The 57,671-nt window shown below is 59.1% G+C and carries 48 protein-coding genes and 1 pseudogene (1 of these 49 running past the window's edge); 13 read left to right on the forward strand and 36 right to left on the reverse strand.

Annotated elements, in window-relative coordinates:
- Nucleotides 1-1,345: 1,345 nt before the first annotated feature.
- Nucleotides 1,346-2,167, reverse strand: coding sequence for a sulfite exporter TauE/SafE family protein (locus ACI3K0_RS23225; protein WP_183821744.1), 822 nt, complete (start codon nt 2,165-2,167; stop codon nt 1,346-1,348).
- Between the two features lie 648 nt (nt 2,168-2,815).
- Between ACI3K0_RS23225 and ACI3K0_RS23230 the strand changes: the two genes are divergently transcribed.
- Nucleotides 2,816-3,046, forward strand: a complete 231-nt coding sequence (locus tag ACI3K0_RS23230; RefSeq protein ID WP_404946348.1) for a hypothetical protein — start codon at nt 2,816-2,818, stop codon at nt 3,044-3,046.
- 49 nt (nt 3,047-3,095) lie between these two features.
- Here the strand turns inward: ACI3K0_RS23230 and ACI3K0_RS23235 are convergent, their stop codons facing one another.
- Both ACI3K0_RS23235 and ACI3K0_RS23240 read right to left on the reverse strand, forming a co-directional pair.
- Nucleotides 3,096-4,373 (reverse strand): extensin family protein, encoded by a 1,278-nt coding sequence (locus ACI3K0_RS23235; protein ID WP_183821746.1) that lies wholly within the window; start codon nt 4,371-4,373, stop codon nt 3,096-3,098.
- 183 nt (nt 4,374-4,556) lie between these two features.
- Complete coding sequence (locus ACI3K0_RS23240) at nt 4,557-6,371, reverse strand: methyl-accepting chemotaxis protein (RefSeq protein WP_183821747.1); 1,815 nt, start codon at nt 6,369-6,371, stop codon at nt 4,557-4,559.
- 244 nt (nt 6,372-6,615) lie between these two features.
- Here ACI3K0_RS23240 and ACI3K0_RS23245 point away from each other — a divergent pair, with 244 nt between their 5' ends.
- On the forward strand, nt 6,616-7,002 hold the full coding sequence (locus tag ACI3K0_RS23245; RefSeq protein WP_148148798.1) for an acyl-CoA thioesterase: 387 nt from the start codon (nt 6,616-6,618) through the stop codon (nt 7,000-7,002).
- Nucleotides 7,003-7,127: 125 nt separating this feature from the next.
- On the opposite strand, the gene ACI3K0_RS23250 is transcribed toward ACI3K0_RS23245, so the two are convergent.
- The 4 genes from ACI3K0_RS23250 to ACI3K0_RS23265 all read right to left on the reverse strand — a co-directional run bounded on the left by ACI3K0_RS23250 (nt 7,128) and on the right by ACI3K0_RS23265 (nt 11,062).
- Nucleotides 7,128-7,403, reverse strand: a complete 276-nt coding sequence (locus tag ACI3K0_RS23250) for a DUF982 domain-containing protein (protein ID WP_148148799.1) — start codon at nt 7,401-7,403, stop codon at nt 7,128-7,130.
- 560 nt (nt 7,404-7,963) lie between these two features.
- Complete coding sequence (locus ACI3K0_RS23255; protein ID WP_183686141.1) at nt 7,964-8,179, reverse strand: DUF982 domain-containing protein; 216 nt, start codon at nt 8,177-8,179, stop codon at nt 7,964-7,966.
- Between the two features lie 215 nt (nt 8,180-8,394).
- The gene (locus ACI3K0_RS23260) at nt 8,395-9,582 is read right to left on the reverse strand and encodes a DUF1501 domain-containing protein (RefSeq protein WP_183821748.1); all 1,188 of its coding nucleotides are present in this window, start codon (nt 9,580-9,582) and stop codon (nt 8,395-8,397) included.
- Between the two features lie 4 nt (nt 9,583-9,586).
- The gene (locus tag ACI3K0_RS23265) at nt 9,587-11,062 is read right to left on the reverse strand and encodes a DUF1800 family protein (RefSeq protein WP_183821749.1); all 1,476 of its coding nucleotides are present in this window, start codon (nt 11,060-11,062) and stop codon (nt 9,587-9,589) included.
- A 358-nt stretch (nt 11,063-11,420) separates the two neighbouring features.
- Here ACI3K0_RS23265 and ACI3K0_RS23270 point away from each other — a divergent pair, with 358 nt between their 5' ends.
- On the forward strand, nt 11,421-13,406 hold the full coding sequence (locus tag ACI3K0_RS23270) for a bifunctional diguanylate cyclase/phosphodiesterase (RefSeq protein WP_183821750.1): 1,986 nt from the start codon (nt 11,421-11,423) through the stop codon (nt 13,404-13,406).
- A 105-nt stretch (nt 13,407-13,511) separates the two neighbouring features.
- The gene (gene uvrB / locus ACI3K0_RS23275) at nt 13,512-16,604 is read left to right on the forward strand and encodes an excinuclease ABC subunit UvrB (protein ID WP_183821751.1); all 3,093 of its coding nucleotides are present in this window, start codon (nt 13,512-13,514) and stop codon (nt 16,602-16,604) included.
- A 186-nt stretch (nt 16,605-16,790) separates the two neighbouring features.
- On the opposite strand, the gene ACI3K0_RS23280 is transcribed toward uvrB, so the two are convergent.
- Together ACI3K0_RS23280 and ACI3K0_RS23285 are read right to left on the reverse strand one after the other, a co-directional pair.
- The gene (locus tag ACI3K0_RS23280; protein WP_404946349.1) at nt 16,791-18,503 is read right to left on the reverse strand and encodes an ATP-dependent nuclease; all 1,713 of its coding nucleotides are present in this window, start codon (nt 18,501-18,503) and stop codon (nt 16,791-16,793) included.
- A 145-nt stretch (nt 18,504-18,648) separates the two neighbouring features.
- Complete coding sequence (locus ACI3K0_RS23285; protein WP_210303577.1) at nt 18,649-19,014, reverse strand: DUF6693 family protein; 366 nt, start codon at nt 19,012-19,014, stop codon at nt 18,649-18,651.
- Between the two features lie 951 nt (nt 19,015-19,965).
- Between ACI3K0_RS23285 and ACI3K0_RS23290 the strand changes: the two genes are divergently transcribed.
- Entirely contained in the window at nt 19,966-20,373 is a 408-nt protein-coding gene (locus ACI3K0_RS23290) for a hypothetical protein (protein WP_183821753.1), read from the forward strand.
- 71 nt (nt 20,374-20,444) lie between these two features.
- Here the strand turns inward: ACI3K0_RS23290 and ACI3K0_RS23295 are convergent, their stop codons facing one another.
- Both ACI3K0_RS23295 and dusA read right to left on the reverse strand, forming a co-directional pair.
- Nucleotides 20,445-22,823 carry an EAL domain-containing protein gene (locus tag ACI3K0_RS23295; protein WP_404946350.1) on the reverse strand — a complete coding sequence of 793 codons (2,379 nt, stop codon included), beginning with the start codon at nt 22,821-22,823 and terminating at the stop codon, nt 20,445-20,447.
- A gap of 148 nt (nt 22,824-22,971) precedes the next feature.
- Nucleotides 22,972-24,018, reverse strand: a complete 1,047-nt coding sequence (gene dusA, locus ACI3K0_RS23300; RefSeq protein WP_183821755.1) for a tRNA dihydrouridine(20/20a) synthase DusA — start codon at nt 24,016-24,018, stop codon at nt 22,972-22,974.
- Between the two features lie 259 nt (nt 24,019-24,277).
- Here dusA and ACI3K0_RS23305 point away from each other — a divergent pair, with 259 nt between their 5' ends.
- Nucleotides 24,278-24,559, forward strand: a complete 282-nt coding sequence (locus ACI3K0_RS23305; RefSeq protein ID WP_148148875.1) for a hypothetical protein — start codon at nt 24,278-24,280, stop codon at nt 24,557-24,559.
- Nucleotides 24,560-24,623: 64 nt separating this feature from the next.
- On the opposite strand, the gene ACI3K0_RS23310 is transcribed toward ACI3K0_RS23305, so the two are convergent.
- A complete protein-coding gene (locus tag ACI3K0_RS23310) occupies nt 24,624-24,926 on the reverse strand; it encodes a hypothetical protein (RefSeq protein ID WP_183821756.1) in 303 nt (100 codons plus the stop codon).
- Between the two features lie 436 nt (nt 24,927-25,362).
- Between ACI3K0_RS23310 and ACI3K0_RS23315 the strand changes: the two genes are divergently transcribed.
- The 3 genes and pseudogenes from ACI3K0_RS23315 (at nt 25,363) to ACI3K0_RS23325 (ending at nt 27,846) form a co-directional block, all read left to right on the forward strand.
- Complete coding sequence (locus ACI3K0_RS23315; RefSeq protein WP_183821757.1) at nt 25,363-26,436, forward strand: glycosyltransferase family 61 protein; 1,074 nt, start codon at nt 25,363-25,365, stop codon at nt 26,434-26,436.
- A 167-nt stretch (nt 26,437-26,603) separates the two neighbouring features.
- A complete protein-coding gene (locus ACI3K0_RS23320) occupies nt 26,604-27,290 on the forward strand; it encodes a fumarylacetoacetate hydrolase family protein (protein ID WP_183821759.1) in 687 nt (228 codons plus the stop codon).
- Nucleotides 27,291-27,314: 24 nt separating this feature from the next.
- Nucleotides 27,315-27,846, forward strand: a pseudogene (locus ACI3K0_RS23325) (gamma carbonic anhydrase family protein).
- On the opposite strand, the gene ACI3K0_RS23330 reads toward ACI3K0_RS23325, so the two are convergent.
- From ACI3K0_RS23330 to ACI3K0_RS23340, 3 genes are read right to left on the reverse strand one after another with little or no spacing between them, the layout of a single operon-like run.
- Nucleotides 27,847-28,263 (reverse strand): Fur family transcriptional regulator, encoded by a 417-nt coding sequence (locus ACI3K0_RS23330; protein WP_183686938.1) that lies wholly within the window; start codon nt 28,261-28,263, stop codon nt 27,847-27,849.
- A gap of 8 nt (nt 28,264-28,271) precedes the next feature.
- Nucleotides 28,272-29,099: a zinc ABC transporter permease subunit ZnuB gene (gene znuB / locus ACI3K0_RS23335; protein WP_183821763.1), complete on the reverse strand. Its 828-nt coding sequence runs from the start codon at nt 29,097-29,099 to the stop codon at nt 28,272-28,274.
- Nucleotides 29,092-30,024, reverse strand: a complete 933-nt coding sequence (locus ACI3K0_RS23340) for a metal ABC transporter ATP-binding protein (RefSeq protein ID WP_183821765.1) — start codon at nt 30,022-30,024, stop codon at nt 29,092-29,094. Before ACI3K0_RS23340 ends, znuB begins: the two co-directional genes overlap by 8 nt.
- A gap of 109 nt (nt 30,025-30,133) precedes the next feature.
- Here ACI3K0_RS23340 and ACI3K0_RS23345 point away from each other — a divergent pair, with 109 nt between their 5' ends.
- The gene (locus ACI3K0_RS23345) at nt 30,134-31,111 is read left to right on the forward strand and encodes a zinc ABC transporter substrate-binding protein (RefSeq protein ID WP_183821767.1); all 978 of its coding nucleotides are present in this window, start codon (nt 30,134-30,136) and stop codon (nt 31,109-31,111) included.
- A gap of 98 nt (nt 31,112-31,209) precedes the next feature.
- Here ACI3K0_RS23345 and ACI3K0_RS23350 read toward each other — a convergent pair whose 3' ends face one another.
- The 10 genes from ACI3K0_RS23350 to ACI3K0_RS23395 all read right to left on the reverse strand — a co-directional run bounded on the left by ACI3K0_RS23350 (nt 31,210) and on the right by ACI3K0_RS23395 (nt 43,714).
- Nucleotides 31,210-31,566 carry an RcnB family protein gene (locus ACI3K0_RS23350; RefSeq protein ID WP_148146493.1) on the reverse strand — a complete coding sequence of 119 codons (357 nt, stop codon included), beginning with the start codon at nt 31,564-31,566 and terminating at the stop codon, nt 31,210-31,212.
- Nucleotides 31,567-31,716: 150 nt separating this feature from the next.
- Nucleotides 31,717-33,336 (reverse strand): glycoside hydrolase family 43 protein, encoded by a 1,620-nt coding sequence (locus tag ACI3K0_RS23355; protein WP_183821769.1) that lies wholly within the window; start codon nt 33,334-33,336, stop codon nt 31,717-31,719.
- 261 nt (nt 33,337-33,597) lie between these two features.
- The gene (gene mgrA / locus ACI3K0_RS23360; RefSeq protein ID WP_183821771.1) at nt 33,598-34,647 is read right to left on the reverse strand and encodes an L-glyceraldehyde 3-phosphate reductase; all 1,050 of its coding nucleotides are present in this window, start codon (nt 34,645-34,647) and stop codon (nt 33,598-33,600) included.
- Between the two features lie 67 nt (nt 34,648-34,714).
- A complete protein-coding gene (locus tag ACI3K0_RS23365) occupies nt 34,715-35,848 on the reverse strand; it encodes a Gfo/Idh/MocA family protein (RefSeq protein ID WP_183821773.1) in 1,134 nt (377 codons plus the stop codon).
- Nucleotides 35,849-35,876: 28 nt separating this feature from the next.
- Nucleotides 35,877-36,641: a sugar phosphate isomerase/epimerase gene (locus ACI3K0_RS23370; protein WP_183821775.1), complete on the reverse strand. Its 765-nt coding sequence runs from the start codon at nt 36,639-36,641 to the stop codon at nt 35,877-35,879.
- 23 nt (nt 36,642-36,664) lie between these two features.
- The gene (locus ACI3K0_RS23375) at nt 36,665-39,127 is read right to left on the reverse strand and encodes a glycosyl hydrolase 2 galactose-binding domain-containing protein (protein ID WP_404946351.1); all 2,463 of its coding nucleotides are present in this window, start codon (nt 39,125-39,127) and stop codon (nt 36,665-36,667) included.
- Nucleotides 39,128-39,401: 274 nt separating this feature from the next.
- Nucleotides 39,402-40,499, reverse strand: coding sequence for an ABC transporter ATP-binding protein (locus tag ACI3K0_RS23380; protein ID WP_183821779.1), 1,098 nt, complete (start codon nt 40,497-40,499; stop codon nt 39,402-39,404).
- A 6-nt stretch (nt 40,500-40,505) separates the two neighbouring features.
- Complete coding sequence (locus ACI3K0_RS23385; RefSeq protein WP_148146486.1) at nt 40,506-41,450, reverse strand: carbohydrate ABC transporter permease; 945 nt, start codon at nt 41,448-41,450, stop codon at nt 40,506-40,508.
- A complete protein-coding gene (locus ACI3K0_RS23390) occupies nt 41,443-42,378 on the reverse strand; it encodes a carbohydrate ABC transporter permease (protein ID WP_148146485.1) in 936 nt (311 codons plus the stop codon). Before ACI3K0_RS23390 ends, ACI3K0_RS23385 begins: the two co-directional genes overlap by 8 nt.
- A 103-nt stretch (nt 42,379-42,481) precedes the next feature.
- Nucleotides 42,482-43,714 (reverse strand): ABC transporter substrate-binding protein, encoded by a 1,233-nt coding sequence (locus tag ACI3K0_RS23395; RefSeq protein WP_183821781.1) that lies wholly within the window; start codon nt 43,712-43,714, stop codon nt 42,482-42,484.
- 358 nt (nt 43,715-44,072) lie between these two features.
- On the opposite strand from ACI3K0_RS23395, the gene ACI3K0_RS23400 reads away from it, so the two are divergent.
- Nucleotides 44,073-45,119, forward strand: coding sequence for a LacI family transcriptional regulator (locus ACI3K0_RS23400; RefSeq protein WP_183821783.1), 1,047 nt, complete (start codon nt 44,073-44,075; stop codon nt 45,117-45,119).
- Nucleotides 45,120-45,179: 60 nt separating this feature from the next.
- Here ACI3K0_RS23400 and gndA read toward each other — a convergent pair whose 3' ends face one another.
- The 5 genes from gndA to ccoG all read right to left on the reverse strand — a co-directional run bounded on the left by gndA (nt 45,180) and on the right by ccoG (nt 51,233).
- A complete protein-coding gene (gene gndA / locus ACI3K0_RS23405) occupies nt 45,180-46,613 on the reverse strand; it encodes an NADP-dependent phosphogluconate dehydrogenase (RefSeq protein ID WP_183821785.1) in 1,434 nt (477 codons plus the stop codon).
- A gap of 117 nt (nt 46,614-46,730) precedes the next feature.
- Complete coding sequence (ccoS, locus tag ACI3K0_RS23410) at nt 46,731-46,883, reverse strand: cbb3-type cytochrome oxidase assembly protein CcoS (protein WP_112455538.1); 153 nt, start codon at nt 46,881-46,883, stop codon at nt 46,731-46,733.
- Complete coding sequence (locus ACI3K0_RS23415) at nt 46,880-49,159, reverse strand: cation-translocating P-type ATPase (protein WP_183821787.1); 2,280 nt, start codon at nt 49,157-49,159, stop codon at nt 46,880-46,882. The genes ccoS and ACI3K0_RS23415 overlap by 4 nt, the downstream gene beginning before the upstream one ends.
- Entirely contained in the window at nt 49,159-49,650 is a 492-nt protein-coding gene (locus ACI3K0_RS23420; protein ID WP_183821789.1) for a FixH family protein, read from the reverse strand. Before ACI3K0_RS23420 ends, ACI3K0_RS23415 begins: the two co-directional genes overlap by 1 nt.
- Entirely contained in the window at nt 49,647-51,233 is a 1,587-nt protein-coding gene (ccoG, locus tag ACI3K0_RS23425) for a cytochrome c oxidase accessory protein CcoG (RefSeq protein ID WP_183821791.1), read from the reverse strand. The genes ACI3K0_RS23420 and ccoG overlap by 4 nt, the downstream gene beginning before the upstream one ends.
- A gap of 130 nt (nt 51,234-51,363) precedes the next feature.
- On the opposite strand from ccoG, the gene ACI3K0_RS23430 reads away from it, so the two are divergent.
- Nucleotides 51,364-51,768, forward strand: coding sequence for an SRPBCC family protein (locus tag ACI3K0_RS23430; protein ID WP_183821793.1), 405 nt, complete (start codon nt 51,364-51,366; stop codon nt 51,766-51,768).
- Between the two features lie 92 nt (nt 51,769-51,860).
- Here ACI3K0_RS23430 and ccoP read toward each other — a convergent pair whose 3' ends face one another.
- The 4 genes from ccoP to ccoN are packed head-to-tail and all read right to left on the reverse strand — an operon-like array spanning nt 51,861 to nt 55,257.
- Nucleotides 51,861-52,724 carry a cytochrome-c oxidase, cbb3-type subunit III gene (gene ccoP / locus ACI3K0_RS23435; RefSeq protein ID WP_183821795.1) on the reverse strand — a complete coding sequence of 288 codons (864 nt, stop codon included), beginning with the start codon at nt 52,722-52,724 and terminating at the stop codon, nt 51,861-51,863.
- Nucleotide 52,725: 1 nt separating this feature from the next.
- Nucleotides 52,726-52,878 carry a cbb3-type cytochrome c oxidase subunit 3 gene (locus ACI3K0_RS23440; protein WP_148146476.1) on the reverse strand — a complete coding sequence of 51 codons (153 nt, stop codon included), beginning with the start codon at nt 52,876-52,878 and terminating at the stop codon, nt 52,726-52,728.
- Nucleotides 52,879-52,890: 12 nt separating this feature from the next.
- Nucleotides 52,891-53,622 carry a cytochrome-c oxidase, cbb3-type subunit II gene (ccoO, locus tag ACI3K0_RS23445; protein WP_183821796.1) on the reverse strand — a complete coding sequence of 244 codons (732 nt, stop codon included), beginning with the start codon at nt 53,620-53,622 and terminating at the stop codon, nt 52,891-52,893.
- 12 nt (nt 53,623-53,634) lie between these two features.
- Complete coding sequence (ccoN, locus tag ACI3K0_RS23450; RefSeq protein WP_183686914.1) at nt 53,635-55,257, reverse strand: cytochrome-c oxidase, cbb3-type subunit I; 1,623 nt, start codon at nt 55,255-55,257, stop codon at nt 53,635-53,637.
- A gap of 207 nt (nt 55,258-55,464) precedes the next feature.
- Here ccoN and ACI3K0_RS23455 point away from each other — a divergent pair, with 207 nt between their 5' ends.
- Nucleotides 55,465-55,971, forward strand: a complete 507-nt coding sequence (locus ACI3K0_RS23455) for a hemerythrin domain-containing protein (protein ID WP_246435748.1) — start codon at nt 55,465-55,467, stop codon at nt 55,969-55,971.
- Nucleotides 55,972-55,978: 7 nt separating this feature from the next.
- Here the strand turns inward: ACI3K0_RS23455 and ACI3K0_RS23460 are convergent, their stop codons facing one another.
- Together ACI3K0_RS23460 and ACI3K0_RS23465 are read right to left on the reverse strand one after the other, a co-directional pair.
- Entirely contained in the window at nt 55,979-56,689 is a 711-nt protein-coding gene (locus tag ACI3K0_RS23460) for a PAS domain-containing protein (protein WP_183821798.1), read from the reverse strand.
- A gap of 154 nt (nt 56,690-56,843) precedes the next feature.
- A protein-coding gene (locus tag ACI3K0_RS23465; RefSeq protein WP_404946352.1) for a lipid A biosynthesis lauroyl acyltransferase crosses the window boundary here: on the reverse strand, nt 56,844-57,671 show its 3' portion. It continues 108 nt past the right edge of the window; only the last 828 of its 936 coding nucleotides appear in the window; its start codon lies beyond the right edge, outside the window; its stop codon occupies nt 56,844-56,846.

Consider the following 57,671-nt stretch of genomic DNA (forward strand, 5'->3'; position numbering starts at 1 on the left):
GAGAGCATTATGGCCAGCGGCCTCGTTCTGTGCCGCATCCAAAGGCCGGACACATGGCAGCTCCGACCAGCAACGTGCAAAAAGTCGACAAAACTCTTGCCAAACCGGAGCCGTCCACACATGGCGCTTCTGCGCCATGACGGTAGTCGGCCCGAAGCGGACGTGACGGCTGTCGGCCATTCGCGCCAACAAAATTCACTATCTCAACACCACGCAACAGTAAAATTGCGGCAAACTGAGGCAGTAAAGGTTCACAATCGAACGCTAAGGTTGCAGTGGTTGGCGACGGCCTCGTTGTGACGTCCAATTTAGGATTTAATCATGCTACGCGTATTCTGGGCTACTTTGCTTTCACCCCTTTGGGCACCATTGTACACGGCTTTTTTCGCCAATGTTGTCTTCACGGGGCTGCCAGAGGTTGGTGCGGATTGGTCGGTGCTATACGCGGCAAGTATAAATTGGACATTCGGATTTGCGTATGGGTTTCTTCCCATGATTGTCCTCGCTCCTCTCGCGCACTTATTGTTGAGCTGGAGAAGACGCACTTCCCTTCTCAGCTATGTATCTGTTTGGTTTCTGTTGTCGCACATACTGTGGTGGGGTTATATCAATTTGACGCCAGTTCAGAACGACATCGTAAGTGCGTTGGCTAGGTCTTTCCTCTTCAATCTTCCTTGGATTCCAGCTGGAGCTACATTCTGGGCAATTGCAAGACCGGATAAACGGGTCCGGAGGGACGGCAATGTAGCCGATTTCGATAAGGCAACGCTACGCAAAGCCGTATCGCCACCCGGACAGCGCAGCCAATTTGGAATGCGCGGACGGAAGCCTCAATAAAGCCTTCGCAGTCGCACTGGCCTCATATCGTGATGCCAAATCATTCTCTGTAGTAATGACTGCTTTTGGCGCGAAGCTGCCATGGTTTCTGGTCAGCTTCCGGCCCTAACCGGACGTTGTAAAGTCAATAATGGCTTGCTAATGCCGAAGCATGGTTGAGATAGAACTTCCCGAAGGCTGGCAACTCATATCCGCCGAATCCGCTGAGCATTTTGAACTTGAGTTACATCGAGAACTAAGCCCTGAACATGTTCTCCACAATGTGCCAGTGCGGGCATTGGCGAGGCTGCAACAGCGAGACGACTTTCTGTTTCAGGTCCCCGATGATTGTTATGCTCAAGTGCATCTCACCTGGCACCCTGAGACAAACCCGATGTTTCCCTCTACAGAAATCTTTCCCTCTTTAGTCAAGTGGAGGCTCTTCCTGGAAGACGACGAAATCAGCTAGATTTTTGCTATGACAGCAATTGGCGCAAAAGAGACGGTAGCCCTTCACGTCGGCATAACACTAGAAAATCACGCTGGCGAAAAACTGCAGTGCGATGAAGACGAGAAATAGCGCGAACCCGACCTCCAGCTGGCGCTTGGACAGCGCATGCGCAAGTCGTGCACCGTAAGGTGCCGTATAGAGCGTGACCGGGATCAGCAGCGCCACTGCCAGCCAGTTGATATAACCGGTCGAAAACGGTGGTAAGCCGCTCTTGCCCCAGCCGCCCCAGATATAACCGACAAGACCAGGGATTGAGATCAGCACACCGACGCCGGAGGAGGTTGCGACCGCTTGGTGGATGGTGCGGCCGTAAAGTGTCATGAAGGTGTTGTTCAACACGCCGCCGCCGATCCCCATCAGGCCAGACAGGATGCCGATGCCGGTACCGACCAAGAATTTCAGCGGATTTCTGGGGAGATCGTCGCCGAGTTTCCAGCTTGCCCGATTGAAAATCATTCGCAGCGCCAGGACGAGCGCGATCACCGCGAAGATCAGCCTTAGTTCCGTGCTGGACGCCCAGGCGGCGATCAATGTGGCGATAAGCGTGCCGAGCGGAACGGCAATGATCCAGCCCTTCAGGAGGTCGATATCCACGGCTCCACGCTGCCGGTGCGCCGTGAAAGAGCGAACCGAAGTCGGCACGATGATGGCAAGCGATGTACCTAACGCCAGATGCATGCGCACCGCATCGTCCACGCCGAGCAGCCCAAAGACGTGAAAGAAGATCGGCACGAGGATAGCGCCACCGCCAATCCCGAACAGGCCGGCAAGAAGCCCTGCCAGAACGCCGGCAGCAAGCAGCGCCACCACGAAGGGAAGAATATCGAGAAAGGCAGGCATCACGTTCTCCGGCAGCGATTTTAACTCATGAGCCGGAAGAAAAAGGCATGAGCGATTGGGCGGGGCATGCACTACTAAGCCGAGAAAACGGCCCTTGACGGTTGTTCATCATCAAGAGACCTCATCGCATCATTGTCGTTGTCAGACAAGTCACAGCGTGGCGACGGCCCCACAATGTCATCAGTACGTTCGGACCGTAGGGTAAAGGACAGGGAAGACTTGCCTTCCTACCGCCCCATGACACACTCGTCGGTCAATCCGTTTTGCCGAAACAGGGTATCCGGGTACCCTGTTATCAGTGCTGCAATTCCGAAAGCGGCTCACCCAAACGGGTGGCGACTGTAGTTACGGCAGATGCTGAAATACCCCTTAAATAATGGGGGGCAAGGGTTGGCGCAAACAGCAGCGACGCCGGTTCGCGAGATGACATTTAGAAAACAGAAATATCTGGGCAGATAAGATGCTGCCGTGAGTTGGCCGCTGCCGGCTCCCAGCAACATCCTGCTTTTCATTGCCGTCAGAAACTCTTTGGCGATGAAATAGATACAGGCAATTGACGTATGCAATTTCGGGTACGTTGCCTTATATGTGGTACCACGATACCAGACCACATATTTTTCCTAAATTCGTTGCTGCAGATGAGAGTCGATGATCATGCCGAATTCCGTGAAGAAGAACATAATTCAGCAAGAAACCGAAAACGCCCCAGAGGCTAATTCTGAGGCTGATGATTTCGACTTCGCGTCCCTTGATGATCTGGCGAATTTCATGGTCGATGCGCTGACAATTCCGATGCCGGCAGATTTCCGCGATACCGATAGCTGCGATATCGGTGAAAAAGACATGCTCGCGCCTTCCCCTTCCAAGCGCCTCAACTGAGCATCGAGAAGTTTCTCGCCATATCAGGCTTCAAATCCAGATAGTTCGCTCAGTTGCAATACTGGCGGCCGCCTTTGCGTGAGCGAAGGTCGAAGTGGAAATGGTTCCAATGCTCGGCATTGCTGCCCGGGCCAAGTACCGTCGAGAAATACTTGCAGCTGTCACCGCGCACCGATTTCAGCAGCCCGCCTTCGCGGAAAGAGAACAGCCCCTTCTTGCGAACATCGATATCGTGACCGTTCTTGAGTGTGATGCGGCCGATATCGATCGCGTTGCCGCGGGCATGTTCGGACATCGGATTGTAGCGCTGGCGGCTGTTGTTCATCTTGCGGCAGGAATAACCGCCCATCGGCTGGATCTGTCGAATGCCGGTGAGATAACGGGTGCGGGCGGAAATCGCCAGATCGTTCTTCACCCATTTGGCGAAGGCAAGCGTCACCTGGCAGTTCAGCGTCACCGCCGGCCTCACATCGATACCGCCCGAAAGGCCGGCAAGCTTCACCGGATAATCTATACCGCAACTCGGCCCCTGGGAAATGCGCGGCAGATCCTTGAACTCGACACCGAGACGGCGCAGTTCGGTGCGGCATGCCACTTCCGACTGCGGCATGACCGTGCGCTGCCAGGCGCCATCGGGCGCGCTCATCGGGGCATCGTCGGTTACCGGGCCGGCGACCGGATTATTCGGCCGCAGCATGGCGACCTCCTCGGCCCGCGCCGGCGCCCGACCGGGTGCGGTCACGGGAGAATTGTCACCCCAGGTCATTGGGGCGGAAGAGCCCTGCCTGCCAATGCCCGCTGCTGACCGCTTCGGTGGTACGATTACGCGGTCATCGATCGGCTGACGACGTGCGTTAAGCGCCACCGGATTATCGGTGCCGATGCCACCGACCACCGGCTGGTCGCCGACCCCTTCTGCGATATCGCCATCCTGCTCCTCGGCCAAACCGACGACATCGCTTTCGTCGGGGCTGAAACCGAACTCTTCATCCATGTTGACGCCTTCGGCCGGGATCGTCGCCGGCGCACCATTCGGGGCGCGCAGATAATGACCGCCGCCATTTGATTGCATCGGTGATTGGGCTGAAGGCGCCGCCAGATATCCGCCGCCGCTTGCCTGAGAAACGGGCGCGGAAGCAACTGAATAAGGCTGATGCGATGCGGGCTGGGAAATCGGTGACGGCGGCAACGAGCGCGAGATGGAGCCGACCTGCGTGCCATTGTCGATCGATGCCGGCGGCACGAGGCTCTCTGCCGAACAGGCGACCAGAAAGGTCGAAACCAGAAGCGAGCTGATCACTCGCGTCGATAGGGAAGCATACGCCATACCAGTTGCCTCTCGCTCGATGCCGAAATGACACAGGTTTTGATTTTAGGCAGATTGGGTAAACGAAAGCTTGATGAAGCATGGCGGTTTGCGGGCCATTTCGGATCGGCTTCGCCATATTACGGGAAAGGGCCGGACGCCTCCGCGTTCCGGCCCTTTGGGAAATCAACCGTATCGAACGCGTCAGGCAGCGCGGGAGACGGAGCGGATACCGGTATTGCCGAGCCTGAAGCCCCCCAGCAATTGCTGCAGATGCAGGCTCTGGTCGGCAAGCGTCTGGCTTGCCGCCGTCGTCTCTTCCACCATGGCTGCGTTCTGCTGGGTCATCTGGTCCATGTGATTGACCGAGGAATTGATCTCGGCCAGGCCGCTCGCCTGTTCCTGCGATGTGGTGGCGATCGTCTCGACATGGGCATTGACCTTCTCGACCAGCACGGCGATCTCCACCAGCGCCTCGCCGGTCGAACGCACCAGCGTCACACCGCCTTCGACCTCTTGCACGGAGTTGCCGATCAGAACCTTGATCTCCTTTGCAGCGGTCGCCGAGCGTTGCGCCAGTTCGCGCACTTCCTGCGCCACCACGGCAAAGCCCCTGCCCGCCTCGCCGGCGCGCGCCGCCTCGACACCGGCATTCAGCGCCAGAAGATTGGTCTGAAAGGCAATCTCGTCGATGACGGAAATGATCTGGCTGATCTGCCCGGACGACTGCTCGATCCGCCCCATCGCGTCGATCGCATTGCGGACGATCTCGCCGGAGCGGCTGGCGCTGAGCTTGGTTTCACTCACCATTTCCCGCGCTTCCCTTGCACGCTGCGATGCCGTGCGCACGGTGGTGGTGATCTCGTCGAGCGCCGCCGCCGTCTCTTCCAGCGCCGCCGCCTGCTGTTCGGTGCGCTTGGCCAGATTGCCGGTCGCACCGGAAATGTCCGACGCACTGTCGCGCACGATCACGCCCGTTTCGGAAATCGCCACGATCGCCTGATTGAGCGCGCCGACGGCATCGTTGAAGTCCTGCCTCAGCTTGACGAAATCCTCGCCGATATCGCCGAGCGACACCGAAAGATCACCGGCCGCCAGCCCTTCGAGCGCCTGCCCGAGTTCATGCATTGCGTGCGACTGCCGGCCAGCGGCGGTCGAAATCGCCCTTTCGCTCGCGGAACGTTCGGCGGCGATGGCGCGTTGCTGCTCCGCTTCGCGCGCCTGCAATTCGGCACGTTCCTCGACATTATCGCGCAGCACGACCAGCGCCCGCGCCATTTCGCCGATCTCGTTCTTTTCGCCCGTGCAGGGAACAACAACACCCGTCGCGCCGCCGGCAATCGCCTGCAGCACCCGCTGCACGCGCGACAGAGGTGTAGTGACGCTCTTGACCACCAGCCATGCTCCGCCGATCACAAGAAGAGCGCCGACCGCAAAGATCATGGCGAAATCCGTCGCATCCTCGCGGAACATCGCCTTCAGGTCATCGACATAAACACCGGTACCGACGATCCATCCCCAGGGCGCGAATCCAGCCACATGCGAAAACTTCTCCACCGGCTCGCTCGCGCCGGGCTTGGGCCAGTAATAATCGACAAAGCCCTTGCCGTTTGCCTTCACCACCTGAACGAATTCGACGAACAGGAATTTACCGTTCGGATCCTTGTTCTGTGAAAGGTCCGAGCCATTCATCTCCGGCTTTACCGCATGCATGACCATTTTCGGGTGCATGTCGTTGATCCAGAAATAACCGGAACCATTGTCGTAGCGCATGGCGGCGATGACGCCCTTTGCCTGCGCCTGCGCCTCTTCGCGAGACAGGGCGCCGGAGGCTTCCATCGCCTGATATTTGGCCAGCACGGCCAGCGCCGTATCATTCATCTGGGCAAGCCCGGCCTTCCGTTCCCGTTCGGAAGACGCATAACTTTCGAAAAGACTGAAGGTCAGCGCGCCGGCCAGAATGACGAGCGACAGCGCGACGAGACAATAAAGACGCCAGGAAATGGCAAGACGTTGCATGATACCTCCCCCGATATTTGCAATTCTCATTAAATGATAATGATCGGAAGTTACCGGGCCGTGAAGAACTCGGGCGGCAAGGCGCGATCAAGTCGAACCCACATTTCTTCTTGGGTTATTCTCCGCAGCCAAGTCATGACGATGGCTCATGGTCGCCATGACCAAAAGAAACTGGCAATCGCCAGAAACAAGGCTAGTGTCCGCCTCCCGACCGACACGAATAATTGCAAAGGATGATTCCGGAATGACCGAACTCGCCAGACCGACCGGTGAACTGACCCTTCGAACGCTGGCCATGCCGAGCGACGCCAATCCGGCCGGCGATATTTTTGGCGGCTGGGTCATGGCCCAGATGGACCTTGCCAGCGGCATCCGCGCCGCCGAGCGCGCCCGCGGCCGCGTCGTCACCGCGGCGGTCAAGGAAATGGCGTTCCAGCTGCCGGTCAAGATCGGCGATACGATGGCGATCTACACGGAAATCACCCGCGTCGGCACCACCTCGATCACGCTCAATGTCGAAGCCTGGGCCCACCGCGCACGTCACCAGCAACTGGAAAAAGTCACCGCCGCAACTTTCGTCATGGTCGCGCTGGATGAGGACGGCAAACCGAAGCCGGTTCCGGCAGAATGATGCTACTCTGTCGCATCGCCATTCCAAAACAGACATGAACCGAGCAGCCGAAGAACCCCGACTCCGGCCGCTCGGTCGAGGGATCATCTGCATCTAGCGTGCTCCCTCATTCGTACGCTTGACGACTAGGTCTCCGGTACCGGTTCAAAATGGCTTTGCTCGACCCACGCATCGACGAAAGGTTGGCGAGCAAAGTCATGGTGCAGTGTTCCCAGAAGGGCCTCATGGCAAAGGGAGTGAGCGCGCCAGTACACAAGGCCGCGCTTGTGCTTGAAATGGGCCTGCATCCACCTGATTGCGTCGGCAGGGCCTGACACGACCGTATCAAGCTGGTCGCCCTCGCCTACGTAGACTGGCTTCGCCCAATGTAGCGCGAAACCAATCCGCGTGACCGTCCCCATCTATGTGGGGCTCGCAGGAGCACTGCCTGTCTGAGCATGATTGGAAACCGGCAGCGGTTTGAGACGGCCATATTGGGCCGTCAGATCGTGTAGTTTTAGAAAATGCGAAATGAGTGCTGAGCTACGTGTCATGATCGACCGCCATGCTTTTGCAGGCGGGAGTTACAAACTCTCAGCCGTCAGCGCCTACGAATTCGGTTGCCGACGATATGCTGAACATATCCGATACCCACATGTAAGTCGATGCTGATATTGTACTTCTGCGTGGCCTCCGGCTGGGGCATCACCCAGCCGGGTCATCAGTTAGCGTCGATCGGTTTTGTCGTTTTCACGATCGGACGGCTTGGTCTGGACGCCTGATTTGTCATCCGGTCGGTTGTTCTGCTGATCCGAACGTTTATCGTCCTGCTGACCAGGCTTTGGAGTGTCAGTCATTGCTTACTCCCTGTCGCGGGATGCGACATATGGCCAACAAAACAGAACACCTTAAGTTCCATGGAAGCCAGTCCCTGTCAGTTCGAGATCATTCTCTCGGCGTCTGGGAAGAATGTCTGTCGGTTCTATCGGGAATTACTCAAGGCCTTTTCGAAAAGCTCGCGCGCAACATCAGGGGATGCCCGCCCTGCCAGAGCATCGAGTATCGCGCTTGCAGCGACGGCAAATGAGCTATCCTTCACGGCAGTCCACGAACTGACCATGTGTTCCTGCGCATCCAGCGGGCCAAAAATCAATCTGCCGCCCACGCTGACCGGCTTGTCCCAATATATCGTTCGCATCACGGTTCTCCAAAGCCGGTCAAATAGCGCGACAAAGGCGGAAGGCGAGAAATAAGGCATCCTCGCACTGTGCCCTCGCCCCAACATGGAGACAGCTTGCAGGCCACATAATGAGAGCGAACCGGTGACCGGCTTCAACAGGACGTCCACTCCGGGACGCAGGCAAGTTATCTAAAGCGCGTCACACCCGCGGTGGAATTGGCTCAGCCACCACCTCACCCCTTCAAAAACACCGAGCCCTCGTCAAACCCCAGCCCCGGGAACACCCGGCTGCTCAGGCTGCTCGGCTTGATGTCGAACTGGCGGTAGAGCATGGCGGCGGCCACTTCACGAACATCGCCGGTCGGCATCAGGTCGCGTTCGTCGAGCAGTTTCCCTTCGCCAAGCCCCGGCCATGTGCCGAGCACCTTACCGCCGGCGACGGCACCGCCGGCAAGCACGGCAAGGCCGCCCGTACCGTGGTCGGTACCATTGGTACCGTTTTCACGGGCAGTGCGCCCGAATTCGGTCATGGCCAGAACCACGGTCTTGTTCCAGACTTCGTCACCAAGCGTGTCCTTCAGCGTCATGATTGCTGTCGCAAGGTCGCCGGCCGCCTTTTTGAACTGGCCCGCCTGGCCGACATGGGTATCCCATCCGTTGATCGAGAAGCTTGCGACCCGGTATTGCTCGCGCAACATGCCGCCGGCGAGTTTCGCCATATCGGCAATGCCAGAACCGCGCTTTCCATCGGCATAGAGCTGATCCGCCGCGGCCCCCGTCGTCTTCGCCTCATCGAAAACCTTGGCGAACAGCGGATCGTGGGAATAAAGCCGGTCGAGAAAGGCGATCTCGTCATCGGCCAGCGAAAAATCGCTCTGGCTCGACCAGTTATCCGCCTGGTTCGGCCCGGTCAGGATCAGTTCCATCGATGTATTGATATCGATCGCCTTGCGCGCATCGGAACGCGGGATGACGGCCAGTGCCCGATTCAGCCAGCCGGTTTTCTGGCTTTTGTCGGCACCGCCGGTTTCCAGAATGTCCTGCCCGTCGAAATGGCTTCGCTGGTCGCGATAGGGCGTCGAAACAGCATGAACGAAGGATAGCTGGCCGGCCTGCCACAAGGGCATCAGTGCAGAGGCTGCCGGGTTAAGGCCGAAAAAGCCGTTGAGGTCGAGCAGTCCCGTATCGGGCGTCAGCCCGAGCTTGGGGCGCAGCGCGGCAAAGGCCGGGTCACCGTAAGGCTGCACGAGGTCGAGGCCATCCATGGCGCCGCGCAGGATGATGGTGACAAACCGGTTGTCTCCGGGCATGGCGGCGAACGTTACCGGGGTGAGGACCGGCGCGGCGGCAACGCAGCAGGCGCCGGCGAGAAAACCGCGACGGGACAGCGCAATACGCTCGATATCCTTGATCCATGCCATCCACCTATCTCCTGTTAAACTCGGGCGATGCCAGCACCATGGTCAGCCCGTGCAGCTTGCTTGGCGCCTGTGAGATAATCTTGCGTGTTTCCGGTGTCGCGGCGTCCGCGAGCGCCATCTGGAGAAAATCGGCCGGTTCGAGTTTTTGTCCAAGCAACCTGGCGGCACGACGCGACCAGTCGATCCGCTCGCTGAGCTGGCCCGGCGTCAGCCAGGCATCGCTTTTGTCAGGCACGCCTGCCGGACTTGGCGGTTGCCAGATCGGCTGCCCCATCTTCTGCAGCGCGCCGAGCGTCAGCGCATTTGCCTGTCCGGCGCGCTTGCGCCGCTGTTCGGCCGATTTCGCCGCCCCGGCCATCTGCATGGCCTTTCCGACCGGACCGACATCATCGTCATCGCCTTCCATATCGGCCAGAAGTGCCGACATATTGTCGTCGGGCAGGTTCAGTGCGCGAAAACCGGACACGACGAATTCGAACGGCTGCTTGATCTTCTGACCCGGATTCTCCCATGCAAGCGGATGTTCGAGCATGGCGCGGTAGACCTCACCGAGATTGCCATTGCTTGCCTTCCAGATTGCCACCATCACCTCGGTCATGTCGGCCGGCGGTTCATCGCTGATGAAATGGGCTGCAATCTTGCGGCAGATATGGGTGGCAGTGCGGGGATCGGCAGCAAGATCCTCCAGCATGCGCACGTGATCCTGGCTACCGGCCTCGTCGTCCTGATAGTCGCGTCCGAGCAGCGTGATCGTACCGCCCTGTGCGCGACGCGGGCGATAGACCATTTCCAGCGCTCGGTTATCCACCGTCAGCCCGGTCAGGATCAGTGCCGCGGCCCGTACATCCTCCTGAGTATAGCCGCTTCCAGCGCCCAGAGTGTGCAGTTCCAGCAGTTCACGTCCCAGATTTTCGTTCAGGCCGCGACCATTCTCCTGCGCAACCCGCGAATCCGGGCCCACGCTCTGGTCCTGATCGAGATAGATCAGCATCGCCGGATGCAGGATGGCAGCCTTCAACAGATCGGCAAACGACCCCGCCATGCGCGGCCGGATCGCTTCCGTCTCGTAAAGCGGCACGATCATGCGCATTGGCAGGGATTTGAGCGCGCTGGTGGAAAAATGATCCATCCAGAAACTGCCCAGGCGCTCGTAAAAACCGAAAGGCGAATGAATGGCCTGCGCGAGGCGCGACATCGCATCGAGCCGATAGATCCGCTGCGCTTCGCGCTGCGTCTCCTTGCGGATGCTTTCGTTCGGCTTGCCTTCCCGCGCGGCCTTGGCCTCCGCGGCCCTGAGCGAGATCACGCGCGTGGCGGTTTCACGACGGCCCACAAGTCCTTCGCGAGGAAAACGATCCTTGGCGGCAATGCCTTTGGCAAGCTGGGTCATCAGCCCATCGGCATCGGACGGGCTGTCCTGCCCGGGCCGAAGACCATATCCATAGCGGATTGCCGCAAGCGTGGGCCGTGCAAGAGCCATGCGCTACTCCTTGTTCGATAGAATCCTCACCGACAACTAGGGCGGAAACGGTGACAGAATGTGGCATTTTCGAGAGATGGACAGATTGTAATCCAACGGTCGATCCGTATTGAGGTTCCTGCCAAAGCAGCACTTCGAATTCGACCAACTTCATCTCAACACAATGGTTTCGCCGGCTCATCTCACACTTTCGGCATCATGCGTGAGGAGGATAGGGAAAGAACCTGACAGTCCTTTGAAAACCGGCATGTTGGGCCAATCAGAGCCTCACTCGCACTCGGCCACAGTATCGGAAAGACTTTATTATTAGCTTGACCTTATGTTACATTTGCAAACCGTGAATGTGACGACCTAGTGAATGCTGCAGGATTCGACAAGTCAGATAAACGCCCCGCGACTTGAACTCGCGGTGAGGCAGGCGCAAGCCGCGGCCACACTTGAGCGCCTCCCCACGACGCTTACGGTGAATGCGCTAGTGTCGGTTTCGGCGCTCCTGATGAGCGCGATCAATCGCGGCATAACAACTCTTGCCGTCGTCTGGTGCATTGCCGCATTGGCAACAGTTGTCTGGCGTTTTGCCGTAGGCACCGCAATAAAACGCCGCCGCCTGGACGAATTGAAGCCGAACCACTGTCTTCGCCTGATGACCTTGGGCGCCTTGGTCAGCGGCATCGCCTGGGCTGCCCTGCCCTTCATGCTTTCGAATTTCGATGCGCTGGGTGTCGACGGCGGCATCTATATCCTGATGTGCGGAATGGCCACGGGCGCCGTGTTGCTCGGAACCGGCCATGCAATCACCGCGCTCGCCTTCGCCCTTCCTGTCCATCTTTCGGTCGTAGTCACGCTTTTGATGAGTGAAGCGGCCGGTGGTCATCTTCTGGCACTCAACGTGCTGGCCCTGACATTCGTGCTCTACAAGAGCAGCACAAAGGGCCAGGCGATCGTCATCGGCAATATCGAGGCGCAGGTGAAGGCGACGGCGCTGGCGCAATCGCTCAGCCGGGCCAATGCAAGCATTCTCAGCGCCAATGAAAGTTTGGAAGTGCTCGCCAATCGCGATCCGCTGACCGGGGTTGCGAACCGCGCCGCATTCAATGTCGCGCTTGAACGCGGCATCGAAAATGCGGGCGCGCAGAATGAGCAACTGGCGCTGCTTATCCTCGACCTCGACCGATTTAAGACGATCAACGACACGTTCGGTCATTCGGCCGGCGACGAACTGCTGCTGGAAGCGTGTCACAGACTGCGCGAGGTCGTCGGCGAACGCGGTTTCATCGCAAGGCTGGGCGGTGACGAATTCGCCGTCGTCATCGGTGGCGCCACCGCTGCCGCCGAGGCGCGCCAGCTTGCCTCCCGCATCCTTGATCGCGGCCGCGAGCCCTTCGTCATCCGCAACCGGCCGGTCGTGTCCGGCGTCTCGATCGGTTTCGCCATCTGGCCGGAGCATGCGGAAAGCGCTGCTGACCTGTTCGTCTCCGCCGACATGGCGCTTTATCGCGCCAAGGATGAAGGCCGCGGCCAGTGGCGTGAATTCGACCCGTCGCTGAAAGCCCGCGCCGATCGCCAGCGGCGTATCGAACAGGATCTCGCCGGCGCGATCTCGTCCGGCGCACTGACCGTCGTCTTCCAGCCGCAGGTGGAGCTTGCGCAGAACAGCGTCATCGGTTTCGAAACGCTGGTCCGCTGGACGCATCCGTCACTCGGCGCCGTGCCGCCGCCGGAAATCGTCGCGGCGGCGCATGCGGCCAATCTTTCCGAAGCGCTGACGGCGAGCATCGCCACCGGCGCCTGCCGACTGCTCACCACACTGCCCTCGCTCGGCCTGCCGGAAGCGAGCGTGTCGGTCAACGTCTCGCCGCGCGAATTCGAATTGTATTCCGTCGCCGAAACGCTCGACCGCATCACCCATGCACATGGCATCGATCCGGCCCTGTTCGAGATCGAGATCACCGAAGAGGCGATCCTCGATACGCTGGTGGCCGGCGAGCAGCTGAAACATATCGAACGCTCCGGATACAAGCTCGCCGTCGACGATTTCGGCGCCGGCCATTCATCGCTTGCCTATCTGGTGACGCTGAAGGTCGACCGGCTGAAACTCGACCGCCGTTTCGTCGCCGGCATCGAGAGCAGCTTCCAGAACCAGGAAATCGTCGGCGCCATGGCGGGCCTCGGCAAGGCATTGTCTATGGATATCGTCGCGGAAGGCGTCGAGACGGCGGAAGAAGCCGCAACCCTGCGCGATCTCGGCTGTCCCGCCGCACAGGGCTATTTCCTCGGCCGCCCGATGCCTGTCGAGGCCATCGCCGGCTGGCTGCTGACGAGGCTTCTGACGCCGGCGGCCTGACCCGCCACGTCTATGCTCTCGGCGGCGCCCAGCTGTTTCCCTTTTGTACTCATTTTTCCACCTCCCCCTCTTCACTTCCGCAAAAACTCTCTCCATATTCGGGCCATGGCCAGATCCCCGAAAAAATCCACGCCCGATGCCTCCAGCGGCTTCGGTGAAGCTCCCCAGTCATCCTTTGAAGGTGCGCCGCTGGAAGGCAGTGTGGCCGACTGGGTGAAGCAGCTCGAGGCGGAGGCGGAAGCGTCGGGGATCGAGACCCAGCGCGAGATCGCCTCCAAGGCCGGCAAGCACCGCAAGAAGATCGAGATCGCCGCCCGCGAACAGGCTTTGCGCGAGGCGGAAGAGGACGCTGCCAAGGCGAAGAAAGCGGCCAAAACCAGCGGCAAGACCGCCAAGAACACGACGGCCAGCAAAACCGCCCGCGGCGTGTCGATCGGCGCCTCGTCCGACCCGAAAACCCGCGCCGCAGCTGGCCTCAATCCGGTCGCAGGCCTCGATATCAGCCTCGAAGACGCGCAAAGCCTCGCCCCCGGCGCCGTCACCGCCACTGTCGAAGCCCTCTCCGCCCTGATCGAATCCGGAAACCCGCTGTTCAAGGACGGCAAGCTGTGGACGCCGCACCGGCCCGAACGCCCGGCGAAATCCGAGGGTGGCGTCACCATCCGCATGGCCTCGGAATACCAGCCCGCCGGCGACCAGCCGACCGCGATCGCCGATCTCGTCGAGGGCATCAATAACAACGAGCGCTCTCAGGTCCTGCTCGGCGTCACCGGTTCGGGCAAAACCTTCACCATGGCCAAGGTGATCGAGGAAACCCAGCGACCCGCCGTTATCCTCGCCCCCAACAAGACGCTCGCGGCCCAGCTCTATTCCGAGTTCAAGAACTTCTTCCCCGATAACGCGGTCGAATATTTCGTCTCCTATTACGACTATTACCAGCCGGAAGCCTATGTGCCGCGCTCCGACACCTTCATCGAGAAGGAATCGTCGATCAACGAACAGATCGACCGCATGCGCCACTCCGCCACCCGCTCGCTGCTGGAGCGCGACGACTGTATCATCGTCGCCTCGGTCTCCTGCATCTATGGTATCGGTTCGGTCGAAACCTACACGGCGATGACCTTCCAGATGGAAGTCGGCGACCGCCTCGACCAGCGCCAGCTGCTCGCCGATCTCGTGGCCCAGCAATACAAACGCCAGGACATCAATTTCATCCGCGGCTCGTTCCGGGTCCGCGGCGACACCATTGAAATCTTCCCGGCCCACCTTGAAGATGCCGCATGGCGCATCTCGATGTTCGGCGACGAGATCGACTCGATCACCGAATTCGACCCGCTCACCGGCCAGAAGACCGGCGACCTGAAGTCGGTAAAAATCTACGCCAACTCGCACTATGTCACCCCGCGCCCGACGTTGAACGGCGCGATCAAGCAGATCAAGGAAGAACTGAAGCACCGCCTCGCCGAGCTGGAAAAGGGCGGCCGCCTGCTCGAAGCCCAGCGCCTCGAACAGCGCACCCGTTACGATGTCGAAATGCTCGAGGCCACCGGCTCCTGCGCCGGCATCGAGAACTATTCGCGTTATCTCACCGGCCGCAATCCCGGCGAGCCGCCGCCGACCCTGTTCGAATACATCCCCGACAACGCCCTTCTGTTCATCGACGAAAGCCACGTCTCCGTCAGCCAGATCGGTGGCATGTACCGGGGCGACTTCCGCCGCAAGGCGACGCTTGCCGAATACGGTTTTCGCCTGCCCTCGTGCATGGACAACCGCCCGCTGCGCTTCGAGGAATGGGACGCCATGCGCCCGCTCACCGTCGCCGTCTCGGCCACGCCCGGCAATTGGGAAATGGAACAGTCCGGCGGCGTGTTCGCCGAACAGGTCATCCGCCCGACGGGCCTGATCGATCCCCCCGTAGAGGTGCGCTCCGCCCGCTCCCAGGTCGACGACGTTTTGGGCGAAATCCGCGAAACCGCGCAAAAAGGCTACCGCACGCTATGTACCGTTCTTACCAAGCGCATGGCCGAAGACCTCACCGAATACCTGCACGAACAGGGCGTTCGCGTCCGCTACATGCACAGTGACATCGACACGCTGGAACGCATCGAGATCATCCGCGACCTGCGCCTCGGCGCCTTCGACGTGCTCGTCGGCATCAACCTCCTGCGCGAAGGCCTCGACATCCCGGAATGCGGTTTCGTCGCCATTCTCGATGCCGACAAGGAAGGTTTTCTCCGGTCAGAGACATCACTGATCCAGACCATCGGCCGCGCGGCGCGTAACGTCGACGGCAAGGTCATTCTTTACGCCGACAAGGTCACCGGCTCGATGCAGCGCGCCATGGACGAAACCGCCCGACGCCGCGAAAAGCAGATGGCCTACAATACCGAACACGGCATCACGCCGGAATCGGTCAAGGCAAAGATCTCCGATATCCTCGACTCGGTCTACGAACGCGACCACGTCCGCGCCGACATTTCCGGCGCATCCGGCAAGGGTTTTGCCGATGGCGGCCATCTGGTCGGCAACAACCTGCAATCCCATCTCAACGCGCTGGAAAAGAGCATGCGCGATGCCGCAGCCGATCTCGACTTCGAAAAAGCCGCCCGCCTGCGCGACGAGATCAAACGCCTCAAGGCCGCCGAACTGGCGACCATGGACGACCCGATCGCAAGAGACGAGGCAAGAAGCCAGGAACGCGGCGGCAAAGGTGGAACGAAACCTAACCGCGAGTCGATCTCCCCCCCTGTGGGGGAGATGTCCGGCAGGACAGAGGGGCGCGCCTTACCCTCTGAGCCCGCCTCGACACCCCCCTCTGCCCCTAACGGGGCATCTCCCCCACAAGGGGGGAGATCAGAGGAGAGCGCCTCCTACTTCAACAAACCCACGCTCGACGACATGGGCCCGGGCACCGACACCGCACGCCCTCTCTTCCGTCGCAACACACTCGACGAAATGACCGTCGGCCGCACCGAAAAACCATCGACCGGCGCCCTCCCCGAACGCCCGCCGGAAACCTATAGCACCAAAAAACGCTTCTCGCCCCTCATGGAAGGCCAACCCGAACGCGCCGATGGCAGCAAGGACAATCCCCGCCCGGTTGTCCGCGGCAAGATTGGTGCCGGGAGTTACGAGGATGCCGGGGAGCAGAAGCGGAAGGGACGTACGAAGGGCAAGACCGGGCGGCCGGGGCGGTAATTTGGACGCTCTAAATCACTACTCCGCAAATAGTACACTTTTCTACGTGAACATATTCAAGATGCCCAAAATCGACGGATGTCGATCTTGGGCGCTCACTCGCTTTGATAAGCGTTATCCTCACTGCCATGGCGCATAGACAGAAAATGTTCTGGTCTCAACGTAGTTACACTTAAAGAATTTTTACTATTCAACCGCCTTTCCTATAATATCGAACAATCCTTCAAACGAAGAAAATTCGTTATCTTTTGCTTTTTTTATACGAGATAAGGCAAGTTTCTTATCCGAAATCTCAATGTGCGTTTTTACGAATTGAGAAGTTTCCTCTAATCCAATTGCCTTTATTAAACCATCTATCTTTTTTTGCTGTAGACTTCCTGAGGAGCTTGAGAACTTATACTTGATAATATCCCGCCCAATCGTATCGGGGGAAAACATTTGTTCAATTGCAACTGGTCGTCCAGCCAACTCAAAGTATGGCACGTCCCAATCCAAATCGGGAAGAACTACCGCAAAAACATGCCCGCAAACACGACGCTTCGCATCTGCATAATGTTCAAATAAATCGAAATTTTTGAGATTCTCGAAGGACAGACACCCTCCCTTATCCCTGTCAAAAATAGCAACTCTTTTGAAACGCTCTTTAGATGGAATACTCTCAACGAGCGACTTTAGAGTTGTATGCCCACCTCCTCCCCCTTCAATACTTTCACAGCAAAATACATCGTAGAAGTCTGCATCGCCTAATATTCTCTTTTGGGCTTCACGGAGAATTTCAACATCCGTAGCACCTTCAGTCACGATTGCCGGACGATGCAGTCGTGATAATCGATCGTTATTGTCCTTCAGTATTCTTAATTCATCAAATAGAGCTTCCGTTTTTTTGGCTATAAACCGAGCAACACCTAAAGTTCCATCAGCCTTCTCAACATCTTGCAACTTAGATAATGAAGATACACTGGCGCCATTGTAATCTACCTTCTCAACAAAGTACTTCTGAGCTCGATCGCTTTCCATGCCGTAGAAAGCTGGAGAATGGCTAGTCAAAAAAATCTGATTTCGTTCAGAAAACTCACCAACAAACTGCTCAGCCTGCTCAAATGCATTTGAAAGCTCGAGTGAATTTTCTGGCTCCTCGTAAGCCCAAATGTTGCTTTTACTATTATTTTCCGAAATATACTCAATTATATGAGGGATATGCCTCGCCTGTATACCATCCCCTCTCCGGTTTAGCGGAACAAAATATTCTCCAACCTGAGTTGAAAAACTCAACCTCTCAAATATATCCAGAAAGTTGCTTGGAATATTTATCGTACTATCCACTCCAGTTGCTGACTTAATTCTCCCAGACATAGTCTCAACAGCACCATTTATGGTTTGAGACAAAAATTGCGCAGGAGCAACCAAATCTAAATCCTGTTTTGCAGATAAAATTTCGTAAAGCTGCCGCAGATAGTAAGAATAAGTATCTTGAGTCTTCACCGCCGGCACGTAATGAAATCTAATTTTATTTAGAAATTTAGTGAGGGATGCTTGATTTTCAACATCAGACGTCACTTCAGGAAAGTCTGCATATCTGTTCCAAACTTTTTTCACCCAAAACTTCTCCGGAAGAGTCTTCCAGCCCTCATAATTGAGAAACGTGATTTTCATCCAAATTGTCAGCCGGCCTTTTGCGTCTCTCGCCTCATCCTGCCGTAAATGAGTTACATCATCCAAAAAAGAAAAGTTCTCGAAATCAGATATTTCGTTATTAAAAAATAGATTAAGAGACCTTAATACATTACTTTTACCGCTGTCATTTGACCCGACGAAAACATTGTAATCTTTAACAGACTTAAGTTTTACCTGATATACAGAGCGAAAATAGTTTATTTCTACTGAGTATATAATTCTCATAACCCGTCAGCCTCAATCTATGCTACGATACCGAATGCAACCCCTCATTGCGGCGTATCAAGATTCGCCGGCATGCGAAATACGTTGGGCGTGATTATACCCTTAGTCTTTTGCATCTGATGTTTACTTTCACCGAGATGCGTTCTCAATAATACTCAATCACCGTATCACTCAGCACGACCCGCACCACCCGGTAGAGATAGAAAAACCCGGCGATACCGAAGGTGATGAGGATCAATATTCCCCAGATGATCACATGGCCGATCGAGGAGATCAGGTCGAAGTTGCAACGCAGCTTGCCGATCGGTCGGCCCTGCTGGTCGAGCACTTCGGTGCGGTTCAGCACCGCCCGGTTGAGGTAATAGGGAAAGACCAGCAGCGCGAGGCCGAAGGTGACGAGCGTCAGGACGACCCAGACAATGACATGGCCGATGGACTGGCCGATCGAAAATTCGCAGCGCAGACGCGCCGCGCGCGACCCGGTCTGAGCCGCCTGCAATACCTGGTTCATGCTGTCCTGTCCCCCGACACGATGATGCTTGCCCGTGGCCACAGTGACAGAACATGACAGAGTGTCAATTGCGGCGGGTTTTCGAGATTGGGGAAATTGGTCTCGGCTCAAAGTGGATAATTTCGCGCATGCGGTTCTGGGCAATCGCGTCTCCCACGCCGCTTGCTTTAGGCACCTTTGCGCCTCCCTCTCGGCCGTCATCCTCGTCCTCGGGTTTAACCCGAGGATGACCCGAGGATCCATGTACGGTCCCCATAAGATGACCTCAAAAGGGCCGATGTCAGTCCGCTTGGTTTTGGATCCTCGGGTCAAGCCCGAGGATGACGGCGGGCGGGGTTGCAATCCATAACGTGGACGTTGCAGCTCCCTCCAGCAAACAAAACCAACAACTTGCACGGAATCCCTTCCCTTTTCATCCCCGCCCCCTCGCCTCGTGCCTACAATCTCCCCGTCCCGTCACGGATACACCGGCAGGCGTGCCGACGAGATGGGACCGGCGCTGGTGGTGAAGGGACGACGTGAACCGTCGCCATCGGGGTCCGCGGAAAATGGTCTCCCTCCGGCGACACGGGGGAAGCGGCAAGGTTTCGGACCGGCCTGCCGCTTCTGATGCCCGAACGGCGCGTCGGATGTGCCTGTGCGGCACACATGGTGGCCTGAAGGATGGTCTCGCCGGGCTTCGACCAAGTCCGTCCGTGAGAACGGAAGGCCCGGCGGCGGTGAAATGGAAGGTTGGCGATAAGTCGTTTCGTCCGTTTTCCACCGAGCCAGACGAACATCATCCGGCAAGGCAACGGCAGAGGGACCGGAGTCGCGGATAAAAACTGCCGAACGGGGCGCTGAGAGGTGTCACCTATAAACTAACTTACGAGGCAGCTTTCAGCGCCCCGTCCGTTCAAGCCTCTTCGAGTTGACCCTCGAGAGGAAAACGAGGATCGCCAAGGGGGAAAAATGTCCAACAGCAAGCCGTCATTAGATGCCCATCTTGCCATGTGCACCGCCGACGCAATGGCCATGCCGCAGATGGTCTGCCGCCGCCATAGCTGCCGTCGTGGCCAGCGTTGTCGCTGGTATTTCGAGACAAGCCGCGAACCCTGCTGCCTGCGCAATCTCGATCCTGGTCAGCGGGCGATCTTCGACCAGATCTATCAGGCGGCGCATTTTGCAAAAGGGTTTCTCGGCAGCGACGGTCCGTTCTTCGAGGCACTGAGCGGGCCGGAGCGGCTTTCCGACGATCTGTCGATCGCAATCGCCCGCAATGTGGCGCATCGCTGGATGGTGGAACGATGGGATAAAGCCAGACGCGCACGCGAAAAACGGATAGTGGCAGCCGATCGGCTGAGGGGTGCGGAGGAATGAAGCAATGCGGCGGGAGTTTCCCGAAGACTTCCGGCCTGCGCCCTGCCCCCGCCGCCTGTCCTCGCCCCGCCTCACCCCCGCTTGCGGAAGGTCGGCACGCGGCGGATGCCGGACAGGACCTCTACTTCGCCGGCACTTTTCGGCTTGCCGAGCAGAAAACCCTGCAGCTGCTCGATGCCTTCCTCGATCACCATGCGGTGCTGGCCGAATGTCTCGATGCCTTCGGCGACGACCGGCAGGTCGAGGCTTTTGCCGAGCCCGATGATCGCCTTGACGATGGCGCGGGCGCTTTCATCCTCCTCCATCTGCCAGATGAAGCTGCGGTCGATCTTGATCTTGTCGAAGGGAAAAGCCTGCAGGTTGCCGAGCGAGGAATATCCGGTGCCGAAATCGTCGATGACGATCATCACGCCGAGCGCGCGCAGTTTTTGCAGCATGGCAAGCACCGTCTCGCGATTTTCGATCAGCGAGGTTTCGGTGATTTCCAGCTCAAGCCGGTGCGGTTCGAGCCCGCTGTCGGTGAGCGCCGATGAGACCGTGTCGACCAGATCAGGGAAGCGGAACTGCACCGCCGAAACATTGACCGCCACCGCCAGGCCATCATCCCAGGAGGCAGCGGTGCGGCAAGCCTCGCGCAGCGCCCATTCGCCGAGCGTGACGATGATGCCGGTTTCTTCGGCGACCGGAATGAAGGTTGCCGGCGAGACCTGGCCGAGGTCCGGGTGGTGCCAGCGCATCAGCGCCTCATATCCGGTACAGGTGCCGTTCGAGGCGTCGAACAGCGGCTGGAAGACGAGCGACAGCTGGTCGCGCAGGGCCGCGTGGCGCAGCTCGCTTTCGACGAGACGGCGCTGGCGCAGGTCGGCGTCCATGTCGGCGGAATAGAAGGCGGCGGTGCCGCGGCCGTTGAACTTGGCGTTATAGAGCGCCATGTCGGCGGCATTGCGCAGCTCGTCGGCGGTGCGGCCGTCCTCCGGGAAGATCGAAACGCCGATCGAGACGCCGACCGCCTTCGGGTCGAAATTGACGTTCATCTCCTGGCGGAACGTGTCGAGGATGCGGTCGGCCAGGAGATAGGCGGCGGTCGGCTGCTCAAGGCCGGGCTGGAGGATGATGAATTCGTCGCCGCCAATGCGGGCCGGCGTGTCGGTCACCCCGACGCAGCGGCGCAGGATATCGGCGACCCTGATCAGCACCCGGTCGCCCTCGGCATGGCCGAACACGTCGTTGACGGCCTTGAAGCGGTCGAGATCAAGCGCCAGCACCGCCAGCCGCTCGCCGGTGCCGCCCGCGACTTCGATCGCGGTGTCGAGCTTCTCGTTGAACAGCGAACGGTTCGGCAGATCGGTCAACGCGTCGTGGCGGGCCATGTGCTCGACCTTGAGTTCGGCGATGCGCTTTTCGGTCAGATCGCGGACCGCAAGCACCTGGCACTGGCGGCCGCGATATTCGATCGTGTGGACCGCGACTTCGAGAAAGGCCTCCTTGCCGTGCTTCAACGGTCCCGCCTTCAGGGGGGCAGCCTCGACCGCGCGGGTGCGCTCGACATCGATCAGCGAAATCCCGTCGGCGGCCACCATCAGCGCATCGGGAGAGCGACCGAGCACATCCCGGTCTCTGAGGCCGAGCATGGCGGGAAAACGGGCGTTGGCCTCGATGATGACACCCTCGCGCACCACCGCGAGGCCTTCGAGCGTCGCATTGGCGAAACCGCGCAGGTCGGTGAGATAACGATCGAGGAAGCTCGCGATCGTGCCTGCCAGCACGATCATGCCGACAACGACGGAGACCGCCCAGACCATCCAGATCCGGCCGACATCACCATCCAGAGACACTTCCCGCAGCGACGGATCTGGGACGAGCGTGGTGGCCGACATGGCGGAGAAATGCAGGAGGCAGATCGACAACACGCTTGCCCCGACAGCTGCCCAGAGGCCGCGGCGCCCGTTGCGACGCATCGACATTCGGAAGGCGAAGGTCACGAGGCCGATCGACAGCAGGGCAGCGACCGGGATCATGCCGATCTCGTGACGGATCGTCGCCGCAGCGCGGATCGATGCCGTGCCGGTGAAATGCATTGCCGCAACCGTCAGCGTCGCGGCAATGCCGGCGGCAATCTCGCTCTTCAGCGTGCCGCCCTCGGCGATCCTGAGGCTTGCCCAGAAACCGACAGCGGCGATGACGGCGGAAAGGATGGTGCGGAACAGTTCGAATTCGATGGCGACCGTGCCCTCATAAGCGAGCATGGCGACGAAATGGGTGGCCCAAACCGAAAGCCCGCCGGTGACGGCCGCAACGAGCAGCCAGATTTTTCGGCGTTTCTCGCTGCATTCGACTGCCCGGCGATGGATGAGAAAGAACGCCAGCATGCCGACGACGCAGATGCCGGCTGCCAGAGCCACCAGCGCGTGATCGTGCTGGACCGCGACGCATTCCAGAACCTTGAACATCATACACTACCAGATCCACGCGGTGATTGATTTCACCGTCACTGGGCTGGAACATTACGAGTACGCTATTTAAGAAATGTCTAATACGAAACAACGCAGGGCTGTTGCATTCTGATACATGCACCAATACCCATAAATTATTGGGGGTCTATCCCGCGATTCGTTCCGGCTCACGCTCAGCGTTGCCGGAAAGATCGACGGCGGCGAAGGCTGCCGTGATGATTTCCGTCCCCGCACCGGGTTTTGTCGCCTCGGACGACAGGATCTGGCGGAAACGCCGGGCACCGGCATAGCCCTGAAATAGGCCTACCATGTGGCGAGTGACATGATGCAGGCGTCCGCCGGAGGCGATGACCTCATCGGCATAGGCAATCATCGTGTCGCGGAGGCTCATCCAGTCAGTCTCACGGGTTCGAGCCCCGGCAGGTCTCGAACCATCCAGCATGGCATCCACCCCGGCCAGCAGACCAGTATTCTGATAGGCGGCGCGGCCGAGCATGACGCCATCCATAACCGAAAGGTGGCTTTCAGCCTGCTCAAGAGTGGAGATGCCGCCATTTATACCGACAAACACGTTGGGGTTCTCGCTCTTCATGCGGTGGACGAGATCGTAGTCGAGCGGCGGGATCTCGCGGTTTTCCTTCGGTGACAGGCCCTGCAGCCAGGCCTTGCGGGCGTGGATCCAGATTGCATCCGCCCCTGCCCCGATCATGCGGGCCAGAAAGTCAGGCAGGACATCGCGCGGCTCCTGGTCATCGATACCGATGCGGCATTTCACCGTAACCGGAACGGGAGACACTTTCTTCATTGCAGCGATCAGATCGGCAACATGGCCGGGATCGCGCATCAGACAGGCGCCGAACGTGCCCGACTGGACACGATCGGACGGACAGCCGACATTGAGCCCGATTTCGTCATAACCGTAATCGGAGGCTATACGGATCGCTTCGCAGAGCTTGCCTGCATCCGAACCGCCGAGTTGCAGTGCCACGGGATGTTCCTGAGCGGAAAACGACAGAAGACGTTCGCGCGGACCGTGAATGATTGCGTCAGCCACGACCATTTCAGTGTAAAGCAGAGCATCTGACGACAGCTGCCGATGGAGAAAACGGCAATGTCGATCGGTCCAGTCGATCATCGGCGCGACGGCGAAGATTTTTCGACCCGTTTCCAGCGCTGTCTCGTAAAAGCTCACGTCTTTTTCTCCGCGTGGGTGACACAATACTATGCCACACCCTTTCGCCTCGGGGATAAACCGGAGTTCATGACCCGATCTCCAGGCCGGGGCTTATCCGGGAAACCGCTCAGACCTTTAGGGCTGACCAGATGGCGGTGCTATACAGGCGATCGGCAGGGAAAGAAAGGTTCGAGGCCGTGCAAAGATATCAACGAGCAAGGAACAGTATCACGCGCTGACCGTTCATCATCACGTCAACGCCAACCGAGGACTATCAATGCACCGCGATCTGTCTAACGATATCGACCGCCTGACAACCCAGCTCGCAGATTTGCGTGCTGCCTTGGCAAAACAGGCCAGTGCTTCGGCAGACGACGCTTCGAGCTATATAATGCCGCGTGCTCGCCAAGCTGTACGTCAGCTTCGCCATGAAGGTTATCAGCTTTCAAATACAGCTCGGCAGAACCCGGGAGCAACGACCGGGGCAATTGTCGGAGCGCTGGCGCTGATCGCCGGCTTTGCATTTTTATTATCAAAGGGCGGTTCGGATCGCGGCTGAACGACGACAGCCCAGAGGCCTGAGAAGACTGCGGATCTATCGTCTGCAGTCTTTAAGCGCAGACTCAATGTACTGAGGGTGTATCATCCTCTTCCAGAAAACTCTTCAGCCCGTCGCGCTCAGCCGTTGCCAGGAATTCTTCCCACGCCGCCTGATCGGTTTCGAAGTCTTCTTCCCAAGTGGTGACGATCTCCGTCTGGCTGATGACTTCCAGCGTCCAGTCACCATTGGTGCCGGCTTCCCGAAAAATATCAACCAGAACAGTGACGCCTTCATCCTCGAACTCGCCTGCAAATTCGGAGTGCTCAAGTTGAGGCTCCTTCGATTGGTTCGACTTCGGCTGGTTCGGTTTAGGCGGTTTCGACATTGGGTACTGACCTTCTAGTCCTGTTTTAGTCCACAATAGTCATTGGCCGGAAACGCTAGCCAGTGCAAGCAGCCTTCTGAACAACTGATCAACTGCTGATGGCAGTCGCTGTGCAGCATTCTCCCCGACGATGACTTACGGGCTCGAAACGAGCTTATCGCTTTCGGCAAGTCACTCACTCCCGTATCACGGTCCGGGAATTTGCGGATCACTCATTCAGGCGCCGACCGCAATTCAGGTACCCAAGTCACACTGACACCCAAGACCACGCCCCTTCACAGACCAAAACAAAAAAACAAAATAAATAACAGCTAACAATTTAATAAAAATGACAATTAAATTAATCATCCGAATAACATTCGGACACCAACCCCAAACAATACTGTAACAAACAACTAAATAATCATCTTAAACGCGCTTCACTGGAAGGTGTTCTGTGGGTTTTTCTCATTTCAAGCGAACCATTGCGCCCGTCGTCTACACAATTGCCGAACAGATTGGTTATTATCGGAACTGGTCGCGAGATGAGAGGCGCTTCAGCAGACGCGAAGCTGTGAATTTTTCGGGCGAGATACCGCCGATGGCGGGCACGGAATTCAACCAGTACCGGCTGAAATACGATATTCCACGTAACGTGATCGGCAGTGCGTCGAATGTCATTTATACCGCAAAGGGCATGGGCTGGGTAAATGGCCGGCTTGAACGGCGCCTAAGCTTCCAGGAAGTAAATCTCAAACATCTTCTGGACAAGCCATCCAGACCGGCGCGGCGACTTGAACGCGGTACGATACTGCAGGCGCAAACGCCGAAGACATTTGGCGACTGGATGTCAGAACACGTGTCGTCGCTTGCTATAGCCCTCAATCGATTGGGAACGCTCGATCCTCTGATCCTGCCGAGCCACTGGCTGGCGAAACCCTATGTAAAACGAGACCTGGCACGACTGGGTATCGAGGCAATCGCAATCGATGAACCGGTCGAGATTGCGCAAGCAACCGTTCTGAGCAAGACACGTCCGGGACATTACTGGACCGCAGCGGAGACCGACAATCTTCGTAAAGCCCTGAAGGTGGCACCCAAGCCCGCCCGCCCCGGCAGCGCCATCTATCTCTCGCGACTGGGGGAAAAAGGCGAAGGGCCGCAACGGCAGATGAACAACATGCTGATCGAGGCAGCAATGACGGCTGCCGGCGTCTCCATCATCAGGACAGCGGGCCGTTCTCTGGAAGAATATCTCGCCGCAGCCGGAAATGCCGAGACGGTTTTTGCCGATCACGGAAGCGCCATGTACAATCTCGTCTATTGGCAGACCAAGCGGGTGGTGGAACTGCATTCGCCCGATTATTGGGACGGCTCGTTTCTGATGTTTGCCGATGGCCTGGGTATTCATGACTATCATGTCTGGATGGTTGGCGAGACGATGACTGTCGATGCCCTGAGAGATCGCGCCGTCTACCTGCTGGAAAAGCCGATCGACCACAATCAGGCACCGATCATGCTGGCAGGCTGATAACGAGGTATCCGCTGACATTTGCTGCGCGTGGCCAACCGGATACGGTCATTTCGGCCGTATCCATCTGACCGCATGTGAATTTATTTTCCTTCATCTCTAGGATTACCGGGCGAATTGATGGACAAAGACCCAGCGTTTTTTCCAGTGATGTAAGGATACCCAAGATGCGCGCTACAGTGATCCCTGCCCCCGAATCCGTGCTTCTCGATGTGGTCGGTGTAACCGAACAGTTTCCGGTGCGCCGGGTCTATTGCGTCGGCCGCAACTATGCCGACCATGCGATCGAGATGGGGCATGACCCTTCCCGCGAAGCGCCGTTCTTTTTCCAGAAAAATGCAGACAACGCCTATAACGGCGAAAGCTTTCCCTATCCGCCGCTCTCCTCCAACGTGCATTTCGAGGTGGAGCTGGTGATGGCGCTTTCGGGCGGCGGTGCGGATATTGCCGCCGAAGACGCGCTGTCCAAGGTCTACGGTTATGGCGTCGGCATCGACTTTACCCGTCGCGACCTTCAGGACCAGATGAAGAAGATGGGCCGTTCCTGGGAAGTGGCAAAGGCATTTGAAAAGTCGGCTCCGGTTTCGGCACTCGTGCCGGCTTCGAAGATCGGTCACCCGCAGGAAGGCGCAGTTTGGCTCGACGTCAACGGCTCCCGCAAGCAGGACGGCAATTTGAACCAGATGATCTGGAAGCTGCCGGAGATCATCGCAGAACTGTCCAAACAGTTCGTTCTGGCACCGGGTGACATCATCATGACCGGCACACCGGCCGGGGTCGGCGCAATCGTCAAGGGTGACAAGGTCACCTGCGGCGTGGCCGGGGTCGGCGAGCTTTCGCTGTCCGTCATCTGACGGAAACACTCGGGGAGTGACGTGATGCCGATCTATGCGCTCGGGGATTTCCTGCCTTCGCTTCCCGCCCCCGACCGTTACTGGGTGGCGCCGGATGCCAATGTCATAGGCAAGGTCATTCTTCATGAGGATGTCGGCATCTGGTTCGGCGCGACCCTGCGCGGCGACAACGAGCCGATCACCATCGGCGGGTTCCAATATTCAGGAAGGCGTGACGGTGCATACCGATCCCGCCTTCCCGGTCTCCATCGGCTCCGACTGCACGATCGGGCATCATGCGATCATCCATGGCTGCACGATCGGCGACAATTCGCTGGTCGGCATGGGGGCGACGATCCTCAACGGCGCGAAGATCGGCAGGAACTGCCTTGTCGGCGCAAATGCGCTGGTGACCGAAGGCAAGGAGTTTCCCGACAATTCTCTGATCGTCGGCTCGCCCGCCAAGGCGATCCGCGTGCTGGACGATGAATCTGCCGCCAAGCTCAAGGCCTCGGCTGCGCGTTACGTGGCAAACTGGAAGCGGTTTTCGCGAGATCTCAAAGAAATAAAGCCCTAATCAGGCCGCACATTTTTCGCAAAGGCCGCGAATTTCGATCGTCGTCTTGGACGGTTTGAACCCTTTCGACTTGGCCCAGTCGCCGAGTTGATGATCGACCTTGTGATCGTGGAATTCGATCACCTGATTGCAGCTTTCACAGATGGCGAAGGCGACCGTGCCGTGGCCGTGCCCCTGGGCGCCGCCGCAGCACTCATGCTCGCGGTGGGCGCAGGCGACGAAGGCGTTGAGGCTTTCCAGCCGGTGAACCATGCCGAATTCGGTCAGCTTGTCGAGCGCGCGATAAACCTGAAGCGGCGCGCGAAAGCCGTGGTCGCGCAGCTTGTCGAGGATCGTATAGGCGCTCATCGGGCCTTCGGCGCGGTTCAGCGCATCGAAGACCAAGGCCTGGTTTTTTGTCAGGGCCGGATTGACGATCGGGGCGTTCATCCTTGCACTCCCTTGTTTGCAGGCCGTTCGGCAGCGGTGCGACCGAAGGCAGGAATCAGACTTAATATGAAAAGTAGGAGTGCCGCGACCACGATGGAAGGGCCGGACGGCGTATCATAGGTGAGCGATCCGAAAAGACCGCCGACGACAGCAGCCGATCCGATGAGAGACGCGAACACCGCCATCCATTCCGGGCTTGCCGAAAAGCGGCGCGCGGTGGCGGCCGGGATGATCAGCAGCGAGGTGATCAGCATGATGCCGACAATCTTCATGGCAATGGCGATGACAAGCGCCATCAGGAGCATGAAGAACAGTTTCGTGCGCGCCGGGTTCATGCCTTCGGCCTCCGCCACATCCTCGCTGACGGTGGAGGCGACGAGCGGGCGCCAGAGATAGACGATCGCCGCGACGACAACGGCGCCGCCGCCCCAGATGAGGGCGATATCGGACGGCGTGACGGCGAGAATATCGCCGAAGAGGAAGGCGATCAGGTCGATCCTTACCCAGGTCATGAAGGCGACGAGAACGAGGCCGATCGCCAGTGCCGAATGGGAGAGGATGCCGAGAAGCGCATCGGCCGAGAGCGACTGGCGTCGCTGCAGCAAGAGCAGCATGGCGGAGACAAGGATGGCAACGCCGAAAACGGCAATCAAAAGGTTGACTTCGAAGAACAGCGACAGCGCCACACCGAGCAGTGCCGAATGGGCCATCGTGTCGCCGAAGTAGGCCATGCGTCGCCAGACGACGAAACAACCGAGCGGACCGGCAGTCAGCGCCACACCGATGCCGGCGATCAGCGCGCGGATGAAGAAGTCGTCAAGCATGGCGGGTGCCCTCACCTTTCTGCGTGTCATGGTGATGGGCATGATCGCCGTGGGCGTGATCATGAGAATGGCCGTGGTCGTGGCCTGAATGATCGTGGTGGTGGCCGTCTTCGGGATGGCAGTGTTCGGTGATCGAGCCGTCCGCATGACGCACCCGGCCATCGGGAAGATGGGTATGATCGTGATGGTGGTTATAGACGGCGAGCGAGCGGGCATTGCCGCCGAAGAGCTTCATGTAATCGGAACTCTGGCTGACGACTTCCGGCGTGCCGCGGCAGCAGACATGGCCATTGAGGCAGATCACCGTATCGGTGCCGGCCATGACCATGTGGAGATCATGCGAGATCATCAGGATGCCGCAGCCTGTCTTGTTGCGGATGGTGCGGATCAGATCGTAAAGGGCTGCCTCGCCGGCGAAATCGACGCCCTGGACGGGTTCGTCGAGCACCATCAGGTCGGGCTTGCGGGCAATCGCACGGGCCAGCAGGGCGCGCTGGAATTCGCCGCCCGAGAGGTGGCGGACTTCGGAATTGGCGAGATGCGCAATGCCGGTGGCCTCAAGAGCGGTCGCGATCTCGGTGTCCTTCAGCCGGCCGGTCAGCGTCATCAGGCGGCGGACAGAAAGCGGCATGGTCCAGTCGATGGCGAGTTTTTGCGGGACATAGCCGATACGCAGATCGCGCTTGCGGGTGACGGAGCCTTCATCGGCCTTCAAAACGCCGATCGCCATCTTGGCGGTGGTCGATTTTCCGGCGCCGTTCGGGCCAATAAGGGTGACGACCTCGCCTCGAGCAATATCGAATTCGATGCCGCGTACAAGCCAGCGACCATCGCGGCGGATGCCGGCATTGGAAAGAGAAACCAGCGTTTCTTTCGATTTCGGGCGGTTGTCTGCGGCCGGGGCGGCCCGCTTGCTCATCAGCATCTTGGTTCAAAATTCCTGTTACCGGCCCTCTTGCCGACCGTCTTGGCACACGTTATAGCATAACGCAATTGATGTAATAACATTACATCTCTAAACAAGGAAGAATGCCATGAAATTTGCCGCCGCCCTGCTTCTTTCATCTGCTGCGATGATAAGCGCACCCGGTGCCTTTGCCGCTACGCCGGACGTCGTCGTATCGATCAAGCCGATCCATTCGCTGGTCGCCTCGGTGATGAAGGGTGTTGCCGAGCCGAAGCTGATTGTCGAGGGCGCGGCCTCCCCGCATACCTACAACATGCGGCCGTCGAATGCAGCGGCACTACAGAATGCCGACCTGATCTTCTGGGTTGGCCATGGCATGGAGGCATTCCTGGAAAAGCCGCTCGAGGCGCTGGGCTCGAAGGCAAGCGTGGTGACGCTGGAAGATGCGCCGGGGCTGACGAAACTTAAATTCCGCGAGGGCGGCGTGTTCGAGCCGGAAGCGGAAGAAGAAGGCCATGACCACGGGCATAGCCATGGCGCAGCGCAAGAACATGCCGATGGCGAGGATGACGGCGATCACGACCATGAAGGCAATGACGTACACCTTTGGCTCGACCCGATGAATGCCAAGGCGATGGCGGCCGAGATCGAGAAGCAGCTGGTTCAGGCCGATGCGGAACATGCCGCCACCTATCAGAAGAATGCTGCCGAACTGATGGGCAAGCTCGACACACTGGATGCGGAACTGAAAGCGGAGCTGTCGCCGATCAAGGACAAGCCGTTCATCGTCTTCCACGACGCCTATCAGTATTTCGAGCATCGCTATGGCGTGAAGGTGGCTGGTTCGATCACGGTCAGCCCCGAGACCATGCCAGGTGCCGAGCGGGTCAAGGAGATCCATCAGAAGGTAGAGGATCTGGGCGCCACCTGCGTCTTTGCCGAACCGCAGTTCGAGCCAAAGCTGGTGAAGGTGGTGACGGAGGGCAGCAAGGCGAAATCCGGCGTGCTGGATCCGGAGGCCGGCGCCCTGAAGGAAGGGCCGGAGCTTTATTTCGACATGATGCGGGGTCTTGCGACCTCGTTGAAGACCTGCCTGTCGCAGTGATGTGACGGACCGGGCAAGAGTTTCCCCTCACGACCGGTCTTCAGGCAGACGACCGGCGGGTGCTTAACGACACACCCGCCGGTCTCCTATTTTTGCTCTTAGCGAGCAGCGATGATGCTGGAGATGACGCCGGTGGCGATGCCGATCATCAGGTAGTCGTTATCGACCTTTACCCACTTATAGCCGCGCGGCGGAGCCGACAGACGGTAACGGCGGTAGTCGCGAACATCAGCCATACGACGGCGCTCGGCTGCAGTCGCACGATGCCCCTTGGACCAGCGCTGCTTGTGGATGACCACCTTCTTGTCGACATGGACGCGCTTGTCTACCCGCTTGTCGACGTGACGCTCGACCTGACGGCTGCGGTCATTGCGCCAATCCTGCGCCTGGGCTGCGGTGGCGATCGGGCCGGCCAGAACGGTGGCGGCAACAAGTGCGACAATGAACTTCTTCATGGCTAAATCCTCGCGTTGAACACAGCCAAGAATTAGGGCGCAAGCGATGAATGCCGTATGAATGTAAGATTAAATATGCGTAATGAAAATATGGACTTGCGGTAACGTTCTCATGGCGAAAATTAACGAATTCGCAAGCCCTTCCAAAGATCAGCCGGGAATCGCCTCATAGGAGAAGCGGCTGAAATCCGCTGATTTCGCCCGGCCAGACGTATCGAAGGCGAACATGCCGGCAAAGGCACCGGTAAACGAGCCGTGCTCGCCGCGCCCACCCTCGTCCGATATTACGCTGGCATCAAGGGTGGGGCCGATCGGCTGCCAATCATTCGTTCCGCCGGAACGCCACGAAAATTGCAGGTCGTTGTCGCGGATTTCCATGGAAAGCTCCACCGGGCCATCGGGGATGGCGACGCCGCTACCGGCCGGGAACTGCATGCGGCCATGGGGAAAATCACCAGGGCAGGAAAAGATCGTCACAACGCGGCCGAGCTTTTCATGCAAGGTGACGACTAGGGCGTGGAACTTGTGCCGATTGTAATAGTGGGCCAGGCCGCAGGCCTGCTGGTAGGTGTCGGGATCGAAGGTCTCAACCGTGGTTTCAGCCCGAAACCTGTGATGCTCCTGCCGGCGAGCGACAAGGGACTGCTCGAACCACGAGCCGATGCTTTCGCGGCCGATCAGACGCAGGCGGCCGGGATTTGCCGTGAGGCTGAAGATGCGATCCGGCTCAGGCGTGCGCAGCCATTGAAAGTCGATCGGCAGCGTGTCACCGTCGAAGGTGTAATTGATACGTTCGGGTTTTGCGGCTGGCTCGGCGTCGGTTGGAGCAGGCACATCGACATCCGGCACGAGGCCGCTCTGGGCGAGATAAAGCCAATCGTCCTCCTTCCAGACGCATTTCTGCAGGCCGGTTTCGCGGCCGAGCGGTGAGCGACGGTTGGGCGCCAGCGGCCGGCTGCAGAGATGGGTGTGGTAGACGTCACCATCCGGTGTCTCGACATATTGGCCATGGCCGGAGCGCTGCAGAACGGCCTCGGGATTATCCTTCGACGTCAGCAGATGGGTGTTGGGGTGGAGTTCGTATTGTCCATCGATCGTGCGCGAGCGGGCCATGGTTACCGCGTGGTCGTAACCGGTGCCGCCTTCAGCCGTCGTCAGGTAATACCAGCCGTTGCGCTTGAACAGATGCGGTGCTTCGACGAGGCCGAGCGGACTGCCGGGAAAGATGTTGGTGATCGGGCCTTTCAGCGCGTTTGCCTCAACATCCCATTCCTGCAACAGGATGCCGTCGAAGGCCGGATGTTTCGGCGCGCCGCCATAGCTTTCGGTGCGATGGTTCCACTGCATGTTGACGAACCATTTGCGGCCATCGTCATCATGGAACAAAGACGGGTCGAAACCGGAGGAATTGGCATAGGCCGGATCGGACCACTCGCCTTCGATCGTCGGTGATGTGACGATGTAGTTGTGGGCATCCTTGAAATTGCCGTCATAACGTTTGACGTCGGTGTAGACCAGCCAGAACAGGCCATCGGCATAAGAGAGGCACGGTGCCCAGACGCCGCAGCTATCGGGATTGCCGCGCATATCGAGCTGGGATTTTCGTTCTAGCGGGCGGCGGATGAGCGTCCAGTTGACGAGGTCGCGGGAGTGGTAGATCTGGACCCCGGGATACCATTCGAACGTGGAGGTGGCGATGTAATAGTCCTCGCCGACACGGCAGATCGATGGGTCGGCGTTGAAGCCGGGCAGGATCGGGTTGCGGATCATGATCGTGTCTCCTCCCAGAGAATGTGTGAGGCGGCTCCTCAACCGCCTTTCGGCAATTTTTGATGTCTGTGTTGGCGACCGGAGCTGCCCCTCATCCGCCTGCCGGCACCTTCTCCCCGTTCTGACGGGGAGAAGGACGCAAGTCGCACCTCTCCGCATCTCGCTGACGTTCACCGTGGCAAGTCCCCTCTCCCCGCCTGCGGGGAGAGGGTTAGGGTGAGGGGCAGCTTCTTGCACAGAGCGTGGGCAACTATCTCCCGCCTACTTGTTCCGTGCCGGCCCCTGACGTTCTGCCGAGGCTGCCCAGATGTTGATGTCGGCCTCCTTTGCGAACCCGTCGATCTCGGCCAGCTCTTTCGCCGCGAAATCGCGCTTTTCGAGAGCCTTGACGCAATCCTCGACCTGTTCCGGGCGGCTCGCGCCGATCAGGGCGGTGGTAACACGATCACCACGCAGGACCCAGGCGAGCGCCATCTGGGCCAGGGTCTGACCGCGGCGTTCGGCGATTGCGTTAAGGCCCTTGAGGTTCTCGATGTTCTTGTCGTTGAGGAAAGCCGGACGCAGCGACTTGCCCTGGGCCGCGCGGCTGTCTTCCGGGATGCCGCCGAGATATTTCGAGGTCAGCATGCCCTGCGCCAGCGGCGAGAAGACGATCGAGCCAACACCGAGGTCTTCCAGCGTATCGAGAAGACCGTCTTCCTCGACCCAGCGGTTGATCATCGAATAGCTCGGCTGATGGATGAGGACCGGCACGCCCATCGCTTTGAGGATTTCGACCGCTTCGCGGGTGCGCTTGGAATTGTAAGACGAGAGGCCAACGTAAAGCGCCCTGCCCGAGCGGACGATGTGTTCCAGCGCGCCGCAGGTTTCCTCGAGCGGCGTATCCGGGTCGAAGCGGTGCGAATAGAAGATGTCGACGTAGTCGAGACCCATGCGCTTGAGGCTCTGGTCGCAGGAGGCGATCAGATATTTGCGGCTGCCCCATTCGCCGTAAGGACCCGGCCACATGTTGTAGCCGGCTTTCGACGAGATGATCAGTTCGTCGCGAAGGCCGGAAAATTCCTTGCGCAGGATCTGGCCGAAGGCGAGTTCGGCGCTGCCGGGCTTCGGGCCATAGTTGTTGGCGAGATCGAAATGGGTGATGCCGAGATCGAATGCCTTCTCGCAGATATCGACCTTGCGTTGGTGCGGCGTGTCGTCACCGAAATTGTGCCAGAGGCCGAGCGAGATCGCCGGCAGCTTGAGGCCGGATTTGCCGCAGCGATTATAGGTCATGCTTTCGTAGCGGTTTTCCGCCGGGAGCCAAGCCATATGAAAAGTCCTCCAAATGAAACCGGCGCCGAACCTCATTTCCGGCGCCGGCAGCAGTTGTAGCGTCTCACGCCAGAAGCGCCAGTGCCTCTTCTATTCCAAGTGCCGCAGGCTTGGTGCAGGTCGTCGTGGTGGCGACGAAATTGCCCTCCGCACCGGATTTCAGGATCGAGGTCATGACATCGACACCGTGAAGCGCGCGGTCAATCGAGCAGCGGATATCGCGGCCTTCGATCAGCGCCACCGCCATATCGGCCAGACCCGCCGTGCGGTAATTGGCGCGCGGGCCGTTCGGATGGTCCTGGTTGGCCTTGCCGAAGGGATGGTCCCAATCCTTGAGCGGCTGGATATCCTTGTTCCGGCCGCTCGCCTCGACCACGCCGCCGAAGAAGTTCGGGTCGGGCACGTAGAGCGAGCCTTCCGTGCCATAGAGCTCCATATTTGCATGGCGGTGGGACCAGACATCCCAGCTGGCCGAGAGCGTGATCGTCGCGCCTTCCGCGAACTCCAGCAATGCATGGATGTTGGTTGGGGTTTCGACCGGGATGATCGTGCCGTTCAGCGGCTCGCTGGTGACGGTGCGGGTCTTGTTCGCCATCGAGGTTAAAGCCGCGACACGCTTTACCGGGCCGAGGAAGTTGATCAGGTTGGCAATATAATAGGGACCGAGATCGAGGATCGGGCCGCCGCCATTCAGGAAGAAGAAGCCCGGATTTGGGTGCCACATTTCCATGCCGGGGCTCATGACGTGGCAGGTGCCCGACGTGATGCGCCCTACCCCGCCGCCATCGATATAGGCTCTGGCCAACTGGTGCGCGCCGCCGAGAAAAGTGTCGGGTGCGCAGCCGACAGCAAGGCCCTTCGACTTCGCCAGCGCCTGCAGTTGCTTGCCCTCTTCCAGCGTCACCGTCAGCGGCTTTTCCGAATAGACGTGCTTGCCAGCTTCGAGGATCGCCTTTGACACGGGGAAATGCGCATCCGGGATGGTCAGATTGACGATCAGGTCGATCTCGCTATTGGCGAGAAGCTCTTCGACCGTTTGCGCCTTGACGCCATATTCCTTGGCTTTCGCCTCGGCAGCGGCCGGGTTCAGGTCGGCGCAGGCCAGAACCCTGATGCCCTTGAACAGCGGTGACAGCGAAAAGTAGGTGGTGGAAATGTTGCCGCATCCGAGGATGCCGACGCCAAGTTCCTTGGTCATTGGGGAAACTCCGAATGATTACGTGAGATCAGTAGGTGTTGAAGGCGGCGATGGAACGGGAGGCAAGGCGCTCGATATCCTTGGGATTATCGTGCTCCAGAACATAGTATTTCGCCGAAGTCTTCGCCTTCAAGGCGGCGATCAGATCCTTCCACGGAACGGTGCCGTGACCGACATCCGCCCAGCCGTCCTCATCGGTGTTTTCACCGGCCGGCGCGATATCCTTAACGTGGACGGCGGTGATCTTCCGGCCATAGCTTTCGATCCAGGCGAAGGGGTCGGCGCCGCCGCGGATGACCCAGGCGATATCGGCTTCCCAGGTGAGATCCGGACCGCCGGCAAAAATCTGTTCCTGCGGGGTGGAGCCATCCGGCAATGCCTTGAACTCGAAATCGTGGTTGTGCCAGCCGAATGTATAGCCGGCATCCTGATAACGCTTGCCGGCTTCAGCCAGCCGCTTGCCGAAAGCGAACCAGCCGCCAGCGTCGGTCGGGCGCTGGTCGGCAACCAGATGCGGGCAATAGATTGCCTCGATACCGAGCGTCTTTGCAATCAGCAGCGCCTGTTCCGGCTCCTTTTCGAGAAGGTCGATGCCGAAATGGCCGGTCGGCATGGTGAGGCCGTTGGCGTCGAGTTCGGCGCGCATGGCCTTGAGGCCCGCCTCGTCCAGCGTCGCATAGAGCGCGCCATAACCCTCAACGTGTTTGTAGCCGTTTTTCGCCACGAGTTTCAGCACGTCGGAGAGCGGCGGGAAATTGCGGGCGCTATAAAGCTGGAAACCAAAGGTCGTCATGTCATCCTCCTTGAAATGAAATATCAGCCTGCGGACTGGCAGGATTGAAGATCGTAGATGCGGAAAACGGGCGGGGAGTCTTGGGAACTTGCCGCCTCTGGGGGACTTGCCGCCGGCACGCTCGGGGTGAAGCGAACCTTTCGGTTTTCGCCGGCGGCAAGATCGAAAGCGTTGTCGGAATAACGGCCTGGCGTCTCGCTCTCGATCAGGACGAAAAGTGCGAGGCCGGCGGACTGGACGAGAATGTCGAACGAGCCGTCTCCGGATGGAGACACCGACATTTCCAGGCTGGCGGGCAGAAGCTCCAGCGCCTTGTAGCTGTCCATCACATGATGGCCCTCGCCGCCTGAACCGTTAGACGCTGTGAAGTTCCAGGAAAGCAGGCTGTCTCTCGGGATCGTGTCTGCGGGGATGGTCAGGGCAGTGACTGCCGCATCCGGTGAGCAGACGGCGTCGATTCTCCTCAGTGAGCGGCGCTCGCCCCTCAGGCTGAGGGTCGAGATGTTGAGTGTTACGGTGACGTCTTCGAGCGTGTCGTTGACCAGCGAGAAGCGGATCTCCTTTCCGTCGTCGGACGGGATGGCGGCGACGGCGACCGGCTGGAAGAAGCGGCGGGCCATGTAATGCAGCACTTTCCAGCCGCCGCCGTAATCGAGGCTTGCCCAGGAGGCGACGGGCCATGTGTCGTTGAGCTGCCAGTAAAGCGCGCCCATGCAATGCGGCTTCAGCGAGCGCCAGTAGTCGACCGCCGTTTTGATCGCGATACCCTGCTGGACCTGGCTCAGATAGACGAAATTGGCAAAATCCTTCGGAAAGCGGAAATTGCGAAACATGGTGGCGGCGATGCGCTCGTTGCCGCCGACATTGCGCTGGTGATGCTCCATCACCGGCGAGGCGATGTTGAGATCCTTGTCTTCGGCGTAGGTTTGGATCACCGGCAGCGACGTGTAGGACTGGAAGCCGAATTCGGAGCAGAAGCGCGGCTTGACATCGCGGTAGTGTTCGAACGGCTTGTTCTCGTGCCAGACCGACCAGAAATGCATATCGCCGGAACCATCGGCATGCCAGGCATCGCCGTAATCGAGATAACCCGACGCCGGGCTCGACGGCCACCAGATCGCCTGCGGCACTGCCTTTTTCATCGCCCGCTCGATGGTGTGGTTGAGGCGGTCATAGGAGACGAGGTAGCGGTCGCGATTATTGCGGGTCTCCTCGTACCAGAGAAGCGCGCCGACGAGTTCGTTGTCACCGCACCACAGCACGATCGAGGGATGGGAGATCAGCCGCTTCGTTTGGTAGTCGACCTCGTGTTCGACATTTTCGAGGAAATCCGGCGTCGAGGGATAGATGTTGCAAGCGAACTGAAAATCCTGCCAGACCATCAGGCCGAGGCGGTCGCAAGTGTCGTAGAAATGCTCGTCCTCGTAAAAGCCGCCGCCCCAGATGCGGATCATGTTCATGTTGGCGTCGACGGCGGATTGCAGCAGATCTTCCGTCTTCTCCGGCCTGGTGAGCGAGAAGAGCGCGTCGGCGGGAATCCAGTTGGCGCCACGGCAGAAGATTTCGCGACCATTGATGCGGAAGGCGAAACGGCTGCCGGCCTCGTCCTTGTCGGTCAGGAGTTCGACGGTGCGCAGGCCGATCTGGCGGGTGATCGTCTCGCTCGGCGTATCGACGATCAGTGAATAGAGCGCCTGTTCGCCGCTTCCGGCCGGCCACCAGAGTTTGGGGTTCTCGACATGGAAGACGTGGGTGATGCTGTTTTCGCCGGGGCGCATGCCGCAATCGAGACGAAGGCGTTCTTCGTCGAATTGCAGATGGATGGGGACTACGCCCTGTGTGTCGGCGTGGAAGGATACGGTGACGTGGAGATCGACGGAGCCATCATTGTGATGTCTCTGCTCGGTGACGACATGTTCGATGCGGGCGATATCCAGGCGTTTCAGGGAGATTTCGCCGTAGAGGCCGAGCGGTGAGATCGCGAGGTTCCAGTCCCAGCCGAAATGGCATTGCGGCTTGCGCAGCATGTTGCCATCGGGGATCGGGCAGTTTTTCGAAAACGGCAGGTAAAAGGGCTGCCTTGCCTGGCGCTCCGCCCCTGCCTTGATGTTGGAATGGAAGAGGATACGAACCGTGTTTTCGCCCGGCTTCAGGGCAGACGAGACATCGGGGCGATAACGGCGGAAGCAGTTGTCGGCGGAGAGAACGGGCACATCGTTGACGAAAACAATCGCCACCGTGTCGAGATAGGTGATGTCGAGATACCAAGAGCCATCCGGGTCATCGATGACAAAGGTCCTTTCGATCTGCCAATCCTGATGGGCGACCCACTGAACGTCGTTTTCGTTGCGGCCGATATAGGGGTCCGGGATAATGCCGGCGGTTTTCAGCGCTGTGTGGATGTCGCCGGGAATCGGCATGCTGGTGGCGTGGGTGCTGTCGGGGGATGAGAGGTGCCATTGGCCGGTGAGCGGGATGATGGTCATTGGTGCCTCCCGGAGAGGTCACCATTTGCGGCAGCGAGCCCCCCTCTGGCCTGCCGGCCATCTCCCCCACAAGGGGGGAGATCAGCTAGGCTCAACGTTCTGCCCCAATTTTCACCGGAACTCGTCTCACCAAGTTGATTGCTCTCCATTTGAAGGCTCAGCAAAGAGCAAGCGTAGAGCTTGGGCAAAGGGCGCGCCACTTGTGATCTCCCCCCTTGTGGGGGAGATGGCCGGCAGGCCAGAGGCGGGTGGAACGAGGGACGCAGGACGGCCATCAGATCCGTTCCTCCGTTTCCGCATCGAACAGCGAGGCCATGGTCATGTCGAAGCCGAGGCGGACTTTTGCGCCGACGGCGTAACGCCGGGCTCCGCCGATGCGGACGGAGATCGTGTGGCCGGCGAGTTTCAGCCAGATCAGGTTGTCGGCGCCCATGGGCTCCTCGATGTCGACGATTGCGTCATGGGCCTCCTCACCCGTCAGATCGCCATCGACCTTGATATGTTCGGGGCGGACACCGAGCACGACCTTGCGGCCGGGGGGCAGCGTTTCTGTCGCCTCGTAGCCGGTGAGCGAAAAGCTGGTGCCATTGGTTCTGAACACCGTGCGGCCGCCCTCGTCGGCCAGTTCGCCGGTCAGAAAGTTCATCGAGGGCGAACCGATGAAGCCGGCGACGAACTTGTTCCGCGGGCGGTTATAGATGGTGATAGGGTCGTCGAGCTGCTGGATGACGCCGCTCTTCATGATGGCGATGCGGTCTGCCAGCGTCAGCGCCTCGATCTGGTCGTGGGTGACGTAGATCATCGTGTTCTTCAGCGACTGGTGCAGGCGCTTGATCTCGACACGCAGTTCGGAGCGCAGTTTTGCATCGAGGTTGGAAAGCGGTTCGTCGAACAGGAAGACATCGACATCGCGAACAAGCGCGCGGCCGATCGCGACGCGCTGGCGCTGGCCGCCGGAGAGCGCTGCGGGCTTGCGCTGCAACAGCGGCTCGATCTGCAGGATGCCAGCTGCACGGGCGATGCGCTTTGCAATCTCCTCCTTGGGCATGCCGGCGACTTTGAGCCCGAAAGACAGGTTCTTCTCGACCGTCATCTGCGGGTAAAGCGCATAGGACTGGAATACCATGCCGATGCCGCGGTCCTTGGGTTCTTCCCAGGTGACATTCTTGTCCTTGATGAAGATCTGGCCGTCGGTCGGCTCCAGCAGGCCGGCGATGCAGTTGAGCAATGTCGACTTGCCGCAGCCGGAGGAGCCGAGCAGGACGAGGAATTCGCCGTCCTTGATGTCGAGATCGAGATTCTGAAGAACGGTCACCGCCCCGAAGTGTAGGGACAGGTCACGGATGGAAACGGAATTGGAGAGGTCGGTCATCAAGGCTTACCCCTTAACTGCGCCGGCGGCGATGCCGCGAACGAACAGCCGGCCGGAGACGAAATAGACGATGAGCGGAACAGCGCCGGTGAGCAGCGTCGCTGCCATGTTGACGTTGTATTCCTTCACCCCCTGGACGGAGTTGACGATGTTGTTGAGCTGGACGGTCATTGGATAGGTATCCGGCCGCGTGAAGACGACGCCGAAGAGAAAGTCGTTCCAGATGCCGGTGACCTGAATGATGATCGCGACGACGAAGATCGGCAGCGACATGGGCAGCATGATGCGGCCGTAGATCTGCCAAAAGCCTGCGCCATCGATGCGCGCGGCCTTGAACAGCTCTTCCGGCAGGCCGGCGAAATAGTTGCGGAAAAGCAGCGTCAGGATCGGCATGCCGAAGATCGTGTGGACGATGACGAGGCCGGTCAGCGAGCCGTAGATGCCGATCTCGCGCAAGATGATAACGAGGGGGTAGATCATTACCTGATAGGGAATGAAGGCACCGATGATGAGCACGGAGAAGAACAGCTCCGAGCCTTTGAAGCGCCAGTTGGCAAGCGCATAACCGCTGACCGAGGCGACCGCGATCGAGACGATAACCGAGGGCACGAGAATGCGCACCGAGTTCCAGAAGCCGCGGGAAAGACCGTCGCAGTTGAGGCCGGTGCAGGCCTCAGCCCAGGCCTTCACCCAGGGCTCAAAGGTGATTTCCATCGGCGGCGAGAAGATGTTGCCGAGACGGACTTCCGGCATGCCCTTCAATGAGGTCACGACCATCACGTAGAGCGGCAGGAGGTAATAGAGCGCTGCCAGACCGAGGATGCCGTAGATCATGATATTGCGGCGGGAGAGGACCTTTTTCGGTTTCTTGCCGCGCGGTCCCGCTGCAATTTCAGTTCTCACGGCGTCTATCGCAGCGCCGGTCGCATTGAGAGTGGAGACGTTAGCCACGCTTCTTCCCTCCGAATTCGAGATAGGCCCAGGGGATGATGATGATGGCGACGGTAAGCAGCATCATGGTGGAGGCGGCAAAGCCCTGCCCCAGGTTCTGCGCCTGGAACATGTAGTCATAGACATATTTGGCAGGCACTTCCGACGCATTGCCGGGGCCGCCTGACGTCTGCGCCACGACCAGATCGTAAAGCTTGACGATGCCGCTGCCGATGAGCACGAGCGTGGTGATGAAGACCGGGCGCATCATCGGGATGACGACGAAAAGATAGGTCCGCCACATCGGGATGCCGTCGACGCGCGCCGCCTTCCAGATATCCTCGTCGATGCCGCGCAGGCCGGCAAGCATCAGGCACATGACGAGCCCTGTCCCCTGCCAGAGACCTGCGATCAGGATGCCGTAGATGACGATATCGGGATTGTAGAGCGGGTCGAAGGTGAAGCTTGTCCAGCCAAGCGAACGGACGATGCCCTGCACGCCGAATTCCGGATTGAGGATCCATTGCCAGACAAGGCCGGTGACAATGAAGGACAAAGCGAAGGGATAAAGGAAAATGGTGCGGAAGGCGCTTTCGAAGCGGATCTTCTGGTCCATCAGCGCTGCCAGCACGAAGCCGACCACGAGCGAGAAGATCAGGGACAGGATGCCGTAGATCAAGAGGTTCTGGATCGAGATGATCCAGCGGGACGAGGCCCAAAGGCGCTCATACTGGTCAAAACCGACAAAGCTTGCGCGCGGCAGAAGTCTGGAATTGGTGAAGGAATATATCACCGTCCAGATCGTGCCGCCGAAGAACACGACCGCGGCAACTAATATCATGGGGGTGAGCGCAATCTTGGAATTGAGATTGCGGAAGAGCTGATTAGGCCGGCCGGACGATTTCGGCAGCGGTCTGGATGGTGTAGCGGACGGCACGGTACGAGACATTATTCCTCCTCGATCGGCGCGCTCAAGGCGCAGCCTTTCCCTCCGGCCCCGCCCCTCTTGCGAAAGGGCGAGGCCAGTGCGGTTCAGGATCGTGATGGAGTGATCAGTCCGCCGAGCCGATGATGGAGGCGAAGCGTTCCTGCGCCTGTTTCGGCGTGATCGACGCATTGGCGAAGAATTCGGACATCAGGTCCTCCTTCTGCTTCTGCGTATCGGCCGAAACGAGCTGGTCGGTACTGGTTGCCGTGCTGCCCTTCGAGATGATCTCGATGCCCTTCTTCATGCAGTCGTTTGCAGCAGCAAGATCGACGTCACTCCGGATCGGCACGGAGCCCTTCTTGAGGTTGAAGGCGACCTGCACCTTGGGATCGACGATCGTTTCCGCCAGCACTTCCTGCGCCTTGGACTTTGCCTCGTCCTTCAGAACCGGGAAGTAGATGGCGTCACCACCGGTGGTCAGGGTCTGATTGAGACCAAGGCCCGGGAGGCAGGTATAGTCCTTGCCGGCAACCTTTCCGGCCTGCTGGAACTCGCCCTGCGCCCAGTCACCCATGATCTGGCCTCCGGCCTTGCCGGTGATGACCAGATTGGTGGCCTGGTTCCAGTCCTGCACGTTGGAGCCCTTGGCAAGCTTGCGGGCATCGTCGGCCGCCGCAAAAATCTTTGCCATTTCAGGACCGGCCGCGGTTTCCTCGTCCTTTTCCTTGTAGACCTTGTTGTAGAGGTCTGTGCCGCCCAGCGCGATTACCAGCGTGTCGAACAGGCCGTTGACCTGGAAGGCGGAACCGCCCACGGCGAGCGGTTGAAGACCGGCTTCCCGCAACTTGGGGCCGGCTGCGACGAACTCGTTCCAGTCTTTCGGGACCGGTACGCCCGCCTTTTCGAAGGCCGCATTGGAAAGCCACAACCACTGCCAGGAATGGATGTTGACCGGGGCGCAGTAGATCTTGCCCTCAAAGGTGCAGCTGTCGAGCAGGCTCGCGGGTTTGATGATATCCTTCCATTTGCCCTTTTCGGCGACGTCGCTCAGGTCGCGCATCAGGCCGGACATGACCAGTTCTTCGGCCTGGCGTCCGTGGTTGAACTGGGTGGCGCCCATCGGGTCACCACCGGTGATACGGCTGATCATGATCGGGCGCGCCGTGCTGCCTGAACCGGCAATTGCACCATCGACCCATTTATTGCCGGTTGCATCGAATGCGGTCGCCAGCTCTTTCACGGCTGCCGCCTCGCCTCCCGATGTCCACCAATGCGTGACTTCCAGATCGGCGGCCATAGCTGCACAAGGCAGCGCCGCGGTGGCAGCCAGAACGGCTGCAAATGCACGGATACGCATGAGTCTCCTCCCTCACTGAAACGTTGCAGTAAAAAGCTAGGGCAAAGCCAGAGGGGTGGCAAGCCTGCTTCTCCAAATTATTGCATGAACCATCACAATAACAACTTATAAGAGCATTAAATTCAGAATTATCAGGTATATAATTCCATGAAATGCCGCCATGAGATCGATCCAAGGCGATTTTATTTCGCATATGCACAAAATCGATGTGCAATTGCGTAATGCCAACACATGGTTGCGGATCGAGATGTTTTCGTCGGAGACGGGTTGAAAATTACCTGTAACGTTTCAGTTTTTTCTGTAATAACCGGACTGCGTCATTCAAAAGCCAATGGCGGCAATCGATGCGAGCAGCAAGATGGACGAGATCAGAAAAACATCCACGAGCAGCGCGGCGGCTAACGAACGCCCTACCCTCAAGACGATCGCCTTCATGACGGGTCTTGGGATCACGACCGTATCGCGCGCGCTGAAAGATGCGCCGGATATCGGGTCCGAGACCAAGGAGCGCGTACGACTGGTGGCGCGCCAGCTCGGCTACCAGCCGAACCGGGCGGGTGTGCGCCTGCGGACCGGCAAGACCAACGTGATCGCGCTGGTGCTGAGCATCGAGCAGGAATTGATGGGCTTCACCAGCCAGATGGTGCAGGGAATTTCGGAAGTGCTGGGGGGAACCCAGTATCACCTCGTGGTGACGCCGCACTCCTTCGAGAAAGACCCGATGGTGCCGGTGCGCTACATTCTCGATACCGGTTCGGCGGATGGAGTGATCATCTCGCGCATGGAACCGGAGGATCCGCGCGTGCGCCTGATGACGGAACGGAACCTGCCTTTCGTTACCCATGGGCGAACGGATATGGGCATTGTTCACCCATTCCACGACTTCGACAACGAGGCCTATGTCTATCAGGCGGTGCAACGCCTCGTGCAGCGTGGAAGACGGCGCATCGCGCTCCTGGCGCCGCTCAGCCGGTTTTCCTACCAGATACATAGCCGGATAGGTTTCGAGCACGGCATGAACGATTTTCAGGTGACGGAAGTTTCGATGGGCCGGATGACCACGGAGACGCCACTCGAGGAAATCCGCGCCTATGCGGAGCGCCTGTGTCGCCTTACTGAGCCGCCGGACGGTATCATCTCGCTCAGCGGATCCGCATCGATCGCACTGGTTGCCGGAGCCGAGGCAGCCGGACGCCGGCTAGGCAAGGAGATCGATATTGTCTCGAAACAGTCGGCCGAATTCTTGAACTGGATCAGGCCGGAAATGCTGACCGTGACGGAAGACGTGCGTCACGCCGGCCGGGAACTGGCAAAGGCGGTACTGGCCCGTATCGACGGTGTAGCGCCCGAATTGCTGCAGAGTATCGATGGTCCGGTCTGGTCGCAGATGGGACCGAAGGATTAGGCATTACCTGCAAAAAAGCCCGGCACTTGGCCGGGCTTTTTCATCTAGTTTATCAAGCGATCAGGCGAAATCGGCGAGGCCGCTGCCCCAGGGGCCGTGATGCTTGTCGACGCAATCGAGGCGGTCGAAACCGTGCGCGCCGAAGAAGTCGCGCTGGGCCTGGATGAGGTTGGCCGTGCCCCTGCCGCGACGGTAGGCGTCGAAGTAGGAAAGAGCCGAAGTGAGCGCCGGAGCCGGCAGGCCGTTCAGTGCTGCATAGGAGACGATACGGCGAAGCGCGCCGTCGGTTTCCTTGACCAGTTGCGAGAATGCCGGGGTGACGATGAGGTTTGCCACGTTCGGATCCTTGGTGAAGGCCGAGGTGATCTCATCGAGGAACTGCGAACGGATGATGCAGCCGGCGCGCCAGATCTTGGCGATCGTCGGCATAGGCAGGTTCCAGCCGAATTCCTTCGAGGCTTCCGCCATGACGGCAAAGCCCTGCGCATAAGCGCCGATTTTGGCGGCCAGAAGCGCGAGTTCCAGATCGGCGAGGAAGGCCATGCCATCCTTCGGGCGATCGACCAGCGCTGGCTTGCCGAGGATCTTTTCGGCGGCCTGACGCTCGGACCGGAGCGAGGAGATGACGCGGCCGGCAACGGCTGCTTCGATGGCGGTCGCTGCAACGCCCATGTTCTGGGCCTCGATGACCGACCACTTGCCGGTGCCCTTCTGGCCGGCACTGTCGACGATGATATCGACCATCGGCTTACCGGTGATCGGGTCGTTGGCCTTCAGCACCTTTTCCGAGATTTCCATGAGATAGGAATCAAGGCGACCTTCGTTCCAGCGGCCGAAGACGCCGCCGATCTCGGGTGCGCTCATGCCGAGGCCGTCACGCAGGATGCCGTAGATTTCGGCGATCATCTGCATGTCGGCATATTCGATGCCGTTATGGATGGTCTTGACGAAGTGGCCGGCACCGTTCGGGCCGAGCCAATCGACGCAGGGTTCGCCGTTGAATTTTGCCGAAATCGAGGTCAGGACCTTTTCGACGCGCTTCCAGCTGTCTTCCGTGCCGCCGACCATGATGGATGGTCCGTGACGCGCACCTTCCTCGCCACCGGAGACGCCCATGCCGATGAAGGTCAGGTCGCTGCCTTCGAGGCTCTTGAAGCGCCGCATCGTATCGCGGAAATTGGCATTGCCGGCGTCGATCATGATGTCGCCGGACGACAGGTAGGGCTTCAGAAGTTCCATCTGCTGATCGACCGGATCTCCGGCCTTGATCATGATGATGATCGGGCGTGGCGGGCGGATGGCCTTGATGAAATCTTCCATTGTTTCGCACGGAATGATCTGGCCCTGAAGAGCGCCTGCATCCGCGTAGAATTTCTTGGTGACTTCGGTAGTGCGGTTGAAAACCGCGATCTTGTTGCCTTTTTCAGCAATATTGAGGGCAAGGTTGGCGCCCATGACGCCAAGGCCGATTAGGCCGATTTCTGCCTGTTCCACGGGAGGAGCCTCCGATTTTGTTGCGCCTTCTTTTGGCATTGGTGCGCCATGGGGGCAAGGGAGCGATTGTCTAAATCGGCCATATTACGCTTTTGTATACCCCTATATCCTTGCCCATCAGCCGGGACGATCCTCGCCGTCGTCGATGATGCGCCATGCGGCGCCGTCAAGATCGTCATACTGGCCGTTCTTCAACGACCAGAGGAAAGCCGCAAGCCCGAGGCCGCCGAGAAACAGCGCGACCGGGATGAGGTAGATGAGCATGTTCATGCGGCGCGCATCTTTCCTTTTTCAGCCGTCTTCTCGGCCCCCGCCTGTGCCGCCAGATCCTCGCTGCCGATCCGGTTCAGCCTGAGTGCGTTGACGACGACGATGATCGAAGAGGTGGACATGGCGACGGCTGCGATCAGCGGCGTTGCATAGCCGGCAAGCGCGATCGGCACGGCGATGATGTTGTAACCGATGGCGAGCCCGAAATTCTGCCGGATCAGGCGGCTTGCGCGGCGCGAGATATCGACCGCCAGAGGCACGGCATTGAGGCTTTCATGCATGAAGACGAAATCTGCGGCCTTGCGGCCGATATCCGCCGCGGTAGCCGGCGCCATCGAGACATAGGCCGCGGCGAGCGCCGGCGCATCGTTGATACCATCGCCGACCATCAGCACGTTGCGGCCTTCGCCGGCAAGCGAGGCGCAATAATCGGCCTTGCCCTTGGGCGAGACTTCCGCCTTCCAGCGCGCGATGCCGAGTTGAGCCGTCAGCGCCCTTACCGGCCCAGCGCGATCACCCGAGACGAGGTCGACTGGCATGCCGTCAGCTTCAAGCGTGCGGACGGCCCAGGCGGCGTCCTGACGAAGCGCATCCTCGAAACGGATGCAGGCGACCTCGTGACCGTCGCGCGACAGCACGACTTCGAGATCGGCGTTCTCGCTGCCGCTCACGTCACCGCAGGCGAAGCGGCGATTGCCGAGCCTGTAGAGCCCTTCGGCACGGCGAGCCTCCAGCCCGCTTCCGGGGATTTCGATCACGTCGTCGAAGAGCGGGAACGGGCCGGATACCACGGCGCAGATTGCCCGCGACAGCGGATGGCGCGAATGGGCAGCAAGGCCGGCTGCAAGCGACAGAATAGGCCCCGGAATATCGCTGCCATTGACGAGGCGCGGGCGGCCGAGCGTCAGGGTTCCGGTCTTGTCGAAGATGACGCTGTCCGCCTGGGCGAGCCGTTCCATGGCCGAGCCGTCCTTGACCATGATGCCGTTCTTGAACAGGCGACCGGCGGCGACGACCTGGACGACCGGCACGGCCAGCCCAAGCGCGCAGGGGCAGGTAATGATCAGGACGGCGATCGCGATCAGCATGGCGCGCTTCCAGTCCCCGCCGGCAAGCCCCCACGAGACGAAGGCGGTAAGTGCCAGAAGATGGACTGCCGGCGAATAATATTGCGCGGCTCGGTCTGCGAGACGGCGGTAACCGGCCTTGGCGCCTTCGGCCACTTCCATCAGCGCGATGACTTCGGCGAGGAAGGATTCTCTTGCCGTTGCGGTGACCTTGATGACGAGCGAGCCGGTGAGGCTGAGCGTGCCGGCATGGACGGCGGCACCGGCTGCGACGGCCTGCGGCACGCTTTCGCCGTTGACGATCGAGACATCGAGATCGCTTGCGCCCCATTCGACGGTGCCATCGACGGGAATGCGTTCGCCAGCGGCAATCGCGACGCGATCTCCGGGTTTCACGTCCTCGACGGGGCGGTATTCACGCGTACCATCGGGCAAGACGACCATGGCACCGCGCGGTGACAGGCGGGCAAGACCGCTGATCGCCGCCCTCGCCCGGTCACGCATGATATGGTCGAGCGTTCGACCGATCAGCAGGAAGAACAGAAGCGAGACGGTAGCATCGAACCAGGCATGTTCGCCGTGATGCATGGTCTCCCACAGCGACACCGCATAGGAGAGCGTGATCGCAAGAGCGATCGGCACGTCCATGTTGGTGCGGCCGCGTTTCAGGACGGCCCATGCAGAGGAGTAGAAAAACCGGCCGCCATAGATCAGTGCGGGTGCGGCGATGAAGGCGGAGATCCAGTGGAACATGTCACGCGTGGCATCATCGGCACCGGACCATACGGAGACCGACAGAAGCATGATATTGGCGGCGGCGAAACCGCAAAGGGCGACTGCGCGCACGAGGTCGCGCTGCAGCTTGTCGCCGTCATCAAGCGAGGCATCGAAAAGATAGGCGTCATAGCCGGTTGCCGCGGTGATCGAGCCGACGAAGCCGGCCGGATCGACGGACAGTTCGTCGGATTTCTGCCGCCAGACGATGGAGACACGTTTGGTTGAGAGGTTGACGCGAGCCTTTTCTACCGCGGGCATGGCCTTCAGCGCGTTTTCGATCGAGACGATGCAGGCGCCGCAATGGACGCCCGGAACGCTCAGGTCCACCTGCCGCCTGCCTTCGCCGAGATCGCGGCTTGCCAGCAGCATTTCTTCGGAAGACGGTGCGGACCTGACGATCTCGCCTTCCGTTCCGGGTGCGCAGCAGCTCATTATTTTGCTCCGTGGACAGAGACACGCTCCGCATGGTGGAGGATGCGTTCTCCGCCGCGCTCGGCGATTGCCTCGACGATCCAGTGACCCGGCAGGATGTCATGGGAAGCGCTGAAAGCTCCCTTGCCTTCTGCGGTCATATCGATGCTGAAATCCTGATGCTCGCCGACAGGGCGCTTGAAATTGAGGACAAGGTGGTCTGCTTCAACCGGCTGTCCGTCGGGGCCGAGCACTTCATAGCGAGCTCCATTGGCGGCGACGGCGAGCTTGCCGTTGACACCCGTCGCGGCAAGCGCCCTCGCTTGGGCCACCTTGCCGTTGAACTGCTGGCTGGCGACATAGGTGTTCGGGACGACGAGACCGCTCCAACTGGTAATGGCGTTATAGGCCATGAAGACATTGACCGAGATGATCGTGCCGAAGAAGAGCACCATGACGCCCGCCATGTGCCAGCCCGTGAAAACGAAGCCCTTTTGCGATGCCGTGCTCATCTCTTGCCCCCTGGTACGAAAAAGTTAGCCGAGTAACTGTTGCGCTCGTGACTGGAGCGGTCTTCGGCGATGAAATGGAAGGATGCTTCGCTTTTGGCTTCATCCTTCGGCAGCGTGACATAGACCTTCAGCGCCATCGCCTTGTCCGGCGCGGCCTCGATGGCGAATTCGCGTCCGGGCACGTCCGAAATGCCGATGATCTTCATCGTCGCCTCCGGCATGCCGTCGAGCGTCAGCATGATTGTGCGCGGTTCGGGGATCATGTTGAGGAGGCGAACGGTGTAGCCATTGCGGATGGAACCATCCGACTCCATGACGAATTGCGGATTGCGATCATGCAGCACGTTGATTTCCAGCCGGTCGCGGGACAGGAGCGCAACGACAAGGCCGATGCCGACCGCAGTCCAGACGCCCATATAGAGCAACGTGCGCGGGCGAAGCAGGATTTTCCAGTTGAAATGGCGGACGCCTTCAACAAAACCACCATCCGGCTTGCGGGCTCGGGTGGGATTGATCGGCGATGTACCACCGGCCGTCGCCAGCGCCATGTTGGCATCGTATTCGTCGAGCGTCGCATAAGCGATCAGACCGCGTTCCTTGCCGATCTTGTCCATCACGCCATCGCAGGCGTCGATACAGAGTGCACAGGTGATACAGGCCATCTGCTGGCCGTCGCGAATATCGATGCCCATGGGACAGACTGCGACGCAGGCGTTGCAATCGACGCAGTCGCCGACGATCTGGCCGCTCGCTGCCGCCTTCTTGGCGTGGCGGCTGCGCGGTTCACCGCGCCAGTCGTTATAAGTCACGACCAGAGAATGCTCGTCGAGCATGGCGCCCTGAATACGCGGCCAGGGACACATGTAGATACAGACCTGCTCGCGCATCAGGCCACCGAGCAGATAGGTGGTGGCGGTCAGGATGGCGACGGTGGAATATGCAACGAAGGCGGCCTGACCGGTGATGAAATCGAAGGCAAGAGATGGCGCGTCGGCGAAATAGAAAATCCAGGCGCCGCCTGTAGCGATTGCGATGGCAATCCAGATCGAATGCTTGACGACACGCTTGGCGATCTTGTTCGCTGTCCAGGGGCCGGCATCGAGTTTCATCCGCGCATTGCGATCGCCTTCAATGAAGCGTTCGACGACGAGAAAGAGATCGACCCAGACCGTCTGGGGACAGGCATATCCGCACCAGGCGCGACCGACGGCCGAGGTCAGCAGGAAAAGGCCAAAGCCCGCCATGACCAGAAGGCCGGCAACGAAGATGAATTCCTGCGGCCAGATCTCGATGAAGAAGAAATAGAAGCGCCGGCTGGCGAGATCGACAAGCACGGCCTGATCCGGTGCGAAGGGGCCACGATCCCACCTGATCCACGGCGTCAGATAATAGATGCCCAGCGTGACAAGCATCACCAGCCATTTGAACCGGCGGAAACGTCCCTCGGCACGCTTGGGAAAAATCTTCTTGCGTTTTTCATAAAGCGGCTGGCGTTTTTCGCCAGGCGAATGCACCGCCTTGACATCAATCCGTTCGACAGATGCGTCACCTGCGGCAACGCTTTCGGCGGTATAGAGATTCATCGGAACATTCCTTTGCACCATGCCTTTTCCCACCGCGCGACCCTCAATTCCTTGACGCAAGTCAAGGCATGCAGCATTCGCAGACCGGTTCACGCCCCTCGCCCATGCGGACGACAGAACGGAGATTACAATGACGCCAATGCCCGCACGCATCATTCACACGACGATCGACAGGCCCTGGCGTGACGTCTACGCCTTCGCATCCCAGCCGGAAAACATGCCCCGATGGGCTGCCGGCCTCGCTTCGGGCTTGAGCCGAGAAGGCGAAGACTGGATCGGCGACGGTGGGCCTATCGGCAAGATCCGTGTGCGGTTTACGCCCCGAAACGATCTTGGCGTCATCGATCACACCGTCACGCTGGATACAGGGAGGAGTTTCGAAAATGCACTGCGGGTCGTGCCCAATGGCGATGGCGCAGAAATCATGTTCACCTTGCTCCGACAGCCAGACACGGACGATCAGGCTTTCGAGGTGGATGCGGCGGCCATCCAAACGGACCTAAGCACCCTGAAGCATATCCTTGAACAATCCTAATCGGCCGTAACCTCCTGCCATACCGGATGTTCGATGGCCGGGACCCAAGGATCCCGGCCCAAGAGAGTTTCTGCCCTGGAAGGACTGAAACTCTACTCCCCGCCTCCCAGGGAATGGACATAAACTGCCAACTGCTTGACGGTGACGTCACCAAGACGGGTGGTCCAGGCCGGCATGACGCCATGCTTCGGTGCACGGATCTGGCCCGCAATCTGATCTTCACCATGCACTTTCAGCCAGATGGCGTCGGCCAGGTTCGGAGCACCCAGATCACGATTGCCCTCGGCATTTTCGCCGTGGCAGGATGCGCAGTTATCCATGAAGATCTGCTTTCCGGGTTCGACCATCGAAGGATCGCGAGGCTTACCGGTGAGGCTGACAACATAGGCCGCTGCCTGACGTATTTCGTCCGGCTGAAGCACATCCGCAAAAGCAGTCATCTCACCGATACGAGTATCGGGATCAACCGCATCGCGAATTCCATGCGCAACAGTCTGGTAGATGGCATCTACGCTGCCACCCCAAAGCCAGTCATCGTCGTTAAGGTTGGGATAACCTTCACCACCGGCTGCACCGGTTCCGTGACAGGGCGTGCAGTTGACGCGGAAAGCCGCCGCGCCGCCGGCCATGGCAAACTGGTTGAGTTCAGGGTTGGCGATGATTTCTTCTGGTGTCGCAGCCGCGATCCGTTCAAGGATTGCGCCCTGGGCTGCTTTTGCTGTCGCCATTTCGTCCAACAGCGCACCACGGCTGGAATAGCCGAGAACACCGCGGGTCGCATCGTTTACCAGCGGCCATGCAGGATAAAGGACGGTGTATCCGAGAGCCCAGACGATCGTGGCGTAAAACGTCCACACCCACCAGCGGGGCATGGGATTGTTCAGTTCGCGGATGCCGTCCCACTCGTGGCCGGTGGTTTCGACGCCGCTGATCTCATCGATATGTTTGTCCGCCATTTTAGTCCTCCTTCAGAGGGATCTGGGCGGCATCGTCTGCATGAGACTTCGAGCCCGGGCGCAAAGTGAACAGGATGACGCCGGCGAAGAACAGGGTCATGGCGAGCAGCCCCCAACTGTCGGCGAATTGGCGGAGTGCGGTATAGGTTTCCATATCGCGCCCTCCTCAGCGGTAACCGGTTGTGTCGTCATAGGTCGAGAAATCGACCAGCGTGCCGAGCATCTGCAGATAGGCGACCAGCGCATCCATTTCGGTCAATTTGGTCGGATCGCCGTCAAAATCGCCGACCTTTGCCTTCGGATACCGTGCCAGCAAAGCGCTGGTATCGGCATTCGGATCGGCCTGCGCCTTCAGATCGGCATTCGCCTCTGAAATCATCTCGTCGGTATAAGGAACGCCGACGATGCGGTTTGCCTTCAGATCCATGGAGACATCGGTTACTTCGAGCGTATTTTCCTTGAGGAAGGAATAGCTCGGCATCACCGATTCCGGCACGACGTCGCGCGGTTCGATGAGATGCTGTACGTGCCACTCGTTCGAGTAACGATCGCCGACGCGTGCCAGATCCGGTCCGGTTCGCTTCGAGCCCCACTGGAACGGATGGTCGTACATCGATTCCGCCGCAAGGCTGTAATGACCGTACCGCTCCACCTCGTCGCGGAACGGGCGGATCATCTGGCTATGACAGACGTAGCAGCCCTCGCGGATGTAGATGTTGCGGCCGGCGAGCTCCAGCGGCGTATAGGGCCGCATCCCGTCGACTTTCTCGATGGTGTTTTCGAGATAGAAGAGCGGTGCGATTTCCACGATACCGCCGATTGAGACGACAAGTAGTGAGCCGACGAGAAGGAGCGTGGCATTTCGCTCGATGAATTTGTGTTTATCGAGAAGAGACATGCTGTCAGCTCCTTATTCGGCCGGCTGCAGACCGGCGGGGGCGACACCGGGGGTGCGTTCCTGCCGTTCGTGACCGAGAATTGTCATTGTGACGTTGAATGCCATGAGCAGTGCGCCGGCGAGGAACATGAGGCCACCGAGGGCGCGCAGCAGGTAATAGGGGAACATGGCCGCGACAGTTTCCGCGAAGGAATAGACGAGGAAGCCCTGGTCATCATACTCGCGCCACATCAGGCCCTGCTGGATACCGGCAACCCACATGACGGCGGCATAGAGAACGATGCCGAGCGTTGCGAGCCAGAAGTGCCAGTTGACCAGCTGCAGGCTGTAGAGCCGCTTGCGGTTCCATAGTTTTGGCACGAGGAAATAGACCGCGCCGAAGGTGATCATGCCGTTCCAGCCGAGTGCGCCGGAGTGGACGTGACCAATGGTCCAGTCGGTATAGTGGCTGAGCGAGTTAACGGCCTTGACCGACATCATCGGGCCTTCGAAGGTCGCCATGCCGTAAAAGGCGACGGCCATGACCATCATGCGGACGATCGGGTCAGTACGAATACGGTCCCAAGCGCCGGAAAGCGTCATCAGACCGTTAATCATGCCACCCCAGGACGGCATCCACAACATGATGGAGAAGACCATGCCGAGCGTCTGCGCCCAGTCGGGCAACGCTGTGTAATGCAGGTGGTGCGGGCCTGCCCAGATATACATGAAGATCAGGGCCCAGAAGTGGATGATCGACAGGCGGTAGGAATAGACCGGACGGTTCACCTGCTTCGGGATAAAGTAGTACATCATGCCGAGGAAGCCGGCCGTCAGGAAGAAGCCGACCGCGTTATGGCCGTACCACCACTGGGTCAGGGCATCCTGCACGCCGGAGAAGGCCGAATAGCTCTTGATGCCCAGGAAAGAGACCGGCATCGCCAGATTGTTGACGATGTGCAGCATGGCAATCGTGACGATAAAGGCCAGATAGAACCAGTTCGCCACATAGATATGCGGCTCCTTGCGCATGAAGATCGTGCCGAGGAAGACGACGAGATAGGCGACCCAGACGATGGTCAGCCAGATATCGACATACCATTCCGGCTCCGCATATTCCTTGCCCTGGGTGATACCGAGCAGATAGCCGGTTGCCGCCATGACGATGAAAAGCTGGTAGCCCCAGAACACGAACCATCCGAGATTGCCGCCAAACAGGCGGGCCCGACAGGTGCGCTGGACAACGTAGAATGATGTGGCGATCAGAGCGTTGCCGCCGAAGGCAAAGATGACGGCTGAAGTATGCAGCGGGCGCGTGCGACCGAAATTGAGCCATGGCTCAATGTTCAGATCAGGAAAAGCCAGTTGCAGGGCAACGACAACGCCGACCAGGAAGCCGACGACACCCCAGAAAACAGTGGCGATCGTGCCGTATTTGATGACTTCGTCGAAATATTCCGACTTTGCCGGGACGGCTCGTGGTGCACCTGCGGGTGCGAAAGAGACGCGGCGCAGCATGACGATGCTGCTGATGCCGAGTGTCAGGAACAGCACCCACATATGGGCGGCAAACAGACTGTCATGCGCGTAAGCCGCGCCAAGCAGCGCCAGGAATGTCCCGATTACCAGCGCTGCAGTTTCCAAAGGGTAGTTCATTGTTGGTATCCCCCAACGGCGTGATTGGCCGTCGCGAGGGTGGCTAAACAACGATTCCGAACGAATCCCCCCTGCCACTTTCCGTCGCGACCACCGCGACAGATGGCAGCAGGCCACGTCAAATGCCTTGATTTGAATCAACGCAAGTAAGCCGGGCATGATGGAACTTTGCGCGATCAACGGTCATGCAGCTTCCGGAGGTCAGACTTGAGACACGATATCGATCTGACGAATGCAGTTCTGTCTGCTCAGCCCGTCCGACAATACGATCAGGACGTCATCATGTCGTGGATCCGGCAGGCGCATGGGGAACAACTCGCGCTTTGCGTCGAACTTGAAGAAATCGCCGACTCGCTGCCGGCGAGCATCAACAAACAGAAGTGCATCTATGCCGCCAAGGCACTCTGTCCGCTGATCCGCAGCATCCACCATTACGAAGAGAGCGTTCTGTTTCCGCATATCGCACGACAGCACGCCCATTCCGGACCGATGCTGGCAACGCTTTCACGGCTCAAATTCGAACATCTCGAGGATGAAGGCTATGCGGAGGAACTGACGGAAGCGCTCTTGCGCCTCGGCTCAGGAGAACCTGTCAATGACGAAGCGGTGGGATATATGTTGCGCGGCTTCTTTGAGGGCGTAAGGCGGCATATCGCCTTCGAAAAGGCCTATCTGCTACACGACTACCTGCCGTTCAGCCCGATATCTGAGTAACGACCGGTCAGTCGGCACGTCGCCGCCGGCGATCTTCCTTCTCCTGCATCACCACCAACGCTCCGATCAATGTTCCCGATCTGCTTATCGGCGACATGCGGCAATGAATGACGACTGTGCGGCCCTCAAGCTTGTCAGCATAGGTCAAGGTCAGGCTCTCGCCTGCAAAACAACGATCAAGGCTGGGCTGCAGATCATGACGGAAATGATGCAGTCCGACAAATTCGGCGAAATGGCGGCCAATGAGAGTATCGCGCGGCACATCCATTCGCTGCGCATTGGTTTCGTTACTATAAAAGATGCGATAACCGGGCGCGACAACCATGACCCGTTCCGGCAGGCTATTCAGCAGCGCATCATCGAGATAACCGTCGGCGATGGCCTGCGGGATATCGACGGGCAGGGCCGGATCTTCGGTGGTTTTCGTTTTGGAAGGCAGCGACTGGTCGGTTATCAGATAACGCTCGACCAGCATCTGCAGCAGGTGGCCATTGCGCCTGACGCAGCCACCATCATCGGCTTCCTCATTCAACAGATCGAGTGCGAATCGGAACTGCACGCCAATCGCCGACTGATCGCGCCCCTGGCTTCCAAGTATAGCCTTGACGAGCGGATCAATTTCCCGGTCGATCCGAGAAACCGCATCGTCGTCTTCCTGCTCGACCGCCTGGCGAAGATCAGAATATTTCGCCCAGAACAGATCAATCAATGCCTTCAAAATCGACCCCTCTCAAAACAACGCGAGAAGTGGCGCCTTCTACTGATGCGAGCCTACCCTGCATAAGATATGATTATAATTAATCATTTCGTCTAGTGCGGCCCCAAATAATGCCCCACAAAATACCATAGGATCACAAGTTATCGAAGGCCGATCAACGCTCGACTGTTCCTTTGATGTTCCAGCGATCATGATACCACAGCCATTGTTCGGGATATTCGCGAACCCAGCTCTCAACCTTGTCGTTCAACACCTGAGCCGTACCCTGAACATCAAGGTTGCCCTTTTCATCGCGCGGCAGATCGATTCTCGGTTCGATTTCCAGGCAGAAGCGATTGTCGGGAAGGCGGATGCAGCGGGCCGGGTAGACCTCCGCATCGAACTGACGGACCAGTTTGGCCAGAAGCGGATTGGTTTTGACCGGCTGCCCGAAGAAAGAGGTCGACAGGCCCTTCTTGAATTTCTGGTCGACCAGAACCCCCACTCCGCCGCCGGCCTCGAGGCGGCGGGCAAGCGCGAAGGACGATCCCGCATGCGAGGGGACGAGACTTCCCATCCGGGCCGCACGGAAGGAAAAGACCTTGTCGGCAATGTAAGGGTTGTTCGGCGGACGGAACAGCACCATGACCTCAAGACCGAATGCCTTTCCAGCAACAGGCAGCAGTTCGAAATTGCCGGTATGCGCGGTAAAGACGATAAAAGGCCGCGGATTATCGCGTAGATCGAGGAAAATCGGTATGCCCGAAACTTCTACCCTGCCCGCTTCCGTCTTTTCCGGATCGAAATCGAAAAGCCGGTCGAGGAACACATATTCGGCAGCCATGCGCCCCATATGTCCCCAGCTGGCGACCGCGATCTCTTGGAGATCATTCTCCGACTTTTCCGGGAAGGCGTTGCGCAGATTGGTCATCATCAGCTTGTGACGCCACAGCTTCGGACCAACGAAACGCGCAATGCGATCGGCAAAACGTATGGCGGGATC

It is taken from the genome of Rhizobium sp. ZW T2_16 (genome assembly GCF_044987325.1).
Classification (GTDB): Bacteria; Pseudomonadota; Alphaproteobacteria; order Rhizobiales; family Rhizobiaceae; genus Neorhizobium; species Neorhizobium cellulosilyticum.

Excerpts from the sequence above, each read along its gene's own strand:
- ACI3K0_RS23250 (WP_148148799.1), bottom strand. The coding sequence starts at position 7,403 with ATGGGGACGGTCACGCGGATTGGTTTCGCGCTACATTGGGCGAAGCCA.
- ACI3K0_RS23355 (WP_183821769.1), bottom strand. The coding sequence starts at position 33,336 with ATGATCCGCAACCCGATCCTGCCCGGCTTCAACGCCGACCCATCGATC.
- ACI3K0_RS23230 (WP_404946348.1), top strand. The coding sequence starts at position 2,816 with ATGATCATGCCGAATTCCGTGAAGAAGAACATAATTCAGCAAGAAACC.
- ccoS (WP_112455538.1), bottom strand. The coding sequence starts at position 46,883 with ATGAACATGCTCATCTACCTCATCCCGGTCGCGCTGTTTCTCGGCGGC.
- ACI3K0_RS23420 (WP_183821789.1), bottom strand. The coding sequence starts at position 49,650 with ATGAGCACGGCATCGCAAAAGGGCTTCGTTTTCACGGGCTGGCACATG.
- ACI3K0_RS23280 (WP_404946349.1), bottom strand. The coding sequence starts at position 18,503 with ATGAGAATTATATACTCAGTAGAAATAAACTATTTTCGCTCTGTATAT.
- ACI3K0_RS23305 (WP_148148875.1), top strand. The coding sequence starts at position 24,278 with ATGCACCGCGATCTGTCTAACGATATCGACCGCCTGACAACCCAGCTC.
- ACI3K0_RS23255 (WP_183686141.1), bottom strand. The coding sequence starts at position 8,179 with ATGCGAACGATATATTGGGACAAGCCGGTCAGCGTGGGCGGCAGATTG.
- ACI3K0_RS23440 (WP_148146476.1), bottom strand. The coding sequence starts at position 52,878 with ATGGAAACCTATACCGCACTCCGCCAATTCGCCGACAGTTGGGGGCTG.
- ACI3K0_RS23370 (WP_183821775.1), bottom strand. The coding sequence starts at position 36,641 with ATGACGACCTTTGGTTTCCAGCTTTATAGCGCCCGCAATTTCCCGCCG.
- ACI3K0_RS23345 (WP_183821767.1), top strand. The coding sequence starts at position 30,134 with ATGAAATTTGCCGCCGCCCTGCTTCTTTCATCTGCTGCGATGATAAGC.
- ACI3K0_RS23260 (WP_183821748.1), bottom strand. The coding sequence starts at position 9,582 with ATGGCATGGATCAAGGATATCGAGCGTATTGCGCTGTCCCGTCGCGGT.
- ccoP (WP_183821795.1), bottom strand. The coding sequence starts at position 52,724 with ATGGCGGACAAACATATCGATGAGATCAGCGGCGTCGAAACCACCGGC.
- ACI3K0_RS23350 (WP_148146493.1), bottom strand. The coding sequence starts at position 31,566 with ATGAAGAAGTTCATTGTCGCACTTGTTGCCGCCACCGTTCTGGCCGGC.
- ACI3K0_RS23320 (WP_183821759.1), top strand. The coding sequence starts at position 26,604 with ATGCGCGCTACAGTGATCCCTGCCCCCGAATCCGTGCTTCTCGATGTG.
- ACI3K0_RS23310 (WP_183821756.1), bottom strand. The coding sequence starts at position 24,926 with ATGTCGAAACCGCCTAAACCGAACCAGCCGAAGTCGAACCAATCGAAG.
- ACI3K0_RS23390 (WP_148146485.1), bottom strand. The coding sequence starts at position 42,378 with ATGTCTCGTACCGTGCCGTCCGCTACACCATCCAGACCGCTGCCGAAA.
- ACI3K0_RS23295 (WP_404946350.1), bottom strand. The coding sequence starts at position 22,823 with ATGTTCAAGGTTCTGGAATGCGTCGCGGTCCAGCACGATCACGCGCTG.
- ACI3K0_RS23285 (WP_210303577.1), bottom strand. The coding sequence starts at position 19,014 with ATGAACCAGGTATTGCAGGCGGCTCAGACCGGGTCGCGCGCGGCGCGT.
- ACI3K0_RS23235 (WP_183821746.1), bottom strand. The coding sequence starts at position 4,373 with ATGGCGTATGCTTCCCTATCGACGCGAGTGATCAGCTCGCTTCTGGTT.
- ACI3K0_RS23290 (WP_183821753.1), top strand. The coding sequence starts at position 19,966 with ATGTCCAACAGCAAGCCGTCATTAGATGCCCATCTTGCCATGTGCACC.
- ACI3K0_RS23240 (WP_183821747.1), bottom strand. The coding sequence starts at position 6,371 with ATGCAACGTCTTGCCATTTCCTGGCGTCTTTATTGTCTCGTCGCGCTG.
- ACI3K0_RS23375 (WP_404946351.1), bottom strand. The coding sequence starts at position 39,127 with ATGACCATCATCCCGCTCACCGGCCAATGGCACCTCTCATCCCCCGAC.
- ccoO (WP_183821796.1), bottom strand. The coding sequence starts at position 53,622 with ATGTCTCTTCTCGATAAACACAAATTCATCGAGCGAAATGCCACGCTC.
- mgrA (WP_183821771.1), bottom strand. The coding sequence starts at position 34,647 with ATGGCTTGGCTCCCGGCGGAAAACCGCTACGAAAGCATGACCTATAAT.
- uvrB (WP_183821751.1), top strand. The coding sequence starts at position 13,512 with ATGGCCAGATCCCCGAAAAAATCCACGCCCGATGCCTCCAGCGGCTTC.
- ACI3K0_RS23415 (WP_183821787.1), bottom strand. The coding sequence starts at position 49,159 with ATGAGCTGCTGCGCACCCGGAACGGAAGGCGAGATCGTCAGGTCCGCA.
- ACI3K0_RS23400 (WP_183821783.1), top strand. The coding sequence starts at position 44,073 with ATGGACGAGATCAGAAAAACATCCACGAGCAGCGCGGCGGCTAACGAA.
- ACI3K0_RS23245 (WP_148148798.1), top strand. The coding sequence starts at position 6,616 with ATGACCGAACTCGCCAGACCGACCGGTGAACTGACCCTTCGAACGCTG.
- ACI3K0_RS23225 (WP_183821744.1), bottom strand. The coding sequence starts at position 2,167 with ATGCCTGCCTTTCTCGATATTCTTCCCTTCGTGGTGGCGCTGCTTGCT.
- ACI3K0_RS23430 (WP_183821793.1), top strand. The coding sequence starts at position 51,364 with ATGACGCCAATGCCCGCACGCATCATTCACACGACGATCGACAGGCCC.
- ACI3K0_RS23380 (WP_183821779.1), bottom strand. The coding sequence starts at position 40,499 with ATGACCGACCTCTCCAATTCCGTTTCCATCCGTGACCTGTCCCTACAC.
- ACI3K0_RS23265 (WP_183821749.1), bottom strand. The coding sequence starts at position 11,062 with ATGGCTCTTGCACGGCCCACGCTTGCGGCAATCCGCTATGGATATGGT.
- ACI3K0_RS23395 (WP_183821781.1), bottom strand. The coding sequence starts at position 43,714 with ATGCGTATCCGTGCATTTGCAGCCGTTCTGGCTGCCACCGCGGCGCTG.
- ccoG (WP_183821791.1), bottom strand. The coding sequence starts at position 51,233 with ATGAATCTCTATACCGCCGAAAGCGTTGCCGCAGGTGACGCATCTGTC.
- ACI3K0_RS23365 (WP_183821773.1), bottom strand. The coding sequence starts at position 35,848 with ATGACCAAGGAACTTGGCGTCGGCATCCTCGGATGCGGCAACATTTCC.
- ACI3K0_RS23270 (WP_183821750.1), top strand. The coding sequence starts at position 11,421 with ATGCTGCAGGATTCGACAAGTCAGATAAACGCCCCGCGACTTGAACTC.
- ccoN (WP_183686914.1), bottom strand. The coding sequence starts at position 55,257 with ATGAACTACCCTTTGGAAACTGCAGCGCTGGTAATCGGGACATTCCTG.
- znuB (WP_183821763.1), bottom strand. The coding sequence starts at position 29,099 with ATGCTTGACGACTTCTTCATCCGCGCGCTGATCGCCGGCATCGGTGTG.
- ACI3K0_RS23340 (WP_183821765.1), bottom strand. The coding sequence starts at position 30,024 with ATGCTGATGAGCAAGCGGGCCGCCCCGGCCGCAGACAACCGCCCGAAA.